At 62.3% G+C, this 55,695-nt stretch carries 52 protein-coding genes, 8 tRNA genes and 3 pseudogenes (2 of these 63 running past the window's edge); 20 read left to right on the top strand and 43 right to left on the bottom strand.

The features are described 5' to 3' along the window. On the top strand, positions 1 to 920 hold the 3' portion of the coding sequence (locus E5E96_RS17910) for a diguanylate cyclase (RefSeq protein WP_171282745.1). The gene continues 376 nt to the left of window position 1, outside the view; only the last 920 of its 1,296 coding nucleotides appear in the window; its start codon lies off the left edge, out of view; the stop codon is at positions 918 to 920. Between the two features lie 53 nt (positions 921 to 973). On the opposite strand, the gene E5E96_RS17905 is transcribed toward E5E96_RS17910, so the two are convergent. From E5E96_RS17905 to E5E96_RS17885, 5 genes are all read right to left on the bottom strand, one after another. Next, entirely contained in the window at positions 974 to 1,603 is a 630-nt protein-coding gene (locus tag E5E96_RS17905; protein ID WP_171282744.1) for a histidine phosphatase family protein, read from the bottom strand. A gap of 43 nt (positions 1,604 to 1,646) precedes the next feature. Further along, positions 1,647 to 2,045: a GFA family protein gene (locus E5E96_RS17900; protein ID WP_171282743.1), complete on the bottom strand. Its 399-nt coding sequence runs from the start codon at positions 2,043 to 2,045 to the stop codon at positions 1,647 to 1,649. A gap of 134 nt (positions 2,046 to 2,179) precedes the next feature. Next, positions 2,180 to 2,560 carry a VOC family protein gene (locus E5E96_RS17895; protein ID WP_171282742.1) on the bottom strand — a complete coding sequence of 127 codons (381 nt, stop codon included), beginning with the start codon at positions 2,558 to 2,560 and terminating at the stop codon, positions 2,180 to 2,182. Positions 2,561 to 3,014: 454 nt separating this feature from the next. Further along, the gene (locus E5E96_RS17890; protein ID WP_171282741.1) at positions 3,015 to 4,463 is read right to left on the bottom strand and encodes a chitinase; all 1,449 of its coding nucleotides are present in this window, start codon (positions 4,461 to 4,463) and stop codon (positions 3,015 to 3,017) included. A 316-nt stretch (positions 4,464 to 4,779) separates the two neighbouring features. Then, a complete protein-coding gene (locus tag E5E96_RS17885; protein ID WP_171282740.1) occupies positions 4,780 to 6,009 on the bottom strand; it encodes a methyltransferase in 1,230 nt (409 codons plus the stop codon). Between the two features lie 225 nt (positions 6,010 to 6,234). Here E5E96_RS17885 and E5E96_RS17880 point away from each other — a divergent pair, with 225 nt between their 5' ends. After that, entirely contained in the window at positions 6,235 to 6,813 is a 579-nt protein-coding gene (locus E5E96_RS17880; protein WP_016350625.1) for an alkylphosphonate utilization protein, read from the top strand. A 400-nt stretch (positions 6,814 to 7,213) separates the two neighbouring features. Here E5E96_RS17880 and E5E96_RS17875 read toward each other — a convergent pair whose 3' ends face one another. After that, positions 7,214 to 8,203, bottom strand: a complete 990-nt coding sequence (locus E5E96_RS17875) for a Wadjet anti-phage system protein JetD domain-containing protein (RefSeq protein ID WP_171282739.1) — start codon at positions 8,201 to 8,203, stop codon at positions 7,214 to 7,216. A gap of 246 nt (positions 8,204 to 8,449) precedes the next feature. Here E5E96_RS17875 and E5E96_RS17870 point away from each other — a divergent pair, with 246 nt between their 5' ends. Next, positions 8,450 to 9,727 carry a triacylglycerol lipase gene (locus E5E96_RS17870; RefSeq protein WP_171282738.1) on the top strand — a complete coding sequence of 426 codons (1,278 nt, stop codon included), beginning with the start codon at positions 8,450 to 8,452 and terminating at the stop codon, positions 9,725 to 9,727. A 71-nt stretch (positions 9,728 to 9,798) separates the two neighbouring features. Here E5E96_RS17870 and E5E96_RS17865 read toward each other — a convergent pair whose 3' ends face one another. Further along, positions 9,799 to 10,686, bottom strand: a complete 888-nt coding sequence (locus E5E96_RS17865; protein WP_171282737.1) for a PhzF family phenazine biosynthesis protein — start codon at positions 10,684 to 10,686, stop codon at positions 9,799 to 9,801. Between the two features lie 186 nt (positions 10,687 to 10,872). Here E5E96_RS17865 and E5E96_RS17860 point away from each other — a divergent pair, with 186 nt between their 5' ends. Then, positions 10,873 to 11,076, top strand: a complete 204-nt coding sequence (locus tag E5E96_RS17860) for a hypothetical protein (RefSeq protein ID WP_024946319.1) — start codon at positions 10,873 to 10,875, stop codon at positions 11,074 to 11,076. Between the two features lie 79 nt (positions 11,077 to 11,155). Here E5E96_RS17860 and E5E96_RS17855 read toward each other — a convergent pair. From E5E96_RS17855 to cmoM, 11 genes and pseudogenes are all read right to left on the bottom strand, one after another. Then, positions 11,156 to 11,976: pseudogene (locus E5E96_RS17855) on the bottom strand (hypothetical protein). Positions 11,977 to 11,981: 5 nt separating this feature from the next. Then, complete coding sequence (locus E5E96_RS17850; protein WP_171282736.1) at positions 11,982 to 12,491, bottom strand: GNAT family N-acetyltransferase; 510 nt, start codon at positions 12,489 to 12,491, stop codon at positions 11,982 to 11,984. A gap of 52 nt (positions 12,492 to 12,543) precedes the next feature. Further along, positions 12,544 to 13,029, bottom strand: a complete 486-nt coding sequence (locus tag E5E96_RS17845) for an N-acetyltransferase (RefSeq protein ID WP_171282735.1) — start codon at positions 13,027 to 13,029, stop codon at positions 12,544 to 12,546. A 108-nt stretch (positions 13,030 to 13,137) separates the two neighbouring features. Beyond that, positions 13,138 to 13,614 (bottom strand): annotated as a pseudogene (locus tag E5E96_RS17840) (GNAT family N-acetyltransferase). 84 nt (positions 13,615 to 13,698) lie between these two features. Continuing rightward, positions 13,699 to 14,196, bottom strand: coding sequence for a peptide deformylase (gene def, locus E5E96_RS17835; RefSeq protein WP_171282734.1), 498 nt, complete (start codon positions 14,194 to 14,196; stop codon positions 13,699 to 13,701). 298 nt (positions 14,197 to 14,494) lie between these two features. Further along, a complete protein-coding gene (locus E5E96_RS17830; RefSeq protein ID WP_171282733.1) occupies positions 14,495 to 14,815 on the bottom strand; it encodes a putative quinol monooxygenase in 321 nt (106 codons plus the stop codon). A 134-nt stretch (positions 14,816 to 14,949) separates the two neighbouring features. Then, entirely contained in the window at positions 14,950 to 15,348 is a 399-nt protein-coding gene (locus E5E96_RS17825; protein WP_171282732.1) for a septal ring lytic transglycosylase RlpA family protein, read from the bottom strand. A gap of 171 nt (positions 15,349 to 15,519) precedes the next feature. Then, positions 15,520 to 19,947, bottom strand: coding sequence for a chromosome partition protein MukB (mukB, locus tag E5E96_RS17820; RefSeq protein ID WP_171282731.1), 4,428 nt, complete (start codon positions 19,945 to 19,947; stop codon positions 15,520 to 15,522). Between the two features lie 27 nt (positions 19,948 to 19,974). Continuing rightward, positions 19,975 to 20,712, bottom strand: coding sequence for a chromosome partition protein MukE (mukE, locus tag E5E96_RS17815; protein ID WP_011706220.1), 738 nt, complete (start codon positions 20,710 to 20,712; stop codon positions 19,975 to 19,977). Next, positions 20,693 to 22,012, bottom strand: a complete 1,320-nt coding sequence (gene mukF, locus E5E96_RS17810) for a chromosome partition protein MukF (RefSeq protein ID WP_042067501.1) — start codon at positions 22,010 to 22,012, stop codon at positions 20,693 to 20,695. Before mukF ends, mukE begins: the two co-directional genes overlap by 20 nt. Positions 22,013 to 22,089: 77 nt before the next feature. After that, complete coding sequence (gene cmoM, locus E5E96_RS17805; protein WP_029303111.1) at positions 22,090 to 22,866, bottom strand: tRNA uridine 5-oxyacetic acid(34) methyltransferase CmoM; 777 nt, start codon at positions 22,864 to 22,866, stop codon at positions 22,090 to 22,092. Positions 22,867 to 23,165: 299 nt separating this feature from the next. On the opposite strand from cmoM, the gene elyC reads away from it, so the two are divergent. The 4 genes from elyC to E5E96_RS17785 all read left to right on the top strand — a co-directional run bounded on the left by elyC (position 23,166) and on the right by E5E96_RS17785 (position 28,418). Next, the gene (gene elyC / locus E5E96_RS17800; protein ID WP_171283245.1) at positions 23,166 to 23,936 is read left to right on the top strand and encodes an envelope biogenesis factor ElyC; all 771 of its coding nucleotides are present in this window, start codon (positions 23,166 to 23,168) and stop codon (positions 23,934 to 23,936) included. A 135-nt stretch (positions 23,937 to 24,071) separates the two neighbouring features. Then, a complete protein-coding gene (tpiA, locus tag E5E96_RS17795; RefSeq protein ID WP_011706224.1) occupies positions 24,072 to 24,827 on the top strand; it encodes a triose-phosphate isomerase in 756 nt (251 codons plus the stop codon). 147 nt (positions 24,828 to 24,974) lie between these two features. After that, complete coding sequence (gene pfkA / locus E5E96_RS17790) at positions 24,975 to 25,946, top strand: 6-phosphofructokinase (RefSeq protein WP_011706225.1); 972 nt, start codon at positions 24,975 to 24,977, stop codon at positions 25,944 to 25,946. A 1,215-nt stretch (positions 25,947 to 27,161) separates the two neighbouring features. After that, entirely contained in the window at positions 27,162 to 28,418 is a 1,257-nt protein-coding gene (locus tag E5E96_RS17785; RefSeq protein WP_043122694.1) for a M20 family metallo-hydrolase, read from the top strand. Positions 28,419 to 28,498: 80 nt separating this feature from the next. Here the strand turns inward: E5E96_RS17785 and yjjG are convergent, their stop codons facing one another. The 10 genes from yjjG to E5E96_RS17735 form a co-directional block, all read right to left on the bottom strand. Further along, on the bottom strand, positions 28,499 to 29,179 hold the full coding sequence (gene yjjG / locus E5E96_RS17780; protein WP_011706227.1) for a pyrimidine 5'-nucleotidase: 681 nt from the start codon (positions 29,177 to 29,179) through the stop codon (positions 28,499 to 28,501). Positions 29,180 to 29,187: 8 nt separating this feature from the next. Continuing rightward, a complete protein-coding gene (locus E5E96_RS17775) occupies positions 29,188 to 30,684 on the bottom strand; it encodes a leucyl aminopeptidase family protein (RefSeq protein ID WP_171282730.1) in 1,497 nt (498 codons plus the stop codon). A 173-nt stretch (positions 30,685 to 30,857) separates the two neighbouring features. After that, a tRNA-Met gene (locus E5E96_RS17770) sits at positions 30,858 to 30,934 on the bottom strand. A gap of 97 nt (positions 30,935 to 31,031) precedes the next feature. Next, a tRNA-Met gene (locus E5E96_RS17765) sits at positions 31,032 to 31,108 on the bottom strand. Positions 31,109 to 31,204: 96 nt separating this feature from the next. Then, positions 31,205 to 31,281: transfer RNA gene (locus E5E96_RS17760), tRNA-Met, on the bottom strand. Positions 31,282 to 31,377: 96 nt separating this feature from the next. Further along, a tRNA-Met gene (locus E5E96_RS17755) sits at positions 31,378 to 31,454 on the bottom strand. 97 nt (positions 31,455 to 31,551) lie between these two features. Continuing rightward, positions 31,552 to 31,628: transfer RNA gene (locus tag E5E96_RS17750), tRNA-Met, on the bottom strand. A 97-nt stretch (positions 31,629 to 31,725) separates the two neighbouring features. Beyond that, positions 31,726 to 31,802 (bottom strand) — tRNA-Met (locus E5E96_RS17745). A gap of 96 nt (positions 31,803 to 31,898) precedes the next feature. Then, positions 31,899 to 31,975, bottom strand: a tRNA-Met gene (locus tag E5E96_RS17740). Between the two features lie 92 nt (positions 31,976 to 32,067). Beyond that, positions 32,068 to 32,144 (bottom strand) — tRNA-Met (locus E5E96_RS17735). A gap of 196 nt (positions 32,145 to 32,340) precedes the next feature. On the opposite strand from E5E96_RS17735, the gene glgX reads away from it, so the two are divergent. Further along, positions 32,341 to 34,404 carry a glycogen debranching protein GlgX gene (glgX, locus tag E5E96_RS17730; RefSeq protein WP_077097063.1) on the top strand — a complete coding sequence of 688 codons (2,064 nt, stop codon included), beginning with the start codon at positions 32,341 to 32,343 and terminating at the stop codon, positions 34,402 to 34,404. An 83-nt stretch (positions 34,405 to 34,487) separates the two neighbouring features. Here the strand turns inward: glgX and E5E96_RS17725 are convergent, their stop codons facing one another. From E5E96_RS17725 to E5E96_RS17715, 4 genes are all read right to left on the bottom strand, one after another. Beyond that, positions 34,488 to 35,207 (bottom strand): hypothetical protein, encoded by a 720-nt coding sequence (locus E5E96_RS17725; protein WP_029303116.1) that lies wholly within the window; start codon positions 35,205 to 35,207, stop codon positions 34,488 to 34,490. Between the two features lie 209 nt (positions 35,208 to 35,416). Continuing rightward, complete coding sequence (locus E5E96_RS17720; RefSeq protein ID WP_011706231.1) at positions 35,417 to 37,054, bottom strand: ATP-dependent endonuclease; 1,638 nt, start codon at positions 37,052 to 37,054, stop codon at positions 35,417 to 35,419. A gap of 77 nt (positions 37,055 to 37,131) precedes the next feature. Continuing rightward, positions 37,132 to 37,254, bottom strand: coding sequence for a hypothetical protein (locus E5E96_RS22775; RefSeq protein ID WP_254902163.1), 123 nt, complete (start codon positions 37,252 to 37,254; stop codon positions 37,132 to 37,134). A gap of 61 nt (positions 37,255 to 37,315) precedes the next feature. Then, positions 37,316 to 38,203, bottom strand: coding sequence for a helix-turn-helix domain-containing protein (locus E5E96_RS17715; RefSeq protein ID WP_011706232.1), 888 nt, complete (start codon positions 38,201 to 38,203; stop codon positions 37,316 to 37,318). 167 nt (positions 38,204 to 38,370) lie between these two features. Here E5E96_RS17715 and E5E96_RS17710 point away from each other — a divergent pair, with 167 nt between their 5' ends. Continuing rightward, on the top strand, positions 38,371 to 39,282 hold the full coding sequence (locus E5E96_RS17710; RefSeq protein WP_113994873.1) for a DMT family transporter: 912 nt from the start codon (positions 38,371 to 38,373) through the stop codon (positions 39,280 to 39,282). A gap of 57 nt (positions 39,283 to 39,339) precedes the next feature. After that, the gene (locus E5E96_RS17705) at positions 39,340 to 40,194 is read left to right on the top strand and encodes a LysR family transcriptional regulator (protein ID WP_135319644.1); all 855 of its coding nucleotides are present in this window, start codon (positions 39,340 to 39,342) and stop codon (positions 40,192 to 40,194) included. A gap of 82 nt (positions 40,195 to 40,276) precedes the next feature. Here the strand turns inward: E5E96_RS17705 and E5E96_RS17700 are convergent. Beyond that, a pseudogene (locus E5E96_RS17700) lies at positions 40,277 to 41,055 on the bottom strand (TSUP family transporter). A 208-nt stretch (positions 41,056 to 41,263) separates the two neighbouring features. Beyond that, a complete protein-coding gene (locus E5E96_RS17695) occupies positions 41,264 to 42,025 on the bottom strand; it encodes a tRNA-uridine aminocarboxypropyltransferase (protein ID WP_171282729.1) in 762 nt (253 codons plus the stop codon). A gap of 166 nt (positions 42,026 to 42,191) precedes the next feature. On the opposite strand from E5E96_RS17695, the gene E5E96_RS17690 reads away from it, so the two are divergent. Continuing rightward, a complete protein-coding gene (locus E5E96_RS17690; protein WP_029301010.1) occupies positions 42,192 to 42,605 on the top strand; it encodes a VOC family protein in 414 nt (137 codons plus the stop codon). Between the two features lie 78 nt (positions 42,606 to 42,683). On the opposite strand, the gene E5E96_RS17685 is transcribed toward E5E96_RS17690, so the two are convergent. Continuing rightward, a complete protein-coding gene (locus E5E96_RS17685; RefSeq protein ID WP_043122669.1) occupies positions 42,684 to 43,673 on the bottom strand; it encodes a D-alanine--D-alanine ligase in 990 nt (329 codons plus the stop codon). Positions 43,674 to 43,873: 200 nt separating this feature from the next. Further along, the gene (locus E5E96_RS17680; RefSeq protein ID WP_016350596.1) at positions 43,874 to 44,482 is read right to left on the bottom strand and encodes a 2OG-Fe(II) oxygenase; all 609 of its coding nucleotides are present in this window, start codon (positions 44,480 to 44,482) and stop codon (positions 43,874 to 43,876) included. Positions 44,483 to 44,769: 287 nt separating this feature from the next. On the opposite strand from E5E96_RS17680, the gene E5E96_RS17675 reads away from it, so the two are divergent. Together E5E96_RS17675 and E5E96_RS17670 are read left to right on the top strand one after the other, a co-directional pair. Continuing rightward, positions 44,770 to 45,246, top strand: a complete 477-nt coding sequence (locus E5E96_RS17675; RefSeq protein ID WP_016350595.1) for a glutathione peroxidase — start codon at positions 44,770 to 44,772, stop codon at positions 45,244 to 45,246. A 159-nt stretch (positions 45,247 to 45,405) separates the two neighbouring features. Then, on the top strand, positions 45,406 to 46,791 hold the full coding sequence (locus E5E96_RS17670) for a DEAD/DEAH box helicase (protein ID WP_171282728.1): 1,386 nt from the start codon (positions 45,406 to 45,408) through the stop codon (positions 46,789 to 46,791). Positions 46,792 to 46,844: 53 nt separating this feature from the next. Here E5E96_RS17670 and E5E96_RS17665 read toward each other — a convergent pair whose 3' ends face one another. The 4 genes from E5E96_RS17665 to E5E96_RS17650 form a co-directional block, all read right to left on the bottom strand. After that, complete coding sequence (locus tag E5E96_RS17665) at positions 46,845 to 47,309, bottom strand: acetyltransferase (RefSeq protein ID WP_171282727.1); 465 nt, start codon at positions 47,307 to 47,309, stop codon at positions 46,845 to 46,847. Between the two features lie 7 nt (positions 47,310 to 47,316). Further along, positions 47,317 to 47,808, bottom strand: coding sequence for a GNAT family N-acetyltransferase (locus E5E96_RS17660; RefSeq protein WP_171282726.1), 492 nt, complete (start codon positions 47,806 to 47,808; stop codon positions 47,317 to 47,319). A 34-nt stretch (positions 47,809 to 47,842) separates the two neighbouring features. Continuing rightward, positions 47,843 to 48,175, bottom strand: coding sequence for a YnfA family protein (locus E5E96_RS17655; RefSeq protein ID WP_011706244.1), 333 nt, complete (start codon positions 48,173 to 48,175; stop codon positions 47,843 to 47,845). 159 nt (positions 48,176 to 48,334) lie between these two features. Then, a complete protein-coding gene (locus E5E96_RS17650) occupies positions 48,335 to 49,180 on the bottom strand; it encodes a DUF5718 family protein (protein WP_171282725.1) in 846 nt (281 codons plus the stop codon). A 356-nt stretch (positions 49,181 to 49,536) separates the two neighbouring features. On the opposite strand from E5E96_RS17650, the gene E5E96_RS17645 reads away from it, so the two are divergent. The 5 genes from E5E96_RS17645 to E5E96_RS17625 all read left to right on the top strand — a co-directional run bounded on the left by E5E96_RS17645 (position 49,537) and on the right by E5E96_RS17625 (position 53,010). Further along, entirely contained in the window at positions 49,537 to 50,109 is a 573-nt protein-coding gene (locus E5E96_RS17645; protein WP_171282724.1) for a class IV adenylate cyclase, read from the top strand. Continuing rightward, positions 50,106 to 50,498: an NUDIX domain-containing protein gene (locus E5E96_RS17640; RefSeq protein WP_026141403.1), complete on the top strand. Its 393-nt coding sequence runs from the start codon at positions 50,106 to 50,108 to the stop codon at positions 50,496 to 50,498. Before E5E96_RS17645 ends, E5E96_RS17640 begins: the two co-directional genes overlap by 4 nt. A 169-nt stretch (positions 50,499 to 50,667) precedes the next feature. Beyond that, entirely contained in the window at positions 50,668 to 51,174 is a 507-nt protein-coding gene (locus tag E5E96_RS17635) for a GNAT family N-acetyltransferase (protein ID WP_171282723.1), read from the top strand. A gap of 268 nt (positions 51,175 to 51,442) precedes the next feature. Then, positions 51,443 to 52,561: a glycerol dehydrogenase gene (locus E5E96_RS17630; RefSeq protein WP_171282722.1), complete on the top strand. Its 1,119-nt coding sequence runs from the start codon at positions 51,443 to 51,445 to the stop codon at positions 52,559 to 52,561. Between the two features lie 116 nt (positions 52,562 to 52,677). Continuing rightward, positions 52,678 to 53,010: an antibiotic biosynthesis monooxygenase gene (locus E5E96_RS17625; protein WP_171282721.1), complete on the top strand. Its 333-nt coding sequence runs from the start codon at positions 52,678 to 52,680 to the stop codon at positions 53,008 to 53,010. 182 nt (positions 53,011 to 53,192) lie between these two features. Here the strand turns inward: E5E96_RS17625 and pdxY are convergent, their stop codons facing one another. Then, positions 53,193 to 54,056: a pyridoxal kinase PdxY gene (gene pdxY / locus E5E96_RS17620; protein WP_171282720.1), complete on the bottom strand. Its 864-nt coding sequence runs from the start codon at positions 54,054 to 54,056 to the stop codon at positions 53,193 to 53,195. A gap of 69 nt (positions 54,057 to 54,125) precedes the next feature. Between pdxY and E5E96_RS17615 the strand changes: the two genes are divergently transcribed. Then, a complete protein-coding gene (locus E5E96_RS17615) occupies positions 54,126 to 54,482 on the top strand; it encodes a hypothetical protein (protein WP_171281270.1) in 357 nt (118 codons plus the stop codon). A gap of 47 nt (positions 54,483 to 54,529) precedes the next feature. Here the strand turns inward: E5E96_RS17615 and E5E96_RS17610 are convergent, their stop codons facing one another. Both E5E96_RS17610 and E5E96_RS17605 read right to left on the bottom strand, forming a co-directional pair. Next, the gene (locus E5E96_RS17610) at positions 54,530 to 55,285 is read right to left on the bottom strand and encodes a DUF429 domain-containing protein (RefSeq protein ID WP_073350107.1); all 756 of its coding nucleotides are present in this window, start codon (positions 55,283 to 55,285) and stop codon (positions 54,530 to 54,532) included. 78 nt (positions 55,286 to 55,363) lie between these two features. Next, on the bottom strand, positions 55,364 to 55,695 hold the 3' portion of the coding sequence (locus tag E5E96_RS17605; protein WP_171282719.1) for a phaC PHA synthase. The gene runs 241 nt beyond the window's last position; 332 of the gene's 573 nt are visible here — the last part of the coding sequence; its start codon lies off the right edge, out of view; it ends in the stop codon at positions 55,364 to 55,366.

The raw sequence follows: 55,695 nt of genomic DNA, 5'->3' as shown, positions 1-55,695 counted from the left end.
AGCAGCTGGAGGAGGCGCTCAAGATGAGCCGCAAGCGCTTCGAGGCGGTGGTCAACTCCGCCTACGACGGCATCATCAGTGTCAACAGCGAGTCGCGCATCGAACTTATCAACACTGCCGCCTGCGAGATGTTCGGGGTGGACGAAAGCTACCTCGGCAAACGGCTGGAGACCCTGCTGCCCCAGCGCTTTCGGGCCAACCACGACGGCTACTTCAAGGCCTTCAGCAACTCCCCCATCAACTCGCGCCCCATGCATGCCCGCGCCTCCGTGATGGGGCTGCGTCGCGATGGCAGCGAATTTCCGCTGGAGGTGACCATCGCCAAGATCAACCTGGGCCAGACCACCGAGATGACCGCCATCCTGCGGGATATCTCGGAGCGGGCCCGGCTGGTGGAGGAGCTCAAGGTGGCAGCCACCACGGATCCCCTCACCGGGATCGCCAACCGGCGCCGCTTCGACGAGCTGGTCAAGCTGGAGATGCAGCGCTGCCAGCGCTTCGGCCACACCATGAGCCTGCTGTTGATCGACATCGATCACTTCAAGCAGATCAACGACACCTATGGCCATCAGCAAGGGGATCAGGCCATTCTCAGCCTGGTCAGACGGGTCGCCAAACAACTGCGGGAGGTGGACATGCTGGGCCGCTGGGGCGGCGAGGAGTTCATCGTGCTGCTGCCGGAAACCTCCCTGGAGCTGGCCTGGGCCAGTGCGGAGCGGATCCGCCTCGCCGTCGAGTCGCAGTTGCATCAGCTGGGCGCAGGCACCGAGGTGCCGCTCACCATCAGCATCGGCATCAGTGCCAGCCTGGGCCCGCAGGATACGGTGGAGCGCATGGTGCGCCGGGCCGATACCGCCCTCTATCTGGCCAAGAAACAGGGGCGCAACTGCTCAAGAAAAGCACTGCCAGATACCCCCTGACAGGCAATACGCGTCAGGCCTGAGAAACACTTATCAGGCCTGGCACCTTTGGCTCAATTCAAGGCTGCGGCGCCATGTTCACTGCCCGGCCGGGCAAAGAAACCCAGCGGCCCGCCAGCCTCGCCACATGCCAGCGACACCTCCAGCACGGCCCCGTTGGCCAGCTGCCACTCGAAGAAGTCGTCAAATCCCGCCACGGTCAGCGCCCGGATCACCTTGGCCACCACGCCGTGCGCCACCAGCAGCACCCGTTCCTGGCGGCTGCTCTGCGTCAGTTCTGCCAGTCCCTGCCCGACCCGGGCAATGACTGCGTCCAGCGACTCGCCGCCAGGTGGCGCCTCGGCCCAGCGCCGGGTGATGTTGCGTGCCCACAGCGCAGGGTAACGCTCCCTCGCCTCTTGTTGGGTCAGTCCCTCGAACACCCCGACATGGCGCTCACGAAAAGCGGGGGCGAGCGTCACCGGCAACCCCAGCTCGTCCGCCACCAAGGCCGCGCTTTGCCGTGCCCGCAGCAAGGGGGAACTCAGCAGCCGCTGAAACGGAGCCTGCGCCAAGGCCAGTGCCTTTGCCTGGGCTCTGATCTGGGCCACCCCGGTGTCGCTCAGACCGATATCCAGTGCCCCCTGATAGCGCTCCTCGGCATTGGCCGGGGTTTGCCCGTGGCGCATCACCATCAGTTGCATTGCCTGTTCCTTTGATTGCGGCCGATGCTCGCGCTGCCCGTTCTCACGGCTTGGGGGCAAATTGATCGAACACCTGCTGACCGGTCAGGGTCGGTGTCTCGTTTTTCAGCTCGTAGAAATCGGGCTTTTCATCGATGAAGATCTGGCTCGCCAGCTGGAAGGATTCGCTCTGAAACAGGCCGGCCGGCACTATGTACTCATCCGTCGGCAACAGGTGATAGAAAAGGTGGGTACCGCAGGTGGGGCAAAATCCTCGCTCAGCCCACTCCGAGGAGCGATAGGCCACCGGGGTGAGCCCGCGAAAGCGCACCTCCTTGCCACAGTGCACCGCAAACAGGGGGCCGCCCGACCAGCGCCGACAGGTACTGCAGTGGCACAGCCCCACCTCCTGGTGATCGCCGGCCAAGACCTCAATCCCGCCGCACAGACAATGTCCCTTCATCACTCCTCCTTGTGTCTTGTTGTCGCTTGTCGTCGCTGACGTGGCTGCGCCATTGCGGCCACGGAAGGATCAGATGAGTACCATGTTGCGCCCTCGTCGGCCACCCCCCATCACAAAACCAGCTGCGGGATGGCTCATGAGGCCAACAGCCTGCGCTCCTGCAATGCAATCCGGTTGCCTTCCGGGTCCTGAAACTCGGCCACCTTGATGCCCTCCCCGACCTGAGTCACCGGGTAAAGCAGTAGGGCCCCGGCCGCCTGGGCCCTCGCCATCACCCGCTCAATCTCGCTGACCGCGAGATAGATCCGCGTGCCGTCGATACTGGGCACATAGCTCTCCCCTTTGGCCAAGGCGCCGGAGCAACCCTCCACCCCTTCTGTCAGCGGGAACAGCGCCATCTCGTTGCCATCAATTTGGGTCAACTCAAACTCGATGCCAAACACACGGCGGTAAAATGCCGTGGCACGCGCCATATCCGTCACCGGGATTTCAAAATGCATGGCAATATTGAACATGAAGTCTCCTCTGATTTTCACTCATCGGCACAGTGATACCCCATTGCGGGGTAATGGCCAATGCTTTTTAACCGCTGGATATGCCTGCTTCCATAGAGATGAATATTCTGGCGATGGGTACCTAGTGAAAAAAAGGAGGCAGCACAATAACTCCTGACAGTCACCAATGCCGGCCTTCATAAATACTGTCTGATCACACACAGCCCAGATTTAAAACAGGGCCAGCGCGATATTTCCGACTGACCATACCCACCCTCACCCATTGTTGTCGGATATTTTTATCACCGAGCACGACTATACGCTGATAAACATCCAACACTGCACCCTACCCCATCCAATTAGACACTGGTTTTTTTTCACAAGGCAGGATGTCGAAAAGGGGGACAATATGTCCCCCGACTTGGCAAGAGAGGTGTTATCCATTGCCGAGTTTATTGATACCAGCCGCTTTACGCTATTTCGCCGGCACCAGCACCCAGGGATCACCCTTGCCCGGTTCATTGCCCTGGGTCCACCACTTGGCCTGATAGATGGCGCCTTTGTAGCTCACCTTGTTGCCCGCCGTATAGACCTTGCTGGCACTCCAGGCCGCCACATCGCCCACGGGAGGATCGGTCGGATCAACCGGCGCAGGATCCAGTTTGGCCACTACCCGCACCTTGGGCCAGTTGGCGTGGGAGCCGTAGAAGTTGGTCACGCACTTCTCGTAATCCCCCGGCACCAACGCCGAGTAGGCGGTCTGGAACCCCACCAGCTCACATTCGAACGAGTAGCCGCCGGGCCGATCCGGATAGTATTTCCAGTTGCCATCCCAGTTGGTGTAGAGCACGTCGGTGGCGCCGTTGAGGTTGAGGCTGCCATAGGGGGTCTGCTGCCAGCAGGTGTTCTTCTCGTCAGCCTTGACGGGGATCTGATAGTGCTCGGCCAGCCCTTCCCAGTAGCGGATGCGGTTGACCGGCTGGCCCTTGTTCTTGTTCTGCTCGCCGCACTCGATGCCGCCATTGATGACGTTGATGGTGGTACCAAAGCCGTAGCCGATACCGGCGGCGATCTCGCGTTGGGAGGGCACCCAGGTGCGATCAATCACGTGCAGCATGGCGGGTTTGGGTGCCTGCGGGGTCAGGAAGAACCAGATGGCGGAGGCGAGGTTGAGCCAGGAGTCCGCCACCAACCCGGGATTGTTGAGCAGCACGGACGCATCACCGTCAAACATCGCCTCGGAGAAGGCGCCGTAGTTGAAATGATAGGAGAGCTGCTTGGCGCCACGGCCGAAATAACCCTGACCTGTGCTGCAGGGCCACTTCTTGTTCTGCCAGTCGTTCTGGCCGCAGCCGGTGGTGTAGCCGGTCTGCCCCTCCGACCAGCCCATCTCGCGCACGTGCACCAGCGCCTGCTGCCACTCCTCCAGCGCCAGCGGGTTGTCGGAGATATTCTCCTTGGCGATGTGGCCGCCGGTTTCCTGGGCGAAATGGGCAAAGGCGGTGATGATAGATTTTTTGCAGATGGCATCGGCATCGCGGCCATCGGTATATTCGCCGCAAAAAGCCGGGAATTTCCCGACTGCCCGCAAGAAGCGCTCATAGGTATATTCCGGCGCCGCCATCTGGGTTAAATAATCCCAATCCGATTCGGTGAATACCCGCTCGACCCGTTTGACGTTATCCGGATTACTGGCCGCCCTTGGCTTGATGGCATCGACAATGGTATTGGAACGTGTCGCCAACGCCTTTGCCCAAATCCCATACATGGGATTGGCCGTCTTGGTTTTTTCCACCGCCGCCAGATCCGGGGCGGCAATGACATATCCACCGGTATTTTTCGGGTCGGGTTGAATATTCATGGCATAACTTGGCAATGCGCAGGCAGCCGCAACCAGCCAGGCACAATGTGTAGGCTTGAACATAACAGACAGTCCTTATGTCAGAATAACGTCGGAATAAGAGTCGCCTCGAGAATAATCCTACAGGCCACTAAATTCACGATGAAAATTAAGAGTATTGTCGGAACTGTGAGCCAATTCACTCTGCCGGTTGGCAAGCATAAAATGCATTGTGAAGCGATGTGATGGCGAGTCTTTCGGTTATATAAAAATAAACCGAAGAAAAATGAGAAAAGAGCGGTCACACCGCTCTTTCAACGACACGATCGCCTCAACGGGAAGCACCAAAGGGCAAACCGCACAGCGTTGCAACAGGCCCCGCCACGACGAGGCCCACCGCTTATCCGTGCCGTGCTCGCACCGCGCGGATCAGGATATTGCGGGGAGTCATGGGTTTGTCGCAAAACTCCCCCACCTCCACTCGGTAGCCCTGCTCTTGCAGGAAGAGGGCGCGATCCAGCACCAGCCAGAGTTCCAGCGGACGACGAAACAGGTGACGCACCAGCTCCATACGGGCGACATCGCCATAGCGCGCCTCCCCTTTTGCCAGAAACCCGGCGTAGTCGAGGCCGGTCGGCAACACCAACCCCTTTCGCTCGGCGGCCCAGCCACAGAAATCCTCGAAGGTGCCAGTCAGCAGGCTCTTTTGCATGTTGGGCACCGGCAGATACTCGTCCACCCCGCGCACCTGGCGCTGCAGGCAATCAAAGGCCAGCCGCCAGGCCACCTCCTGCTCGCGCAGGCGGGCGATACGGGCGCCGCCGGTAACCGTCTCCTGCAGCGGCAACTTCAGATCGCTCTTGGCAAGCTGCAGCACACTGGCCTTGGCAGGGCCGGAGAGCGGCCGGTAGTGGCTGGTGCGGATCAGGTGATAACAGCAGGGGGAGAGGGTCACCCCCTCGGCACCGCGCGCCGCCACCTGTTCAATCAGATGGGTGTGCAGCTCGCCGCAGGCATGCAGCGCCATGGCGTGATGGGCCGAGGCGATCAGCTGGGCCGTCTCATCGGCGAAGGCGTCGGCACAGACAAATGCCATCCGGGCGCCGTCGCGAGCGGCCAGCTGGCGCCCCTCCTCGCACAATGGCGCCTGCAGCTCCAGGCTCAGCACCTCGGCTTGACGGTGCAGGGAGACCAGCCGCCCCAGGTGCCCCTTGCCCGCACACCACTCCAGATAGGGGCCGCGGTGCGCGGGCAGACAGGCAGTGAAGGCTTCAATCTGGGCCTGCTTGCGCCCCGGCATGTACATCGCCATGGTCCGCTCGCACGGGATGGGCTCGGCCGTCAGGGTCGGCAGCGCGCTCAGGGCATGCAGCGCTGAGCCCTGCGGGATCCAGGGGGCCAGCAGCTCGCACAGGGCAGGCATGTCGCCATCAAGCCGCTCAATCTCGGCCAGCGACAGGGCATTGAGCCGCTCAGCCAGTGCCGGCGCCGCCTTGGCAAAGGCCAGGTCCAGGTGGTGGTAGGGTTGGTATTGCCACCAGTGCCGGGCTTCGCTCAGCAGTCGATCCAGTTGTTGAAAACGTTGAGCCAGCACGCGTGCCCCTGTTCTGCCGTCAAAATGGAGGCTCATTCTAGCGATCCCGCGTCAAAAAGCACTCTCATCTATGCTGCGCCATCACAGCTGTCCCGCAGTCCTCCTGCGCCAACAGGTCCCGATGATGCCTCCGCTGGTCGGCAGCAGGCCCGCGACCGGGCTTAGCCTGACAAAGAGCGGGGTTTTGTGGTATATTCCGCCCCTTCATTATCTTGGCCTGCCCATCGCGGGCCATTTTACCAACGTGAATGGAACCAAAACATGACCATCAATGCCATCCTGCAAGCGCGCGCGGGCGCCAAGTGTGAACTGTGCGGTGCCGAACAGGCGCTGACTGCCTTCGCGGTCCCCCACTCTCCGGCCAGCGATGATGATCACAGCGTTGCCCTGTGCGACACCTGCCGTGGCCAGCTGGAGCAGCCGGCGACCACAGTGGTCAACCACTGGCGTTGCCTGGGCGACAGCATGTGGAGCCAGGTGCCTGCGGTACAGGTCATGGCGTGGCGCCAGTTGAAGAACCTCTCCGCTCAAGGCGAGGTCTGGGCCCAGGACATGCTGGACATGATGTACATGGAAGAAGAGACCAAAGCCTGGGCCGAAGCGGGCATGGCCAGCGACGATGACGACAGCGTGCCCACAGTCGACTCCAACGGCGCCGTATTGGTCGAAGGTGACTCGGTGACCCTGATCAAGGATCTGGACGTCAAGGGCGCGGGCTTCACCGCCAAACGCGGCACCCTGGTGAAGGGCATCCGCCTCACCAACAACCCGCTGCACATCGAAGGCAAGGTCAACGGCGTGCAGATCGTGCTGGTCGCCGCCTACCTGAAAAAGGCATGATCGCCCTCAGCCCTGCTAGCAAGAGCGCCCCACGGGGCGCTTTTTTTGTGCCTGCCGATTGCCCGCCATCCCCCTCTTCTTGCTGCAGCCCGTCGCGACACAAGGCCCTACGCCGGCATGCTGCCTGCCGTTATTTTGAGCGAAAAGTTGGTGTCATCAGCAACCCTGTGGCACTCTGGCGTTTCATGGACTGACCTACCCCCGACACCGCGAGTGTCATTACTGCAAAAGGAGCACGCCAGATGGCCAAAGTCAGCAAGAAAGAGATCAAGCAGAAGATTGCCGCCCGCCTTGAGAAAATTGCCAAGCACGAGAGCAAGATCAAGAAGCTGAAGAAAGCCCTGAAATAAGGGCTGGCAGCATAAAAAAACCGCCTGATGGCGGTTTTTTTATGGCGACATCAGTCGCAATCTACGTTCAATGGCCATGCTTGCCATCCCCTAGCCAGTACCAATACCTCCTGCTCCAGCCACAGACCTTGTCCAATCAGATGCATGAGCGCCTCTGCCAGCGGATTGCCCTGCCCGCCGGTCTCAGGCTCAATGCTCCAGGGCGTCTTACCTCTGCTGATCAGTTGCCCCTCCAGACGCTGAGTCAGCGGGCGGGCATAGTGATGAACATACGCCACCAATGCGTCGGGCAACCAGAGCACCAAGGGGCGATGGAGGACATTAGCCAGTTCAGCAGCAATATCCAATCCCCGCTGATCCAGGTCGCCAAAGTGGGCCCAAGGAACAACCGCCGGCAGCAGCGGGATCACTTGCCGCGCCAGTCTGGTATTGCGGCCAGGCACATAAAGCAACAACTCCCCTGCTTGCAACGGGTAATCCACGAAGGCCCCCTTGTTCTCCACCGTGACTATCTGCTGCCCTTGCCACTCGATGCCCTGCAACTTGCAAAGACAACGCTCCGGCAAGACCAGCTCTCCCAATAGCGCCAACTGTGCCGTCATATCATGACGCTGGCCGCTCTTATCAATGAGTCGCAACGGGCTCATGGTACGCAGCCGGACCACCTCATCCTGTGTCAATGTTATCTCGATAGCATCATTATCTGGACCTATCCCACTCTTGCTGTCCCCATACCAGAGGGCATGAAAGCTGGCCTGGTTGAGGCTCGTAGGCAGATCCACCCCGAGAGCAAGTAAAGTGTCACGCCTGTTCGCCATCGTTGGCGCCACTTGCGCTAGCTGTCCGGTGAGATAAGCACGCCCGGCATCAGTCAGCACATGACGAGCGCCTCGCCCCACCGGCTTGATTCCGTCCACTGCCTGCAACAGGGTATGCAACTCACGGCCATGCCTGCTAGCAAGTGAATCCCCTTTCTCATTGGTACCCGCCAGCATGCGCACACACAAATCCTGTACCCTACGCTCATCAAACAGTGACATCTTTGCCTCCCCATTTCGGTGCCATATGGAAAAGAAGTAGAGTGGATTTTACTGCTCGCTGCCGTGACCCGACTCGCACCAAGGAAAGATCACGCTCCTAGCCTTTAGGCGCACTAGGTAGCCTTCTCGCCAAGAACCGCCGGCGCGTCACTGGCAAACCCGGGACAAACGGCGCAAGCTGGTTGTCATACAGCCGCCCCGCTGCCGGGTGGGAGCAGGCCGGCGATACCTTCACAGGGGCTTTTCATGACGCAACCAACAGCACCGCAACCCGCCTCCTCCTGGCAGCTTGCAGACATTCGCGAGCTGACCCGACTGTTCATTCAGGCCCTGCCTGCAACGATACAGCTCACCGAAGCCGTCCATCAGGCGGTATTGAGCGGCATGGGCTTCAAGGGGCGGGAGGAAGGAAAGACGACGGGGATCACCGGGCTGGTTTACAAAGGAGTACATGGCGCCGCCAGCGCGCTGGGCAGCGGTATCCATGCCCTGCTTGCCCATCTGCCGCCAGCCCCGCCTTTGCAGCAAATACCCGACACGCCCAGCCGCGCCGCCCTGCTCGCCACCCTCAATGGTGTGATGGGGGACAAGCTGGTCGAGAGTCACAATGCCCTGGCGACCCCCATGACCCTGCGTTATCTCGGCAAGCCCCTGAGCTGGCCGGCCCTGCCAGCGCCACTGCCCCCTCGCGCACGGGTGCTGCTGATGGTGCACGGGCTGTGCATGAACGATCTGCAGTGGCAGACCCGGCATCAGGATGCGCCGGTCAATCACGGGGAGACGCTGGCCAAGGCGCTGGGTTACCTGCCCATCTATGTGCGCTACAACTCGGGCCTCTCCATCGTGCAGAACGGTCAAGCACTGGCCCGTCAGCTGGAACAACTGGCGACCCACTGGCCCGGCGGCCTTGGCGAGATCAGCGTGCTGGCCTACAGCATGGGCGGGCTGGTGATCCGCAGCGCCTGTCACAGCGCCGACCTGGCCGCCCAGGCCTGGCCGGCTCACCTTAAAAACCTGTTGTTCCTCGGTACGCCCCATCATGGCGCACCGCTCGAATCTGCTGGCCACTGGCTGGAGCAACTGCTGCCGGCGACTGCCTACAGCGAGCCGTTCGTCAGGCTGGCACAGCTGCGCAGCGTCGGCATCAAGGATCTGCGCCACGGCAAGGTGATGGACTCATCCTCAGCCCGGAATTCCCCTTCTTCCCTCTTGGTCGATCCTCGCGCCCCCTTGCCCCTGCCCGGCGGAGTGCGCTGTTTTGCCATTGCGGCCACCACGGCGGCCAAACGCAGCGTGCTGGCAGATCGGTTGATTGGTGATGGTCTGGTGCCCCTGCGCAGTGCCCTTGGTCTGCATGACGAGGCACGCCACCAGCTGGCCTTTCTCCCCGCCCATACCATGATTGCCTATCGTACCAGCCACATGGCGCTGCTTGGCAGCCCGCAGGTGGCTCGCCAGCTGCTGCACTGGCTACAGAGCGATCACCAGGAACAGAGCCCGGCTGGGGAGCACGACCCGCAATAGGCCAAAGCAGCCGGCTTGCCCCGACATAAAGTAAAAAACCGCCAGCTGGCAGTTTTTTCATTGTCTGGCGATCACATCAGGCGGGCGCGGCCAAATACCCGGATTGAGCTGCCGGGCTCGGGGGGGATCTCGGCATGCAGGTGCGACGCCATCCCCATATCCTCCCCTTGAAAGAGATCGATGATGCCGCCGTGGGGCCAGTGCAGATCCCGCAGGTAACCGGCAAAGGCCGCGGTGGCGGCACCGGTGGCGGGATCCTCATACACGCCACCATAGGCAAAGGGGTTGCGGGTATGAAACAGCTGCTCGCGGGCGGCATACACCAGCAAGATAGTGACCAGCCCCTCTCGCTGCATCAGGGTTCGTCCTTCGGCCATCTGGTAGTGCATGGCCGCCAGGGCGGCGCGACTGTTGAGCGCAAGCACCAGGTGATCGGCACCGCCATGAATGAGGGCCGGTGGAATGCGGGGATCCAGATCTGCCTGGGTATAACCAAACAGCGCCAGCGCGGCCCTCACCAGTTCGGCAGGGGCTGGCTTGCTGCGAGTGGGGGGCGATTGCAGCGCCGCCTGCCACTCCCCTTCCCCATCCAGCCAGCTCGAGACCGAGATGGTGGCCTGATTGAGTTGCAGCTGATACTCGCCGGCGCCAACCCGACGGGCCAGCGCCACCCCGAGGGCAATGGTGGCGTGGCCGCAAAACGGCACCTCGGCGGCGGGAGAAAAGTAGCGAACCCGCCACTGCCGCGGGCCAGCCTGCTTATCCACCGGCGTTGCTGGCGTGGGCAAGGGCGCGGCGAACGCGGTCTCCGAAAAGCCCACTTCCGCAGCGATGCGCTGCATCTGCTCGACACCGGGCAGCTGCGGCCCCAGCCAGACACCGGCCGGATTGCCGCCGTTGGTACCGGTGGAGAAGGCGGCAATGCGCACCAACTCGGGTTCCCACTCACGCTCTGTCATCGCTCGCTCCTGACTGTCGCCGACATGATTAGCCTGCACTTGCCGCGGGCCGCTTTCCATAAGATAGCGAGCCCGCCGCGGCCGGTAAATTAAATGGTGCGCGGGTGCCGCTTGGGCGCCGCAGATCCGGGCCACAGCAGCTACGTTTGATGCGTGTCTGTATAAGGTCCTGTTGTGGAGCACCCTATGTATTCTTACACCCTCACCTTCAAGGAGGAGGTCGACAAGCTGACCGCCCCCGAACATGAAATCAGCCTGCACACTCCCGCCCAGGCCGGTGATTTCATCATCCTCTCCGATGGCAGCCGTCATCAGGTGATGTTTGTCACCCACCGTGCCCACTACAGCAGCCTCTATCTCGACAAGGGGGTTCGAGTGCCGCAGGGCTAGCGAAAGCCATCAGCGATTACAGATAACAAAAGCGCGGCTCTTGGCCGCGCGTTGAACGTTCCGGGCAGATCACGGGATATCAGAGCACCTTGATCACCGGCTGGTGCATGATGGCAACCTCGTTCTGATAGACCACCAACTCACCCGGCGGCGTGCCGCGTTCACCCAAAACGGTCACGGCGCACTCGTAGCGGTAAGGGCTGCTGGTGAATAGATAGGTGTGGTTGCCTCCCGTGCCCTCCACCCTGACGGTGCCATTCTGAGCACCAGATCCGGCTTGTCGCTGAGCGCCTTGCCCTTGGCCCAGGAGGCATAGCGATAACGGCCGTCACCCAGCTCGTCGATGCGAATGGTAAATTTCTCGGTCTGCCACATCAGCGCGGGGCGCAGGTACTCCCGCAGGCCGGGATAAAGATCGCTTTTCTGTTTGGCGACAAGCTCGGCCTTGCGTTTTGCAGCCTGCGCCGTCTGATGATTGATGCCGATCACCTTGCCATCAAAATCCAGCCACACCTCGCCACTGCCCAGCATGATGCCGCGCCAGCCCATGTCCTGCCAATCCTGCCCGACCCGGGAGCTGGCAATGCGGTTTAAAATGGCGTCATCAAACACCTCGTCGAAACGGGCCACCATCTCGGACGAATTCTTGATGACCGGGGTGGGATACTCCTGCTTGAAGGGGTATTTGATCTGACGGGCAAGGATCTTTGGATCCCGCGCCTTGGCCGCATCGATCACCTTCTGTACCAGAGGGCGATACTCGACCCCGAGCTGCGGCTCCTCGGCATAAGCTGGCGCCATGATCTGCAGCCAGCCCAGCAGCGACACCAGCACAAGCGACACCCCACTGCGCGCACACCTTGACGACCGAGCGACGTTCCAGGAAACCTGCCACTGCATCTTGCTCATGCCACCTCCTCAATCAGCTTGGCCATCACATATTCATCGACATATGCACCATCGACTCTCATCGTATTGCGTTTGACCCCTTCCACCTCGAATCCGCAGGTGCGGTATAGCGCACAAGCCCGGGCATTGTGACACATGACGCTCAACTCCATACGGGTAAAGCCATGCGCCCTGGCCCACGCCTCCAGCGAAGACATCATTTTTTTGCCAAAGCCCTGTCCAGTTGCAGAGAGTTGAATGCCGATAACGCAATACAGTACATGTTTGTTGCGATTTGCCGGTTGACCGATACCGACAATAAAACCTGCAATCTCGTCATGCTCTGACAGTACCAGCATGACTTTGTTGTTTGCATCGACAAACGAGGCCAATATTTGAGCTTGCTCGATCTCAGTCGTGGTGCGCTCACCCGGCTCATAGAGCATAAAGGTTGTTTCATTGTCGAGTCTGTTCATCAAGGCCAGCAGGTTATCTGCATCCGATACCCGGACTTGTCTCACTTCCATCTATTTTCCCCTCCATGGGACTTTGTTTTTCCCGTTCAAATACGGCTACTGATCACGCTGGATCCGGCAACCAATATTCATAGAAATCTGTCTCGGCATGCTTGGGGTTGGGCCCCCGATATTGCCACCCGCTGCGCCGATAGAAACGCAGCGCCCGCGGGTTGAGACGGCTGACCGACAACACCACTCGCCGGCAGCCAGCCTGCCACAAGGTGCGACCGATATATTGCAGCAGCAGATCGGCCATGCCTTGACCACGAGCCTGTGGCGTCAAATAGATCAGGTATATGTAGCCGGTTTCCGGTTCGGCTGAGACAGTGCAAAACTCCAGCTGCCCCACTATCTCGCCCCCCTGCCAGACATGCAGATAATGCCACTCTTTGTTGCCCAGCCTCGTCGCCATCCGCTCCCGATAGCCCGTCAGAAACTCCTCAAATCCCTCGTTGCGATGGAAGCTGCAAACATAGGCGTCCCGACGGGCCACCACACAAAACTCATAGTCACGCGCCAGATTTATTTTTTTGAATTCAAGATTCATCGCCATCCTTGCCACTTTGCGGTGGCCAAACGACAGGTGCTCAAGCCGTGTCGATATGTCAAAACACGTTATTCAGCGCATTGGCAAACAGGCCAATCACATATGGCGTCAGCAAGCTGCAAACCAGCTCTCAACCGACAGAAAATAGGTGGTGAACACCCGCCCTGAGAGGTGCGTCTTCTCTACCCGGCTTGCCTTGCTGGCCAGCGCCGCATAAGCGGGACGACTGCCCAGCAGATGAAAACGAACCTCGGTATGCCCCATCTCCCGTGCCCAGCACATCATCTCCCTGAATATGGCGATGCCGGCCCCCCAGTGGGCCTGACCGATGACGATGGCCAGCTCGACGCCATCCTCATCCGGTTGTATCCCGCACTACCCAGCCAGCTGCCCATGGATCAACACGGCTCGAACACGACACCCCGGCTGCTGGTTGATCCGCATTTTGTCGTCCATCCAGCGCCCAACCCCTTGCAGATCGAAACATGGGTGATCAATCAGGTGTTTTCTGATCGTTGCGTCGTTGAGCAGCGGCAAAAAATCCGGGGCCTGCACATCGTCAAAATGCTTGAATTGCACTGTCATATATCAGCCTCAGCCTTGATTACCCTCGAGAAACAGGATTCAGCGCAGGCCTTTTCTACATCACATAGACCATGACCATCCACGTCACTGCCCTCGCTGTTTTTTCACCTTCTTCAACGCCATCTTGCGCTTTAGCGGCGAGAGATAATCGATAAACACCTTACCCTGCAGGTGATCGATCTCATGCTGCATCACGATGGCCAGAAAATCGCTGCTCTTTACCGTGATAGGTACGCCATGGCGATCCAGTGCCGACACCACCACCGAGCCGTAACGCTCGACATCGGCATAATAATCCGGCACGGAGAGACACCCCTCTTGGCCAAACGCTGGTTCAGTGCCGCTTGTCACTTGCGGATTGATCAACACCAGCGGCTGATCCCGTTTTTCCGACAGGTCGATGATGACGATGGCCTCCTGGCGCCCCACTTGCGTGGCCGCCAGACCAATACCATTGTCGGTGGCATAGAGGGTCTCCAGCATGTCATCGATCAGGCCTTGCACGGTCGCGATATCTTCAACCTGCTCGGCCTTGATGCTCAATCGCGGGTCGGGAACAGTTAAAATCTCCAGCCTTGCCATCACTACTCTCCAAATCGTCAGGACACCCTCTCACAAAGAAGGTAATGTCGCCGTCATCGGGATTGGCCCCAATACTGATTTTCATTTGGGTATCTTACCGGACTATCTGGAGATGAAAAGACGGCAGGCATAAACAGGCGGGACAAGAACAATAAGCCCCCGTTCAACCTCTGGGTAGAGGATGCAGGGAAGCAAACCAGGGGTGCTCCATGATGGGATGGGATAGCGCCCGGGGCGACATCGAAGCATGAGTGTCGGAGCATGAACAGAAATCGGGCCAACCTTGGGCCCGATGGGTTTAAGGGAGGCTCACCTCCTCCATAAAAATCAGCCGCAGCGGCTCTGCCAGCAGCGCCTCAGCCTCGGCGGCAAAGGCCAGGAAATAGTCAGTCTGGCAGTGGCTGTTCAGCGCAGCCTGGTTGATGAACGCCTCGCGCATGTAGAAGGTGCCCGGCTCGTCCTGCAATTCAAACAACACGTAATCCAGGTTGCCCGGCTCGCGCCGCGTCGGCGCAATGAGCTTTAGCAGCTCGCGGCGCAGTGGCTCTCTCATGCCGGCGCGGGCTTTCAGCACGGCGATGGACACCCGTTTCTGTTCACTCATCTTGGTCTGCTCCATTTTCTCAAGGGTAAGCAAAGGGGCCCTGAACCGGGCGCGGCCTTCGCGTCGAGCAGCAGTGTAAGAGGGGCGGCCTGGCGGGATATAGCCGGGCAGGATGGACACTCTGTTCAAGCCACTGAACGAATCAACGACTAGAGCGCCTCTATCTTCACCTTGATAAGCCCGGCGCGGGGATTGCCGATGGCGCTGAAGGCCGCTTTGGAGAGGTCGATGATGCGCCCGCGCGGGAAATTGCCCCTGTCGTTGACCCTGACCACCACGCTCTTGCCATTGGCGAGGTTGGTGACCCGCACCATGGCGCCGAAGGGCAACTCCATGTGGGCGGCGGTGTTGGCGTGGCGCTGATAAGGCTCGCCACTGGCGGTGCGCTTGTTGTGGTAGCGATCGGCGTAGTAGGAGGCGAGCCCCATCTCGCTGTAGCCGCGCCAGCTGCCGCCGTGGCTCTCGTCATAGCGACTGCTGCAGGCGGCCAGCAGCACGGTGAACGACAGCAGCAGCCCCTTTCGCAAAAATTGCCTCTTTTCAACCATGTGCCTTGTCCTTGCTCCCCTGCGGGGTTGTCGATGCCAATAAATCGGTAGCGGGCATGAGCGAACCGGCGTGGTGCCGGTCTGCCACGGCCGCGCCGCTACTTTGCCACAGTTTCCAAACAAAACGGGAGGCCAAGCCTCCCGTTTTCATACCTCGTCCGTCAGCCTCTGTCAGGCGATGAGCTTGTCGTCGGCGAAGCCAAAGCCGCGCAGCCCCACCACATGCACATGCTCGTGCTTGCCCTGTACCTTGCGGATGAGCTTGTAGGTGGTGCCCTTCTCGGGGCTGATGTTCTCGGGCGCCGCGATAAGCAGCTGCATATCCTGCCGCTCGCACAGCTCGAACAGGGTGGCGATGGATTTGCCATCCAGACGGGCTGCTTCGTCGAGGAACAACAGGCGGCAGGGGGCGATGTCCTTGCCGCGCAGACGGCGGGACTCCTCCTCCCAGCTGATCAGTACCATCAGCAGGATGGCCTGACCGGTACCGATCGCCTCGCCGGTGGAGAGCGCGCCGCTCTCGGCCCGCAGCCAGCCATCGGCCCCGCGCTGCACCTCGATCTCCAGCTCCAGATAGTTGCGATAGTCGAGCAGCACGTCGCCCATCACCTGATAGCTGCGATCCCCCTGTTCCACTTGCGGGTTCAGGCGCTGGAACAGCTTGGCCATCGCCTCGGAGAAGCTGAGCTCCTTGTCGGCGAACAGATCGTTGTGCATGGCGGTTTGATCGGCCAGCGCCGTCAGCAGACGGGTGTGAGCCTCGCGGATATTGACGTTGAGGCGCACCCCGCGCACCAGACCGAAGGCGATGTTCTGCAAGCCCTGGTTGAGCACCCGGATACGGTTCTGCTCGCGGCGGATGATGTTGGTGATCTTGGCCGCCACCTCGTGGGAGGAGAGCGACAGATGGGTTTCCCGCTGCTTGAGCTCGTCAGCCAGGCGGGCCAGCTCGATCTCCATCTCTTCGATCGCTTCGACCGGATCATCGGATCGGATGATGTCGTTGCGGATGCGATCTTTAAGGTAGCGGTAAACCTGCACGTAGAAGGCCACCTTCTGCTCGGTGCTGCGGTTGCCCTCCGACAGTCGCAGCGCATCGCGCAGGGCCTCGTCGTGGGCTACCGCCACCCGCAGGGCGCCGAGGGCCTTGTCCGACATGGAGCGCAGTTCATCGCTGTCCAGATACGCCAGCTCGCGCTTATTTAAACGCTTCTCGACGTCGGTCTCCCGCGCCAGCCGTACCACCCGCGACCAGCTCGCCTTGTGACCCACCAGGGATTTGCGGGCGCCGTAGTAATCCTTGCCTTCCAGCTTGAGACGGCCGCCAAGGGATTCGATTTCGCGCTTGGTTACCTGCAACTGGGCCTCGGCGCTGGTGCGACGGGAACGGGTACGGATCAGCAGCTCTTCGATCTCTTTCTTGTGGGCACGCGCCTTCTCTTCCATGTCGTCAGAGAGGGTCAGCCCCATGGCCGCCAGCTCCTGCTCGAACTCGGTCAGGGTCTGGCGCTTGGCCTCGACGCTGGAGTTGAGGGCGGTGCGCAGCTGCAACGCCTCGGTGTGACGCTGGGCAATCTGCTTGTGCTGCTCGCCAGCGGTACGGGCCGCCAGCTCGGCCGCCTTGAGTTTCTCTTTGAGCCGCTCGCTCATTTCCGACGCCTTGCCCAGCAGGTCTTGCGCATCCTGATAGGCAAAGTGCGGCAGGCGGGCCACCAGCTGATCGAGGGCGTAGCAACGGCGCTTCTGCTCGGCCAGCAGGTCGCTCACCTCATCATAGGCAGCCTGCAGCGCGGCCAGATCCTGCGGATCCTGGCGCAGCACCTGCACCTGGGTCTCGAGCTTTTCCAGCGACTTGCCGTGTTTGGCGATAAAGGCTTCGGCCTGTTTCAGGGCCTCGACGTCAGCATGAGCCGCCTCGAGGCGAGCCGCCAGGTCTGCCTCGGCAAACAGGTGAGCAAAGGGCAGCATCCCCTGCACCAACTGGATATGGCGAGTCAGCTGGGCGGCAGCCGCTTTGGCATCACTCAGCTGTTTGTCACACTCACCGATTGATCCTTGCAGCGTGCGCAGTTCGGCCTGTTTGGCCTGCACTTCAGCTTCGGGGTCGGGGCGGAAGGCGATGTCCAGATGCTGGCCGATAAAATCGCGGAAGTGGCCGTAGAGACGGTGGTACTTCTGCTGCTCGAAGGCGGCCTTGGCGTAACCCTCGATGAGGCCCTCGCGCTCAAGGTCGAGCTGCTCGATCCGTTTTTCCCGGGCAGCTCGACCAAACAGCGGCAGCTCGGGGTAGCGGGAGAAGCGCACCTGACGCTTGCTGGTGCGCACCAGCACGGCATCGCCCAGCTCGTCGGCTTCTACCAGATCCTCGTCAAAGGAGTCAGGGTTGCCCTGAATGAGGTAGATATCCTCCGGGCAATCTTCCAGTTTTTTCAGCCGCTCGATGGCGCCCTCAAGGTCCAGCACCACCAAAGCGCTGCGAGCCGGGCCGTAAAGCGCGGAGTAGTAAGGGGCATCGTCAATGGAGATATCGTCATAGACGTCGGAGAGCAGCACGCCCCCCACCTGCTCGGCGATGCGGGCCAGGCGCGGATCCGCCTCGCCGGCCCCCAGCTGCAGGTTGCGAATTTGCAGCTCCAGCGCCTGTTTCTGCGCCGCAATGCGATTGCTCTCCTGCTCGAACTCGCGCTCCTTGTCGAGCACAGTCTGCATACCGGCCGAAAGCTCTTCGGCGGTAGTCAGCGGCAGACCGCTCTGCTCGCGCAGTTGCTCGAGTTTTTCAAAGGATTTGAGCCAGCGCGGCGCCAGCTTGGTGAGCTCCGCGATATCGCGGCCGAGCTGGGTGCCCTGATGCTCGAGGCTGGCGCGGCGCTGGTTCACCTCCGCCTGTTGCTCGGAGAGCTCCTCCTGACGGGTGCGCTGGGCTTCGAGGAAGATCTCCAGCTCGTCCTGGCTTGCAATCAGCTGGCCAGAGGCCTGCTGCAGCTCGTCACGCAAGCGCAGCAGCGCCTGCTGGCTTTCGCTCTCTTTCTCGAGGCGAGCCAGCGCGGCGCGCAGCCCCTGCCCCTGGGCGATGCGGGCCTTGTCTTCGATGTGACGCTTGAGCAGCGCCTGCGCGGTAGGCCAGGCGGCCTCGCGCACTGTCTCGGGGGCGATGCTCAGAAGCAGCGCCAGCGCCGCTTCGTGCTCGGCCACCGCCGCCTTGGCCAGCGCCAGCTGTTGCTCGGCCCCCAGCACCCGGCTGGTGAGGCTCTGTTCGGCGGCGCGGAACTGATGCAGGGTGTCGCTCGCCTGTTCGGCGCCCAGCCCCGGCAGCTCGCACTGCTCGCGGGCAGTCTCCAGCGCTTGCACCGCCTGACGGTACTGGATGGCGCGGGTCTGCTGGATATCCAGCGCCTGCTGGTAGTCGGCCAGCTGGGTCTTGAGGCTATCGACTTCTGCCTGCGCCAGCTCTTTGCGCTCTTCCACCTCCAGCAGCTGGCCGTGGATCTCCTCCACGATCGCCTGCTGCTGCTCCAGCTTGTCGACCAGCTCCGCCAGATCGGCGCGGTACATCTCGATCTTCTTTTGCAAGGAAACCGCTGCCATCACCTTGGCCAGGTGCTCGGCGGCAGACTCCAGCTCGTCGGTCAGCAGTTTCTCGCGGTTGGTGAGCTGCTCCACCTCGTCGGCCAGATAGATGGCGCGCTGCTTTTCTTCGGCCAGCAGGCGACGCTTGCCTGCCAGCTCCTGGCGGGCTTTGAGGGCCAACTCGGAGAGGCGATTCTTCTCGGCGGCGTTGCGCACATAGTCGGCCGCCACATAGTGGGTGGTCTCGGTAATGAGGTTCTTGAACAGATCCCGCTGCCCTTGCGTCTCCTTGATCGCCTCCAGGGTACGGCGGTTCTCGTAGATGGCCGCCTCCATGTCCTGGAAGGCCTTGCGCACCCCGGAGTTCTCCGGCAGCAGGTATTCGCGCAAGGAGCGGCTGATGGAGGAAGAGATGCCGCCGTAGAGGGAGGCTTCGATCAGGCGATAGAACTTGCCGCGATCCTTTTGATCACGCAGCTTCTTCGGGGTAATGCCGAACTCGAACATGAAGTTGTGATAGTCGGTCACCGTATTGAACTTGGCGACTTTCAGCGCCCCCAGCTCGGCGGCCGCTCCTTTCAGATCGGCGAAGGCACGCACCCGCCCCTTGCCGTCATCGAGCTTTTCCAGCAGCAGATCGGTGGGTTGCAACTGCTCCGGCACATCCACCAGCGCGAACGGGGTGATGTTGACCTTGTTGTCGCGGTTGGCCACCTGCTCCAGGTGAACGCCGACCCAGATCCGCTGCTCGCGGCTGTTCATCACTTCCAAAAGGGAGTAGCAGTGGCCACGCTGCAGCTTGCCGTAGAGCCCCTTGTCGCGGGAGGCGCTGCTGGAGCCCGCTTCCGTGGTGTTACGGAAATGGAGCAGCGACTGGTCGGGAATGAGCGCCGCGATAAAGGCCGCCATGGTGGTGGACTTGCCCGCGCCGTTGCCGCCGGACAGGGTAGTGACCAGCTGGTCGAGATCGAAGGTGCGGGCGAAGAAGCCGTTCCAGTTGACCATGGTCAGGGATTTGAATTTGCCTCTCACGACTTTGCCTCCATCTGGGTCTTGGATTTAACGCTGCAGGTCATCTTCTACCTCCAGTTCAAGCTGCTCTTCATCGAGATCCGCCTCGATATCCTCAAACAGCGAATCGCTGCTCGGCATCTCGTCGTCGTGGAAGATGGCTTCCCCTTCCTGGATCATTCGCAGCTGGACGGCGCGCGGATCCTCATCGGAACGCACGTCGGCGGCAAAGCGGAACACCGACTCGTTGACCCGGAATTTGTCGCTGTTGCCAAGGGCGGTGATCATGCCAAGCCGGCGCAGGCGGCGCATGGAGGTACGGATCTTCTCCAAGAGTTTCTTCTTGTCCAGATCGGTGCCACCGGAGCGGCTGTTGACCATCCGCAGCAGCTGCTTCTCGTCGGCCAGGCTCAGCACCTCTTCTTGCAGTTCGCCCATGGCGAACACCCCTTCCGAGGCGAGCCTGTCAGGACTCAGGTAGAGGTAACAGAGTACCTTGCCCACCAGCATGTCGAGCTCGGAGAGGACGGTGGTGCCAATGTCGGCGCTCGGGCGCGGGCGCAGATAGAAGAAGCCTTCCGGCGCCTTGATCAGTTCAACCTGATAGCGGCCGTAGAAGATCTCCAGCTCCTGGTGGTACTCCACCAGCGCCGAGTGCTGTTCGAACTCGTCGGCACTGATGTGGCGGCCGGAGCGCAAGGCGGTGTCAATGCGCGGAAACAAGGGGTTGGCAATCGCCTCTGCGAGCCGCAGTGGCAAGGGAAACTCAGTATTGATCAATGACATAGGCCTGAACCTTGGATCCAGCTTGGTTAATGGGTTTCCATGCGGGCTGACGATGCAGCTGGTGCTCGCCGCTGGCATGGCCCAGGCGCACGGCCTGGTCGATCAGAAGACGCGCCACGTCGAAGTGGGCATGGGCCGGGTAGTCCAGCAGGTATTCGCGCAGCACGTCGGCGAGATCCAGCTGCTGGCCCTGCTCCGGGTAGCGGGCCAGGTAGCGCTCGATGCGCTCGGCCAGCTCCTGGTTGATGTCCACCATCTCCATGTACTCCATCTCGAGCGGCACCTCGCCGGTCACCTCCTCGTCGTGGATGGCGATGGTCTCGTCACGCAGCTCCAGCAGGCGCGGCTCTTCGGCCACCCGCAGCAACCAGTTGTGTTGCTCGAAATTGCGGATGGAGTCGCGCAGCCGCTGGCTGAAGGCGCGGTTCTTGTCCATGTCGATGGCGTTGCGGATGAACTTGTGGACGTGCCTGTCATAGCGGGCCCACAGCTCGATGCACTGCTGACCCCAGCTGGTGATGACATCCAGCCGCCCCTGCAGGGCGTGGGTCAGCTCCTCGACGTGGAACAGATCCTCGCGCCCCTGCGCCGCTTCCTGAATGTTGAGCAGCCCCGCCTGCAGGCGGTGGCCGGCGGCGTCCAGGGTATCTTGCAGCTCGCGCAGGGTCTGACCGGTCTCGTGCAGCAGTTTTTCGCAGCTGTGAATGGCATCGACCCAGTTCTGGGTCAGCAGGGCCGCGATCTCGGTTTTGACCTGATTTTGCTGCTCATCCATGGCGCGCTGGGTCAGATCGATGCGCCCCAGCGTCTCTTCCAGCGAGAAGGTGAGCCGTGGCAGCACCTCGGCATCCCACTGCTCGCGGGTGTTGGTCTCGAGCGCCGCCTTGCGGGCGGTGTCGAGCTCGGCCGCCAGGTGTTCGAGCAGGATGGAGAGCTTGATGGAGTCAACCTGGCGCTGATCCATGAAGAAGTCGACGATGCTCATGCCAAGGCGCGACAGGCGGTAGAGGCTCTCCCCCGCCACCATGTCGGTGTTGAAGCGCGACAGCAGCTGCTGGCGAATGAGATCGTTGATGGCGTTATTGGCGCGACCGGTGAGGGTCTCGTCCATCTGGCCGAAGGCGTTGCTGACATAGCCAAAGGCATCGTGCAGCGCCGCTTCAGACAGATCCGATTCATCTTCGGACAGCGTCTTGATTGCAATCAGAAAGGCCAGCCGATCGGTGGGCAGGTTCAACGCCAACCCCTCCTGCCTGACCCATCCCACCATTTCGGGCAGGGTACGGGATGTACTCATCATGATGTTGTCATCTCGTTGTTGTATTGGGCGCAAAGCCTTGCGCGCGGCTACATCCGGTAGCATCAAAAAAGGGGGCCTCAGCCGGTGGGTTTTTGCGCCATCACGTGGATATAGCGCCCCAGGGAGATAAACGGCTCTTGCCGGCAATATTGCAACTCCATGGCCAGCAGATCGTCGAACTTTTCCCGCTGATCCTGCTTGTGGCGCATGTAGTCGTGGATCACCCGCACCCCGGTCTTGCCGATGATCTTGAGCCCGCCCCGGCCAATCCAGTCGTAGACCTGCTCCGGCAGCTGGGGATTGGTGGGGGTCAGCGCAGTCTGGCGCTTCTTGTTGAGCCCCTGGCGCACGTAGTCAAAATTGCCCACCACCAGGCTCTGGAACAGCAGACCGTGACGGTTGTAAAAAAGCAGCGACAGTATGCCCCCGGCATTGACGAAAGGGAACAGACCGAGCAAGGTCTGGCGCGGCTCGGCGAGCCACTCCAGCACCGCGTGACAGAGCACCAGATCGAAGGTGCCGGTCACGTGTGCTTTAAGATCCTGAATGGGACAATGGATGAGACGAATTCTGTCTTCCAGCCCCTTTTCGGCGATCTGGCTGCGGGCCAGTGCCAGCATTTCCGCCGACAGATCGCACAGCTCCACCTGATGGCCCATGGCCGCCAGCTTCTGGGCGAAATAGCCAAAGCCGCCCCCCGCATCCAGGATGCGCAGCGGCCGATTGCCAAGGCGGGCCAGGCAGGCTTCGATGTCGCTCCACACCACTGTGGTGCGGATGCGCCCCTTGGTGGAGTCATAAATGTTGCGGGCGAACTTGTCGGCGCGCCCGTCAAAACTCTGATCTTGCTTCAAGACGAACTCAACTCTGTGGCCACGGGAAACGGGCCTGACGAAAAAGAGGGTATTCTGTCACATCCCGAATTTGCTGAAAACTCAAGGCGCAGCTCCCTCCCCCAGGTGATTAAAAAAACATCGAGCCGCGCTCACTTTGCCCCCGTTTCGCGCTTTTCGGGGTTGTGCGGGCAGTCACTGCACAACCTGCGTGCCTTGATGGCGCCATGCAGCCTTGGGAAGAGGCGCCTATACAAGGGCGCCAAAATCCTTAATAATTTTTTAATGCATTGTTATATAAGGAATAACAAGTGGACGCCCTGTTTGACCTCAAAAAGTGGCTGGGCCAGCTGCTGATGCCGCTCCCCTTCTCCCTCAGCCTGCTGCTGCTGGCGCTCTTGCTGCTCTGGTTCACCCGTTTCCAAAAGAGCGGCAAGCTGCTGGCCACCCTCTCGCTGCTGCTGGTCACTCTGATGGGGATGCGACCGGTGAGCTACGAGCTGGCCCGCGGGCTAGAGCAGACCTTTCCCCCCTTCGAGACAAGCCAGCATCCCGACATCGAGGCCATCGTGGTGCTCGGTAACGGCCATGTCAGCGACCCGGCGGTGCCCGAGCGATCCTGGCAGAACAATATTGCACTGGCCCGCACCCTCGAAGGGGTTCGCCTTGCCCAAGCCTATCCCGAAGCCGAGCTGGTGTTCTCCGGTTATGTGTCCGGGGATCCCCTGTCGAACGCCGAGGTCAACGCCCGCATGGCGGTGAGCCTAGGCATTCCCCGCTCGCGGATGACGTTGTTTGAAAACAACAAAGACACCCACGACGAGGCGGTCAGCATCAGCGCCCACCTCCAGGGCAAGCGGGTGGCGCTGGTGAGCTCGGCAACCCATCTGCCGCGAGCCATGGCGCTCTATCAGGGTCAAGGACTGAACGCCGTGCCCGCCCCCACCGACTACACCGCCAAGCAGAGTCAGGTGGCGCAGCCCTTCTACAGCTACCTGCCAAAAGGGCGCTATCTGATGTACTCCGAGGCTGCCATTCACGAATGGATTGGGGTATGGTGGGCCCGTTTGCGGGGGCAGGTTAACGATTGAGCAATCGAGCCTTTCATTCCTGATTTGGATCAGGAAAGCGAAAAAAAATTACGTCATTTGCCGCCGGGTCAGCTATCTTGGGCTCGGTTCAATTCATATAATGTCGCGCAATCAAATGCCTAGGAGATATACAAGATGAGACAGCACCTGGTAATGGGTAACTGGAAACTGAACGGCACCAAAGCTTCCGTCGAAGCTCTGATCAAAGGACTGACCCCGGCTGCTGCCGCTCATCCTTCTGTGCAAGTCGCCGTCTGCCCGCCGGTTATCTTTTTGGGTCTGGTTGAGCAACTGACCGCTGGCAGCAAGATTGCCTACGGTGCCCAGAACGCCGACGTTCACGAGTCCGGCGCCTTCACCGGCGAGAACGCTCCGTCCATGCTCAAAGCCTTCGGTTGCACCTACTCCCTGGTCGGCCACAGCGAGCGTCGTACCCTGCACGCAGAGACCGACGACGTGGTTGCTGCCAAGTACGAAGCCATCCAGAAAGGCGGCCTGATCCCCGTGCTGTGCATCGGTGAGACTCTGGCTCAGTTCGAAGCCGGCACCACCAACTCCGTGGTCGAAACCCAGCTCAAAGCCGTGATCGACCGTTGCGGTATCGCTTCCTTCGAGAACGCCGTCGTGGCTTACGAGCCGGTATGGGCCATCGGCACCGGCAAGACTGCCACCCCGGAAATCGCTCAGGCCGTTCACGCTCACATCCGTCAGTACCTGGCCGGCTTCGACGCCGCCGTGGCTGCCAAGGTACAGATCCTGTACGGTGGTTCCGTCACCGGTGCCACCGCTGCCGACCTGTTCGGTCAGCCGGACATCGACGGCGGCCTGGTGGGTGGTGCGTCCCTGAAAGTGGACGACTTCTCCCAGATCATCGCTGGCGCGGCCAAGTAATCGGCTGCCATGGAGGGGGCGCTTGCCCCCTCCTGCATATCGCTTTTCCTATGGCAGCCGCCGCATCCCATAGGAAAGCCGATATAGTAAAAGTGGCTTGTCTCATTCAACCATTTCGTATTCGACAACTCAGATCCAGAGGCACTCATGACCAAACAAATCAAACGTATTGGTGTTTTGACCAGTGGTGGTGACGCACCGGGTATGAACGCAGCCATCCGCGCCGTGGTGCGCGCCGGTCTGCATCATGGCCTGGAAGTCTACGGCATCTATGATGGCTACCTCGGTCTGCACCAGGACCGTATCGTCAAGCTGGAGCGTCACAGCGTCTCCGACGTGGTCAACCGTGGTGGTACCTTCCTCGGCTCCGCCCGTTTCCCCGCCTTCAAAGATCCGAAAGTGCGCGCCGAAGCGATCGAAAATCTGAAAAAGCACGGTATCGACGCCCTGGTGGTGATCGGTGGTGACGGCTCCTACATGGGTGCCAAGAAGCTGACCGAAGAGGGCTTCCCCTGCATCGGTCTACCGGGCACCATCGACAACGACATCGCCGGTACCGACTTCACCATTGGCTTTGATACCGCGCTGAACGTGGTGGTAGACGCCATCGACCGTCTGCGCGATACCTGCAGTTCCCACCATCGCATCTCCGTGGTCGAGATCATGGGCCGTCACTGCGGTGATCTGGCCATGTCCGCCGCTGTTGCCGGCGGTGCCGAGTACGTGATCGTGCCGGAAGTGGCGTTCGACAAGGACAAGCTGCTGCAACAGATCAAGGAAGGCGAAGCCAAGGGCAAGAAGCACGCCATCATCACCATCTGTGAGCACGTCACCGACGTGAACGCCCTGGCCAAGGACATCGAAGCCCTGACCGGCCGCGAAACCCGCGCCACCATCCTGGGCCACATCCAGCGTGGCGGTACCCCCACCGCGCGTGACCGCATCATGTCCAGCCGTATGGGCGCCTACGCCGTTGAGCAGCTGCTGGCCGGTCACGGTGGCCGCTGCGTCGGCATCCAGCGCAACGAGATGGTGCACCACGACATCATCGACTGCATCGAGAACCTCAAGCGCCCCTTCGATCAGGAGCTCTACGATCTCTCCACCACCCTGTTCTAAGCCCCGCTTTCAGGTTGCCGTGACAAAAGCCCTCCACTGGAGGGCTTTTTCATTGGACCTTTCTCGCCACACCCGGGGCCATGACGCCATCTCGTTGCAGCCATCCCAGCGCCCCTCGCAGCGCTTCCTCTGTTTATCGCCTGCCCGCCCCCTTCTTCGGGCCACTTGACCCGTTAACCGGCTCAACCGACATTACTTCGGTTAAGGGCTGAAACAACGCGGTACACGGCTCTCTGCAGTCCGGCTTCTGCCGAGAACAGCACCACCTCTCTGCACACTCTTCTTGCTCTGTCTTCTTGCTCTGTCCCTTGGCGTTGCCGACCGCAGGCGCCCCATCGGGCAGCCAACATGCCAGGAAAAGATCCGAACAGAGACGAAAAGTGGGCCGACAGAGCACCATCAGCAGAGGGAATTTTGCAATAAAGACGGGAAGAGACATGTCAGAAGGTGGCGTCACGACAGGGAAAAACCGTTCGACTGCGACAAAAACATGTTGGAGACGGAAAATGGCGCTGACAACAGCCCAAACCATGGCGGGGTCATCACTCCCCCCTAAAAATCGTCTTTTTTTGCCGACATAATTTTAAAAAAACAAAAAAGCCTCATATAAAGCCCCTCTCCAGCGTCACAACGAAATAACCTAATGCATTGTTTTAATTGAAATAACTTAATAATCCACGTCTCTTTACCGCATAACATGACCATCAAGATGATAAAATGAGCTTAAAAATGCAAAAATGAAGCTTTCGATGTGCACTAGACAGTTTCAAGCCAATAAATGCAATCTACTATTGTTTTACCGCACAATTGTGGTATCTTGGTTCCATCAACAGTCAGCCAAGGGAGACAAAAATATGAAAGAGTTTGTGGTTACTGCAGTTTTTACTGTGTTTTTCACTCTGGTTGCCGTCTCTCTGCCGTCACTGTCACAGCTTTGAGGCGGTTAGTTGCCCACCCAGTGATCCTGATGGGCAACGACAGGCATCGCCACGCTGGTTAATTCACCGCTTAATGTCATTTTTTGGTGGTTCATCGAAAACAGCGACCAATACGGCCATTAGTACAACCAAGCGAACATAATTACAGCGGCCTGCCAGAGGTAGCCTGTCAACAGGGGGAGCCAGTGGCTCCCCCTGTTGCATTTGCGTCTGCGGGATTTACTCTTGCCCCCCTCCCCGTCACAATGTCCGCTGGATTCGCCATGCAGGAATTACCATGACACAAGATGCGCTAAGCCATTGGCGTCGTGATCTTCATCGTCTGCCCGAAGCGGCCTGGTGTGAATTTCGTACCAGCTCCCTCATCGCCCACCACCTCAGTGAACTCGGTTTCTCCATCATGCTGGGCGACAAGCTGCTGGCCAGCAACCTCATCATGGGCCGCAACATCGACGTGCAGGCCCAGAAGGAGCGGGCCCTGCGCCAGGGTGCCCATCCGGACTGGCTGGGCAGGATCGAAGAGATAACGGGCGTGATGGGGCTGTGGGACAGCGGCCGTCCGGGCCCGACCCTGGCCTTTCGCTTCGACATCGATGCGGTGGAGGTCGAAGAGAGCCAGGATGAGCTGCATCCCCCCAGCCAGGAGGGGTGGCACTCGCGCAACGCTGGCTGGATGCACGCCTGCGCCCATGATGGCCATACCGCCATCGGGCTGGTGTTGGCCGAGCGCATCGCCGCCCTCGCCGATCGGCTGAACGGCCGCATCAAGCTGTTCTTCCAGCCCGCCGAAGAGGGCTGTCGCGGCGGCAAGGCGCTGGCCGCCGGCGGTCAGCTCGACGACGTGGATGCACTGCTGGCGCTGCACATCGGCATTCATGCCAACAGCGGCGAGCTGGTGGTCAATCCCACCGAGTTTCTCTGCTCCACCAAGTTCGACGTGGAGTTCATGGGGCGTGCCGCTCACGCGGGGCTTGAGCCCAACGCCGGCAGCAATGCGCTGGCGGCGGCCTGCATGGCCACCACCGCCATGCTCGGCATCGCCCGCCACCGCGATGGCATGACCCGCATCAACGTGGGCCAGCTCCATGGCGGCAGCGGCCGCAACGTGATCCCGGGTCACGCCCTGTTGCAGGGGGAGACCCGGGGCGCCACGCCAGCCCTCAACGACTACATGTTCAGCCAGGTGCAGCAGATGGTGGAAGGGGCAGCCATGATGCAGGGCGCCACCTACCTCATCCGCAAGCAGGGTGAAGCCATCGGCATCGACAACAGTCCGGCCCTGCTCGAAGAGATCATCCCGCTCGCCCAGGCGCTCAAGCTGGAGACCATCCATACCCGCCGTTTCGGCGCCAGCGAGGATGCAGGCTTTCTCATCGAGCGGGTGCAGCGAAGCGGTGGCGAGGCGGCCTACCTGATCCTGGGGGCCAATCTGGCGGCGCCCCATCATCACCCGGAGTTCGACTTCGACGAGGCCGTGCTGGCCCCCGGCGTGGCACTGCTGGAGTCCTGGCTGCTGGCCCGCCTCGGCCGCTAGCAAACAGCCGGATACAAACAAGGCAGCCCGCGGGCTGCCTTGTTTTTTTCACCCCTTGCCTGGCAAGGGGCTGGTTGCATCTACTGTCCCAGCACGATGGCCGAGAGGTGGGCGAAGTGGTGGATCTCGTGGGTCGCCTCGCACGGGCCATCCTGGCGAGCCGGGTTGTACCAGCAGGTTGCCAGCCCCTGCGCCGCGGCGCCGGCGATATCGGTCTTGGGGTTGTCCCCCACCATCAGCACCCGCGCCGGATCCGGGCGCTGCATCAACTCGAGGGCATGCTGGAAAATGGCCGCCGCCGGCTTGGTCACCTGTACCTCGTCCGAGATCACCAACGGCTCGAACCACGCGTTCCAGCCCAGCTTGTCGAGGCGGCCGCGCTGCGGCAGGCTGAAACCGTTGGTGATGATCCCCATCTTCACCTTGCTCTTCAACGCCTGCAGGGTCTCCACCACCCCCTCCAGCGGCATGCTCAGGGCGATGATCTGCTGCAGGAAGGTATCGTTCATCGCCATCGGCGCCACGTCCACCTGTTCGGCAAAGAGCGAAAAACGGGTCTGCTGCAGGTGGGCGGCATCGATCTCGCCGGAGTTGTACTGCTGCCAGAGCCGGTGGTTGAGGGCATGGTACTCCGCCATCTTGGGCGGGGTCGGCGTCACGCCGTAAATGTGCAGCGTCTGTTCCAGCGCCTGGGCGACCGGGAAATCGAGCAGTGTTTCGTCCAGATCGAACAACACCCAGTCATAACTTGGTACTTTCACGGGATCCCTTACTGTTCTGGTTGATCAAATTCATTGCGCCGCCCCAGCGGGCCGGCCAGCAGATCCAGTGTCAATCTGACCCCGAATCCGGTCACCTCGCTGCTGACCACGCCATTGCCGCCCTTGTTGCGAAAACCGCTCAAATCGAGGTGCAGCCAGGGGGTCTGGGCGGGGACGAAGCGGCTGAGGAAGCGGGCCGCATCGATGTGATCCGGCGACGAGCCCGGCGCACACTGTAACAGATCGGCCCACTCGCTATCGAGGTTGTCGTCGTAGTCCTCATCCAGCGGGAAGGGCCAGATCCGCTCGCCGCTGCGCTGGCCAAGATTGATCAGCTCCCCCAGCCACTGGGGGCGGTTGGTGAAGGCGCCGCTGTAGCGGCTGCCGAGTGCCCGCTTGCAAGCCCCGGTCAGGGTGGCGTAGTCGATCAGCAGATCCGGATTGTCCTGCACCGCCATGCAGAGGGTATCCGCCAGCACCATGCGCCCTTCGGCATCGGTGTCCACCACCTCGATGGTGGTACCGTTGAGGGCAGTCACCACCTCCCCCGGCCGATAGGCCAGCGGGCCTATGTGGTTCTCGGCGATGGCAAGCCAGCAGTGCACCTCATAGGGCAACCTGGCCCGACTGATGGCGTGGAGCGTCCCCAGCGCCACCGCACTGCCCCCCATGTCCAGGTGCATGCCATACATGCTGCCGGAGATCTTGAGGTTGTAGCCGCCCGAATCGTGGCAGATCCCCTTGCCCACCAGCGCCAGCCGCCGCACCGCATTGGGCGGGCAGTAGCTCAGCTTGACCATGGCGGCCTGGTTGTCTTCCGAGCCGCGCGCCACCGCGATGAAGGCCCCAGCCCCCCGCTCGGCGAGCTGGGCCTGATCGTACTCATGCCACTGCCACCCTTCGCTCTGGGCGAGCTGGCGTACCCACTCCCGGTAGCTGCGGGCTGTCAGATCGGAGGCCGGCGACACCGCCAGATGGCGCGCCAGACCGTTGCCTTCCGCCTCGGCATAGATCCGCGCCAGATCCAGCACGCAATTGGGGGACACCGAAATCTGCTGGTAGCGCCAGGGATCCTCGCTGCGATGCTTGTGACTGGGCAACGGCACGTTGGCGGCCAGCAAGGTGGCCAGCACCAGTTCGGCCAACAGCGTGGTATCGGCCTCGTCAAAACCTTCCAGGTGCAGCCCCAACCGCTCGATCTTGAGCCCGGCCAGCGGCGCAACCCAGCCGCGCACCTGCTTGTAGAGGGCATGATCGCGCGTCGGGTGTGCCGGCAGGAAGATCAGCAGTTGCAGGGTATTGTGCAGCACCAGGCTGTAGGGCGCTTTCTGTCCCAGCGCGATCTGGGCGCCGACGGCGGCAAACTCGGGCAGGGCCAGCAGGCTTTCGCGGCGATCTTCGGCGCAGATCAGCAGGTTGGCGGCCAGGCCGTTGGTGAGGACGGCAGCGAGGCCGGCGTCGTGAATGTCGATCTGCGGCGGCAGATAGGTAAATGGTTGCATCATTGGGCAAGGCCCTCGTCCATGAAGAGATACCAGTGATGATACCCAACAAAGCGGGGTCACAGCCAGATTTGCACTTGAAAATCAATATCAAGCGTGAAGGCGACACAAAGCAGAAAGACCGCGAAGGCGGCTGGATGAAAAACGGTGAGATTGAGGTAATAGAGAAAGGAAGCTGGTTGCGGGGGCCGGATTTGAACCGACGACCTTCGGGTTATGAGCCCGACGAGCTACCGAGCTGCTCCACCCCGCGTCCGAATTGTACTGCCACCACAAGAGACAGAGCAGATGCCCCTTGCTGTCTTCGTCTCCACCGCAGCGCACTAGCGCTCGCCATGGACACAAATAGTTGGTTGCGGGGGCCGGATTTGAACCGACGACCTTCGGGTTATGAGCCCGACGAGCTACCGAGCTGCTCCACCCCGCGTCCGAATTGTATTGCCACCACAAGAGACAGAGCAGTTGCCCCTTGCTGTCTTCGTCTCCACCGCAGGCGCTAGCGCTTGCCATGGATACAAATAGTTGGTTGCGGGGGCCGGATTTGAACCGACGACCTTCGGGTTATGAGCCCGACGAGCTACCGAGCTGCTCCACCCCGCGTCCGAATTGTACTGCCACCACAAGAGACAGAGCAGATGCCTCTTGCTGTCTTCGTCTCCACCGCAGGCGCTAGCGCTCGCCATGGACACAAATAGTTGGTTGCGGGGGCCGGATTTGAACCGACGACCTTCGGGTTATGAGCCCGACGAGCTACCGAGCTGCTCCACCCCGCGTCCGAATTGTACTGCCACCACAAGAGACAGAGCAGATGCCTCTTGCTGTCTTCGTCTCCACCGCAGGCGCTAGCGCTCGCCATGGACACAAATAAGTTGGTTGCGGGGGCCGGATTTGAACCGACGACCTTCGGGTTATGAGCCCGACGAGCTACCGAGCTGCTCCACCCCGCGTCCGAATTGTACTGCCACCACAAGAGACAGAGCAGTTGTCCCTTGCTGTCTTCGTCTCCACCGCAGCGCACTAGCGCTTGCCATGGATTCAAATAGTTGGTTGCGGGGGCCGGATTTGAACCGACGACCTTCGGGTTATGAGCCCGACGAGCTACCGAGCTGCTCCACCCCGCGTCCGAATTGTACTGCCACCACAAGAGACAGAGCAGTTGCCCCTTGCTGTCTTCGTCTCCACCGCAGGCGCTAGCGCTTGCCATGGATACAAATAGTTGGTTGCGGGGGCCGGATTTGAACCGACGACCTTCGGGTTATGAGCCCGACGAGCTACCGAGCTGCTCCACCCCGCGTCCGTATTTTTTCGTTCAGGCTGAGCAGTAGCCTGTTCGAATTCTCTTGTTTATCAAAACATTGCAAGGCAAGTCTGATACAAGAACTCAGATGGTTGCGGGGGCCAGATTTGAACTGACGACCTTCGGGTTATGAGCCCGACGAGCTACCGGGCTGCTCCACCCCGCGTCTGAGGTCGCCAATAATAGGCGCCGGCGCTCAGATTGCAAGTAAATATCCTAAAAAAACTTCATTCGAAGATTAAACCGGCACAAATCGCAGGAATTTGCAACAGAGCGCCGATTTTTCAGACAAGCAGGTTTGGGGCCAGCTTGGCGCACTACACTCAGATGGTTTGTAACTCCTCGTTTTGGGTAGGTTTATCATGCGCATCTCCGCCGGTCATTGCCGTCAATTGGGGGCCACACCCGAGCACGACGGCGTCAACTTCGCCATCTGGGCTCGCCTCGCCAGCCGGGTCGAACTGCTGCTGTTTACCAGCGCCGACGACGCCACGCCGGAAGTGATCCCGCTCTCCCCTCGCCTCAACCGTACCGCCTACTACTGGCACATCCATATAGAGGGCATCGAGCTCGGTCAACGTTATGCCTATCGCATCCAGGGCCCCTGGCGCCCCTACTACGGCACCCGCTTCGATGCGGACAAGGTGCTGCTGGACCCTTATGGCCGCAGCATCGAGCTGGGTGCCAACTACGATCGCTGGGCGGCGGCCCGCCCCGGCAGCAACCTGGCGGAGTGTGCCAAGAATCGGGTGGTGGACACCCGCCACTACGACTGGGAGGGGGACAAGCTGCCCGCCCACTCCCTCTCCCGCTCGGTGATCTACGAGCTGCACCTGGGGGGCTTCACCAAGTCGCCGAGTTCAGGGGTCGACCCCGCCCTGCGCGGCACCTACCTGGGTCTCATCGAGAAGATCCCCTACCTGCAATCCCTCGGCGTCACCGCCGTCGAGCTGCTGCCGGTGTTCCAGTTCGATCCCCAGGACTCCCCCAGAGGGCTCTCCAACTACTGGGGTTACAGCCCCATGTCGTTTTTTGCCCCCCACGCCCAGTACGCCAGCGGCGAGGATCCCCTCACCGAGTTTCGCGACATGGTCAAGGCGCTGCACCGGGCCAACATCGAGGTGATCCTGGACGTGGTCTACAACCACACCGCCGAGGGAGGCGACGATGGCCCCACCTTCTCGTTTCGGGGCATCGACAACGAGGCCTACTACATCCTCGACGCCAATCAGAAGGACACCAACTATTCGGGCTGCGGCAACACCTTCAACGGTGCCCACCCGGTGGTGCTGCGCATGATCATGGACAGCCTCCACTTCTGGCGCCAGGAGATGCACGTGGACGGCTTTCGTTTCGACCTGGCGGCCATTTTGTCGCGGGACGAATCGGGCCAGCCCCAGGCCAATGCGCCGACCCTGCGCACCATCGATACCGATCCCCGCATCGCCGACATCAAACTCATCGCTGAGGCCTGGGATGCGGGAGGCCTCTATCAGGTGGGCAGCCTGGCCGGCGCCCGCTGGCGCGAGTGGAACGGCCAGTTCAGGGACGACGTGCGCCGCTTTCTGCGCGGGGATGACAATGCGGTGATGCCCTTCGTGGAGCGGCTGTGCGGCAGCCCGGACATCTACCACTACCATCACGCCGATCCGGAGAAGAGCATCAACTTCGTCACCTGCCACGACGGCTTCACCCTGTGGGACTGGGCCAGCTACAACGGCAAGCACAACGACGCCAACGGCGAGCAGAACCGGGACGGCTGCGATCACAACTTCAGCTGGAACCACGGCCAGGAGGGACCGAGCGAGGATCCCCAGATCAACGCCCTGCGCCTGCGGCAAGCCAAGAACATGATGGTGGCCACCCTGCTCTCGGTGGGCTCCCCCATGCTGCTGATGGGGGACGAGGTGCTGCGCACCCAACATGGCAACAACAACGGCTACTGCCAGGACAACGACACCTGCTGGATGCAGTGGCAGCCCGACGCCATGGGCCAGGAGATGTTCCGCTTCATGAAGGAGCTGATCCAGTATCGCAAGCACCTGTTCCAGCGCCCGGAGCAGGAGAGCATGCCGCTGTCGCTGACCGAGATCCTGCGCCACAGCGAGATCTGCTGGCACGGGGTCAACGCCGCCCAGCCGGACTTCAGCCCTCACTCCCACGCCATCGCCATGTCGGCCCTGTCGAGCGAAACCCGGCTGGCCCTCTACGTACTGTTCAACGCCTACTGGGAACCGCTCACCTTCAACTTGCCGAGCCCTCCCAAGGGGGTCGGCGGCTACTGGCGCCGGATCCTGGACACCGCCTTGCCCTCGCCCGAGGACATCAGCACCTTCGGCATGCCGCTGGAGGGGCTGACCCGGGAGTACCTAGCCCAGCCGCGCAGCAGTTGCCTCTTCATCTGCGGCGCCGACGACTTCTACTAGGGGTCGCAAACCAGGGGCCGCACACAGCCAGCAAAAAGCCCACCCCGAGCAACCGGGGTGGGCTTTTTCATGACGCCAGTCTGTCAGGCCAGCTGGTGCAGCACGCTGGTCGCCGCAAGCTGGGCGATGATGAGGCCGCACAGGGCGGTGGAGACCACAACCGGCGCCGTCTCCTGCTGACGATAGAGCGGACTGAACCAGAGCAGCAGGGCCGCGATCAGCAGGGCAGCCTGGGTCAGCACGCCGGGGATCAGCGCATCGAGGCTGGCGCTGCTCCCCTGCCAGCCCACCAGCACCGCTAGCCAGAGCAGGCTCAGGATGGCAGCCACCAGCCCCGCCAGCGGCAGCAGGGTATTGAACGCCTGCAGGCGGTGACGGGCCCGCAACAACATCAAATGGGCAAAGGCCGCCCCCAGCAGCACCATTTGCAGCAGGCCGCCGAGCCAACCCTGGATCTGCAGCAAGCCGATGCCATAGACCAGCAGCGGCATGGCCGGCAGCCAGAACAGCGTGGCGGGAATGGCGCGCTTGCCCTCCAGCCTGGATTGGGCCAGCGACAGCACAACCCCCAGGATCAGGGCAGCAGCACCACTCCAGATCAGCCAGTCGGCCGCCTTGGCCTCCACCGCCAGCATCAGGGAGAGGCCGGTGATCACCCAGACCGAGAAGAGCTGGGTGGTGATCCGCGAGCGCTGGCCCGGACAGAGATCACCGCGCCAGAGCACCAGGCCCAGAGCGATGAGGGCCCCCAGCGCCATCAGGCCGGTCAGGGGAAAGAGCCAAAAAGGGAGTTGGACGAACATGACGCCTCCAGCAGCAAGGATTCAGAACGCGCCGATGGGCGCCGGATGAAGGGGCCGAGTATACCCAAAGCCGCCGCCATCCCCAATCCCTGCCGGGAGCGCGTCCACCATTGATGACTGGCGATCAGATGCCGGCAACGGGCGCCAGCCGCCTTGCCTGCCCAGAATACAACGCCCTCGCCATCCGCTGCGACCAAAGCCGGCAGCGATCAGCCCTGGCCGCGGGCCAGCGCCACCACCCGGGCGAACATCTGGCGCAGCACCGGCGGGATGTGCTCGCCACCGAGCCGCTCCGCCTCCTCCACCACCGCCAGCGCCATGCCCGGCTTGCTGCGATGATGAATCGCCTTGTTGATGATGCGCCCGGCGTTGAGGGTCGAGCGCCCCCCCACGCCGGCTTCACGCCGGAACACCGCCTCGAAGCCGTTGTGATAGAGGTAATGTTCTATGTCCGCCGCCGGCAACTGGGTCAGGCGATCCCGCTCCCGCTCGCCCTTGAGCAGGGAGCGGGCCGAGGTGGCGTACTTGACCCCCGCCTCGTCGCCGTCGGTGAGCAGATGCCACTCGATGCCGAAATCCCGCGCCACCTTGATAAGCGGTGACTGGCCGCACTGGGCAAACTCGATGATCCGCACCCCCTCCGCCCGCAGGCTGTAGCCGCAGATCTGGGCGAGCTCGGAGAGCAGCCAGATCTCGGTCTCCCCCTCCACCAGCAACCAGCAGCGGGCAAACATCGACATGGGGCGGTTGATGCGCACGTGGAAGGCTATCTTGCGCAGATCGTCGCTGCTGTAGCGCTCGCCCCCCAGCTGATGGCAGACGATGTCCTGCTGGCGGCGCACCAGCCGGCGGATCTGGTTGAGGGGCAGCGAGGAGAGCAGGTCCCCCGAATTGGTGGTGAGCAGCTTCTGCCCCGGCAACTGCTCCAGCAGCCCCCAGGCCAGCGCCAGCATGGTGGGGTGCAGGCGGCTCTCCGGGTCTTCCAGGATCATGATGGGGCGCGCCCCCTGCTCCAGCTCCCGGTTGCCCCGCGCCTGCAGCAGGGTGGCCGCCATGCCCGCCATCGCCAGTTGCAGCGCCCGGTTGTCGGCATTGCGCAGCAGCGCCTGCAGATTGCCGGGGTTACGCAGGGTCATGGGGCGATTGACGATCTCCCGCTGGCTGCGCGGCTTGTTCTTGATGGGGGCCAGCGCGTTGAAGTAGTGATCCATCAGCTGGCGCACCGCCTGCAATGCCTCCTTGAGCTCGGGCTCGCCGATGCGCTGAGGCTCGTCGATCAGCTTGTCGGCCAGCTCGCTCAGCCGGTGCTCGGAGAGATCCCCCCACTGCAGGGTCTCCACCCCGTTGCGGGCGGTACGGGCATCCCGCAGCCGGAACACCGGGTTCATGGTGATGAGCAGACAAACCAGCTCATGGGCATCGTCGATGGGCAGGCTCTTGCCGATGCCGTCGAGAAAGTCGTGGGTGGTGGTGACGGTGCCATCGCTCTGCAGTTCGGCGCTGGCGCGGTAGTGAATGCGGTGAAACTTGTCCTTGTGCTTGACCCAGGCCGCACCAAGTCTAGCCAACCGGCGGGAGTGCAGGCACATCTGGGGTCTGTGCTCGCTGAAGGTGAGCACCAGTTGCAGGTGGCGGGCCGGTTCGAGTTCGGGATCTTCGGGCTGGTGAAAGTCATCGCTGCTGAACTGATAGGGCTCGGCATCCTGACCCAAAAGACACCAGAGGGCGCGCAGCAGGCTGGACTTGCCCCAGGCGTTTTCGCCGATGAGCACTGTGGTGTTGTCCAGCCCGAGCGAGAGGCGATTTATTCCGCGAAAACCTTTGACTTCAATGCGTTCCAGAAACATGCGGCCATATCCAGTCCATCCTGATGGCGCAATAGTGGCAAAGTTGTCGGGAAAATCCTATCGGGTCGTGGCGATTTTCAGCGGGAACTGTGAGGAACGAGCGGTTCGGGCGGGGTCGGCATGCCAAGGCGGCCCTGAGGGGCATTCCAGTGGCTGAACCAGAGGTGGCGGGTGCGGGTCTGACGTTTGCGATGATTCAAGGGCAACTCCTGTGCAGGTTGAAGGAACGAGGCTCCTCCTCGTTGCCAACCAATCTGCCGCCTATCTGTGACAGGAGGATGACAGCTGGCTGCGCCACTGGCCTGGGGTCAGACCAAACGCCTCCCGGAAGCGGTTGCCAAGATGAGCCTGGGACGAGAAGCCGCACTGGATGGCGATGCTGGCCAGGGAGTCGGCGCCGGCCAGCAGCTGCTTGGCCCGCTTGAGCCGCAGCCCCAGCAGGTAGCGATGGGGCGGGCAGCCCAGGCTCTGGCCGAACATGCGGGCGAAGTGGTATTCGCTGAGACCCGCCTCCTGCGCCAGCTCGGCCAGGGTGACAGGTTCGGCCAGATGGGCCAGCAGGTACTCCTGCACCCGCCGGATCACCGCCGGCGCCAGGCCGCCACGTACCTCGGGCAAGGGCGGCGCCTCCCGGGTGTGGTGGCGATAGGCGTGCAGCATCAGCATCCAGGCGCCGTGGGAGAGCGCCATCCGATCCACCTGGTGCTGCCAGTCCAGCTGCATCAGCTGGCCCTGTACCAGGGTGGCGGCCTTGGGATCGTCGATGAAGGTCTTGTCTTCCAGCAGCAGGTGGCGCCCCTCCTTGTCGCACACCTCTTCGGCGATGCGGGTCAGGTGGGCCGGGGTGAAGTAGAGGTGGAAGAAGCGAAACTCCTCGCGCACCAGCCACTCGGATCTGTGGTGATCCGGCATGATGCACACCTTGCCGGTGCCGCCGTGGCCGCCCGGGCCGTCCAGCCGCTCGGTCTGCTCGCCCCCTTGCAGGTAGACGCTCAGGGTATGGTGGCCCGGCTTGTGGTAGCGGGTCTGATCGTAACAGTTGCGCCAGCTGGCGACACCAAGGCCGGGTTCCAGCCAGCAGGCGTTCTCCAGGCGCGCGCCCGTGCTGACCAGTGCATCGAATACTCCCGCCGGCTTAGTCTGCAGCACCCGCTCCGTTCCTCTTGTTGCTTGCCTGATGGCCCTTGTGCGCCATCTTAACGCGGCGCGGCGGCAAAGGCTGCGGCTGCCTGCAAAAAACCGCAAGATGGTGTAAGCCCGCCGCCACCGCCCGCTGCATGCTGATCCCATGTCGTTGTCATCTCACCGGATACCCCATGAATCTGATGCTCTATCTTGCCACCGTCCTTATCTGGGGCAGCACCTGGATCGCCATCGCCTGGCAGCTCGGCCCCATTCCCATCGAGGTCTCGGTGCTCTATCGCTTCGCCCTGGCGGCGCTGGCACTGTTTGCCCTGCTCACCGCCAGCGGCCGTTTCCCACGCCTGCCCTGGGCCGGTCAGCGTTATGCCGCCCTGCTCGGCGGCCTGCTCTTTTCCACCAACTTTCTCTGTTTCTATCACGCCACCCTCTACATTCCGAGCGGCCTGTCGGCGGTGATCTTCGCCAGTGCCAGCATCTTCAACGGCCTCAACCTCTGGCTGTTCGAGGGTAAAAGACCCGGCCTGCGCTGGCTGCAGGGGTCGCTGTTGGGGCTCCTTGGCACCTTCTTGCTGTTCTGGCCGGTGCTGGCGGATGCGCAACTGGGTGCAAACGGCTGGAAAGGGCTGCTGCTCGCCTGCGGCGGCACCCTCTGCTTCTCGCTCGGCAACCTGGTCTCGGCCCGCGGCCAGCGCCAGGGCTACCATGTGCTGCAGCTGGTGCCCTGGGGCATGGTCTACGGGGTGGTGTTGCTGCTGGGCTGGGTCACCCTGCTCGGCCAGCAGCTGGTGATCCCGACCGACGGCCACTACCTGGCGGCCATGGTCTATCTCGCCCTGTTCGGCTCGGTCATCGCCTTCACGGCTTATCTCACCCTGGTGGGGCGGATCGGCGCCAGCAAGGCTTCCTACGCCACCGTCTTGTTCCCCCTGGTGGCGCTGACGCTCTCCACCTTCTACGAGGGGTTCGTCTGGCAGCCGGTGTCGGTGGTGGGGGTCATGATCAGCCTGCTTGGCAACCTGGTGATCTTCGCACCGCCCCTGCGGGAGTGGCGCCTGCGTCCCGTCAGGGCGGCGAAGGATGCTTGATCCCAACCCCGTCAGCCCCTAAGGTAACGCCTTCCTACGCAGATGACGGGAGGCGATATGTTACTGGAAGGGCTGGAGACTCTCTGCCTGCTGGCCAGCGAAGGCACCATGGCCAAGGTGGCCAGCCGGCTCTATATCAGCCAGTCGGCGGTGAGCAAGCGCATCGCCCAGCTGGAACAGCGCCTCGGCAAGAAGCTGGTCGAGCCGGACGGTCGCCAGATAAGGCTCACCCCCCAGGCACAAGAGCTGCTGGCCCGGGTCGCCCCCAGCCTCGCCGAGATGAAGGGGGTGCTGGCCGACAGCCAGACCCTCACCGACCTGACTCCCCTGCCCGTCGCCTGCTCCGAGACCCTGCTGGCGGGCTACCTCGCCCGCTTCATGCACGACTACCTGAGACAGGATCCCCATCTCGCCCTCTCCACCCACCACACTCCGGTCATTCTGGCGCGGGTGCGCAGCGGCGATGCCCTGCTCGGCATCTGCGCCGGGCGCCTGCCGCCGGGCCATGGCCTTGAGGCCAGACTGCTGCTGGAGGAGCCCTTCTATCTGGTGGAAGGCGATCAGCGCGAGGGGGAAAACGCCGATCAAGACCTGCGCCAGATCCTCACCATGGACCTGGACAACCCCTCCAACCGCTACCTGCGCGAGCCGCTGGCGGCCCTTGGCCTCATCCCCGCCATGGAGCTCGACTCCTACCTGGCGCTGATCGAGCTGGCCAAGGCCGGCATCGGCCCTGTGCTGCTGCCGGCTGGCCTGCTGGCGCTGGTTGGCGCACAGGGGACCCAGGCTCGCCCCCTCGCCGGGCTCGCTCGCCCACTGCACCTGGTCTATCGGCCAAACAGCCTCAAGCGCGCGCGCATCGCCCAGCTGGTGCAGGCCCTGCAAGCCCACTTCCAGCCGCTGGCCGGCTGAGCGCCACAACACAAGGGGCCCGATCTTGCGGATCGGGCCCCTTGTGTTGACAGCCGTGACTGCCGCTGTCGGCGAAAAGCGCTTATCCCAACCAGGCAAACAGTTCGGGGTACTGGCTCCACACCAGCTTGGCGGACATCAGCAAGGAGACGGTCACCAGCAGCGGCTTGATCAGCTTGACCCCTTGCTTGAGCACCATTTTCGAACCGAAACGGGCGCCGATGAACTGGCCCAGCGCCATGCAGAAGCCGACGCTCCACACCACCTTGCCCCCCAGCGCGAAAAACAGCAGCGAGGCGATGTTGGAGGTGAAGTTGAGCAGCTTGGTGTGGGCGGTGGCCCGCGCCATGCCAAAGCCCGCCAGCGCCACGAAACCGATGGCAAAAAACGATCCCGTGCCCGGCCCGAAGAAGCCGTCATAGAAGCCCACCCCGCCGCCCACCAGCAGGGCGAACGCCATGGGAGCGAGGCGGCGGGAGCTCTCGGCATCGCTCACCCGGGGGAGAAGAAGAAGTAGCAGGCGAAGGCCATCAGCAGGAAGGGCAGCAACCGCTCCAGGATGGCGGCGTCGATGGTCTGCACCGCCAGGGTGCCGAGCGCCGCGCCGATGAAGGTGCAGATCACCGCCGGCCAGATGATATGCCACTCCAGCAGCCCCTTGCGGGCATAGAACCAGGTGGCAGAGAAGGAGCCGAAACTGCTCTGCAGCTTGTTGGTGCCGAGCACCAGCGCCGGCGGCATGCCGGTGGCGAGCAGGGCGGGCACCGTCAGCAGGCCGCCCCCGCCGGCAATGGCATCGATAAAGCCGGCCACCAGGGCCACGCCGAACAGGGCAAGCAGGGTAAACAGTTCCAATTCCATCCATAGCCTCACAACATTGACGGGGCCGGCAAGGGCCCGCACGGCGCAGGCTCGCCATGAGCCTGATGAACAACGCTGGTCGCTATCCTAATGGGGCTTGGCTCATGAAGCCAACGAAACAGTGGCAGGCAATTGATTCCTGATTTTCATCAATTAATCCCCCCTGTGAAGCGGCTGGCAAGCATGCCGGCCCCCTCATCCACCCTGTTCAGGCAGCATCGGGCGCACAGGTCCCCTCATTGCCCTTGATGTCGGCCAGCGCCTGCTGCAGCTGAGCTTCATCCTCGCCGGGGGCCCGGCTGACCCGGCCCGCCATGTAGCGGCTGCTGAAGAGATTGAACCAGAGCTGCAGTGCCTGCCCCGCCGCCAGCTCGCCGGCCACCTCCAGCACGCAGGCCGCCACCTCGGCGGTGCACAGGTGCTCGTCGCAGTGCGCTACCCGCATGCCATAGGTGGAGAGCGCATCTGGCTTGATGGAGAGCACCGGCAAGCCGTCCAGATAGGGGCTCTTGTTGAACATCTTGCGCGCCTCGGGCCAGGTGCCGTCCAGCAGGATGAACAGCGGCTTCTTGCCGGGGAGCGGGGTCACCACCGAGGTGAGCCGGGCCGGCTCCTTCTCGCAGGCGGGAAACACCACATAGGGCTGCCAGACGGGATCCGCCAGCAGGGCCAGCAGCTCGGGATGGGGCTTGGTGCGCGACCAGAGAAACGCCCAGGTGGTATCCGGCAGCACATCGGCGATGAGACGACCGGTGTTGGAGGGCTTCATCGGCTCGCTGTCGTACATCAGCAGGCAGAAGCCGGCCTCGGCCTTGAGCTCGGGGCGCCATTCGCAGGCACACCAGTCGTGGCGCAGCTGACAGGCTTCGCAGCGCGGCACGCTGCCGCCACGGGCGAGAAAGGGTCGGGTCGAGACGCTCTTGCGCCAGATGCGCAGGCGATTGACGGCGTGATCGGGAATTGGCTTCATGGAACGCGGCTCTGGCGATGCCTGTGGCAGGACAAAAAGGGGGCAGATTGTAACGAGCCGTCCACCGCGCAGCAAGGCCCCCCATCCGGGGCAAGCCGGGAGGCCACGCCTCTCTATACTTGGTCGTCAACCCATGCACCCACGCATGGGACACAGGAGGACGACGATGGCAGAACAAGATATTGCCCGCGAGCACGCTCTGGCCGAAGGCACTACCTTCACCTGGCACGAGCTCTATCTGCCCGATGCCGAGGCCGGGATCCGTTTCTACACCGAGGTGCTCGGCTGGGAGAGCCAGACCATGGCGATGGAGGGCGGCGACTACCCCATGCTGGTTGCCAATGGCAGGCCGATCGCCGGTGTGCAGGCCACCCGGGGCAATCCCGAGATGGCCGGCGTACCACCCCACTGGGCAACCTATATCGCGGTGGATGACGTCGATGCCAGGGTGCTCAGGGTCAACCAGCACGGCGGCAGCGTGGTGGTGCCCGCCATGAATATCCCGGGGGTCGGGCGCATGGCGCTGATCGCAGATCCACAAGGGGCGCACATCTGGCTGTTCACCCCGGAAGCCATGTGACATCGCTCACCGCAACAACGACAGAGGGGCCCGCGGGCCCCTCTTCATCATTCAGCTCGCCCTGCTCGGGCGCCGGCCTCAGACTGCCTTGCGCAGGATCTGCTCAAGGTAGTCGGCGAAGCGGTGACCGTGATGCTCCAGCAGTTTCGGGAACATGGAGATCGAGGTCATGCCCGGGAAGGTGTTGATTTCGTTCAGCAGGATCTCGCCCTCTTCGGTCAGGAAGAAGTCGATGCGCGACAGGTGGGTCAGTTTGAGCTGACGGAACGCCTTGAGGGCGTACTCGTGAATGGCATCAGCCTGCGCCTGGGTCAGCCCCTCGGCACGCAGCGCGGTCTCGGTGTGACTGGCGCTGCTGTACTTCTCTTCATAGGTGTAGAACTTGTCCTGCGGCACGCAGATCTCACCCGGGTAGGTGGCCACCAGCTCGTCACCGTACTGGTAAACCGCCACTTCCAGCTCGCGCGGCTTGACCGCTTTTTCGATCAGTACCTGCTCGGAGTAACCGAAGGCATCGGCAATGCCCTTCACCAGATCCGCTTCGTTGCTGGCGGAGTAGCAGCCGACGGAAGAGCCCTGGGAGGCCGCCTTGATGAAGACCTTGCCCCACTTGGCCAGCGCGGCTTTCGCCTCGCTCAGCGCCGCGTCGTTCTGCTCGGTCAGGAACAGATAAGGGGTGTTGGGGATGCCGATGGCGGAGAGCCACAGCTTGGTGCTGATCTTGTTGAAGCAGATCTTGCTCGCCTCGGCATCGCAGCCCAGATAAGGCAGGCCCGCCAGCTCGAGGAAGGATTGCAGGTCGCCGGTCTCGCCAGGGTAGCCGTGGATGCAGGGCACCACGTAGTCCACCGGACGGGCCACGCTGTCAAACGACAGCAGCTTGTCCAGCCCCAGCTTGCATTCGCGGCCATCGGCGCTGAGCCAGCGGTCGGCAAACATCTCGACCCGGGTCACTTCCACGCCGGGCAGGAGGGAGAGCTGTTTTTCGAGGAAATTGGCACTGCGCAGAGAGACTTCGTGCTCGGAGCCACCGCCGCCGCACAGCAGCAAGACATGCATGTTCTTCATTAGATGTGATCCCTTGGGAAAAGCGGCTTCGCCATCACCATTTAAAACCCAACCGCATTAAAACCGGACGAAGCCAGATACGAAGATAAGTGCGGGCCAGTGTAGCAAGGGAGATCAAGCCTTGTCAGCCGATGGGAGCCCCATCCGCCGACAACGGCCATAAAAATTCCCGCCTGTGTCAGAAATTGGATGAAAAGAGCTCAGCGCGGCGGATCGAGCCGGCCATTGCCGCTGCCGTTGACCCGAAACCAGCCGGCGATGCTGTAGCGCTCCTGGTTGGCGGGCAACACCTCGTGGGGGAACTCTTCGGATAGAAACAACACCAGCCGCCCGCCACGGGGCGAGACATCCATCAAAAACTGCTCGTCGTCATCGTACATCCGCAGCACCCCACCCGCCTGGGGTTGCCAGTCGTTGTTCAAGTAGAACACCGAGGTGAGGCGGCGGTTGGATCGCCCGGCGAAGGCGTCGCGATGGGTGGCATAGAAGTCACCGCTGCGATAGCGGGCAAAGTGAGCCTCGTAGTCGAACAACCCCAGCATCAGCATCCGGTTGGCGGCCAGCCGCAGTGCCTCCATCCGGGCCAGATAGTCGGCCACCGGCGCACCGAGGGAGGGTTCAAGCCAGTGGATCTGATCCCGGCGAATGGCGCGGTTGTCCTGATGCAGGGCATCGCGACCGATCCCCGCCGGCCGCCACGCATCCGGCAAGCATGCCTTGAGAGCATCCACCTCGGCGGCGGTTAAAAAATCATCCACTATCACCCATCCCCGGGTGTAAATGGCATCCATGACGGCTTGATAGTCCAAGATTGACTCGCAACAAGTGGAGAGAGGGCGCTTTTTAGCGACTTCCAGGGCAAGACACAAACCGGTTTGCTTATCCTCAGAAGTCCCACCATCAATACGCTATCCGGGCGCACAAGGCCCCCATTATCTGGTCGCCCTCGCCAGCCTGTGATCCGGCGCACTCAAATGGCCTCAGACCGGGCCAGATCTTTCATGGCAAAGGGGAAAGCGGTGCTTGCTCCGCGCCGTCACGCCCGTTACCGTGGAGCGATACGCCCTGAATGGGCCCCATGCAACAGGAGTGCTTCATGTCATTGCCCGACCTTATCCTGCAACGCCTTGACGGTACCGAACTGCCCTTGTCCACCCTGCAAGGCCAGGTCGTGCTGGTGGTCAACGTCGCCAGCCGCTGCGGCTTTACCCCCCAGTACACCGGACTGGAGGCGCTTTATCGCGAACTGGGCCCACGCGGGCTGGTGATCCTTGGCTTCCCCTGCGATCAGTTCGGCCATCAGGAGCCGGGCGATGCAGAGGAAATCGCCCGCTTCTGTTCCCTCGACTATCCGGTCAGCTTCCCCATCATGGCCAAGTGCGAGGTCAACGGCGAGCAGGCCCACCCCTTCTATCAGTGGCTCAAGAAGGAGAAACCGGGCCTGCTGGGGCTGGAGAACGTCAAGTGGAACTTCACCAAGTTTCTGATCGACCGGGACGGCAAGGTGGTTGACCGCTTTGCCCCCACCACCAAACCCGAGAGCCTGCGAGACGATATCCTGGCCCTGCTCTGAGGCCGCGGTACGCGGTGGCCGGACAACGCGACACGGCTGCTGCGTGCAGGGCGCGCATCTGCTATATTACGCCCCCGTTATCATTTCCATCTTGTGGCGGGTGCCAGCGCACCTGCCATCCGCTGAGCCCAAGGCTCACCAGAGGAGTCTCTCTCGAACATGTCATTCAACGAACTGGGTCTGTCTCCGCACATCCTGCGGGCCGTCAAGGAGCTGGGTTACGAACAGCCAACCCCCATCCAGCAACAAGCCATTCCCGCCATTCTGGCCGGACAGGATGTGCTCGGCGGCGCCCAGACAGGCACAGGCAAAACGGCCGGTTTCACCCTGCCCATGCTGCAGCGCCTGCTGGCCAACCATGGCCGTGGCCGCCGTCAAGTGCGGGCCCTGGTGCTGACCCCGACCCGCGAACTGGCTGCCCAGGTGGGTGAGAGCATCATCAAATATGCCCACCACCTGCCGTTTCGCACCCTGATCGCCTACGGCGGCGTCAGCATCAAGCCCAATCTGGACGCCATCAAGCTCGGCATCGACATCCTGGTGGCCACCCCGGGCCGTCTGCTGGATCTGCTGACCCAGGGGGCGCTGACCCTGTCCGAGCTGGAAGTGCTGGTGCTGGACGAAGCGGATCGCATGCTCGACATGGGCTTCATCGTCGACATTCGCCGCATCATGAAGGCGCTGCCGGCCGAACGGCAGACCCTGCTGTTCTCCGCCACCTTCTCAAACGAGATCAAGGCGCTGGCGGATGACCTGCTGAGCGACCCCACCCTGATCGAGGTGGATCCCAGCAACACCGCCGCCGAGCAGGTGACCCAGCGCATCATTCAGGTCGACCGGGAACGTCGCCGCGAGCTGCTCTCCCACATGATCGGCCGCGGCAACTGGCAGCGGGTGCTGGTGTTCGTGCGCACCAAGCAGATTGCCGATCGCCTGGCCCAGCAGATGCAAAAAGACGGGCTCGATACCGTCGCCATCCACGGCGACAAGAGCCAGGGTGCCCGCAACCGGGCGCTGGCAGATTTTCGGGAAGGCAAGGTGCGGGTGCTGGTGGCGACCGACATCGCCGCTCGCGGCCTCGACATCGATCAGCTGCCCCACGTGATCAACTTCGAGCTGCCCCAGATGGCGGAGGATTACATCCACCGCATCGGCCGCACCGGCCGCGCCGGTCGTGGCGGCGAGGCCATCTCGCTGGTGAGCCAGGACGAGCTGGGCCAGCTCAAGGGGATAGAGGCGCTGATCGGCCAATCCCTCTCGGTGGAGATCCTGGAAGGGTATGAGCCCAGCGGCAAACCGAGCCGGCAGACCCTGCCGGGCAGCAAGCCGGTACAAAACCCGCCGCGGGTCCGTGGCGCCGCCAATGCCAAGGGCGGCAACGGCAAATCCGCCGCAGGCAAGAGCAAGGCAAAGAGCGATGGCGGCAAGAAGCCAGCCCCAGCCCGCAAGCGGGAAGTGGTGGGCGAGGATATCGGCTTTACCCCCATGCGCCGCCTGCCCAAGGCCCAGCGCGACGACTATCAGGACAACTCCAACGAGGAGTAACAGTCCGTCCTGATCCCGTCATAAACAAAAAAACCGCCCGAGGGCGGTTTTTTTCATGATGGCACCACTGGCCTGTCAGTGCCAGCTGTCACAATGGACATGTGCAGCAACGGATAGGGTCTGCCCTGCCCGTCCAGCGCCGAGCGCCCCAGCACCTCGAATCCCAGGCGGCGATAAAAGCCGAGCGCCTGCTCATTCTGCTCGTTGACGTCTACCCGGGTCGCCCCCAGCCGGTCGATGGCATCGGCCACCAGCAGGCGACCAACCCCGCCCCCGCGCAGCGCCGGGTCGATGAACAGCATCTCGATGTTGCCCTCGTGCACCCCGCAAAAGCCGGCGATCCCCTGCTCACTGCGGGCGCAGGTGAGGGTCACGGCATCAAAGTAATGTGCCAGGATGAGCTCGCGCAGGGTGGCGATCTCCTCATCCGGCAAAAAATGGTGGGTGGCGCGCACCGACGCCTCCCACAGCGCGATCAGGGCCTGATAATCCCCGCGCACGGCCTGCTCCAGTCTCATATCGAACTCACTCAACAGATGGGTTGTTCGGGGCCTGCCCGGCCGGCGCCATGGCGTCGACCTGCTTGAGGACAAACCCCTTCTCGATGCCGGCCTTGAAGCCAAGCGATGCATAGAGCCGGTGGGCCGCCTCGCGCCCCTCCCCCGACAACAGCATCACCTTGTAGCAATCCTGCTGCCAGGCGAGCGCGAGGGCATGGGCCAGCAGCTGCCGGCTGATGCCCCGGCGCCGAAACGCAGAGGCTGTCACCACGTGCTCTATGATACCAAACGGCCGGCCACCGTTGGTCAGGGTCGCTACCACGCCGAGCTGGCAGGTGGCCGCCAGCTGGCCATCCACCTCCGCCACCAGCAGGTGGAGATGGGGCTGCGCCAGCAAGGCCGTCAGCGCCGCGCGGGCAACATCCGGCGCAAGCGCAGGGTCATGGGGGCGCAATTCCCGATAGAGCGCCAGCAGACCGGCCATGTCCTGCAGGGTACAGGCCCTGATGAGCGTCATCCTTCTTCCTTCTTGAGCTGCGGGCGATGCGGCTTCACGCCTCGCGGGGGGCAAACATGATGATGGCCATGCCGCACAGGGCCACCAACGACCCCACCAGATCCCACAGGCTGGGTCGGATGCCGTCCACCAGCCAGAGCCAGAGGATGGCCACGAAGATGTAGACACCGCCATAGGCGGCATAGACGCGCCCCGCCGCGGTCGGGTGCAGTGACAGCAGCCAGGCAAACAGCATCAGGCTCAACCCCGCTGGCAGCAACAGCCAGACGCTGCGCCCCTGGGTCAGCCAGAGATAGGGCAGATAACAGCCCAGGATCTCGGCCAGTGCCGTCACCAGAAACAACCCCATGGTTTTCAACTCGCCCATCGGCTACCCCATTGTTCAACAACGTGTTCGGCAAAAGAGCAATGGTAAGCCAAATGGCCGGGCCGGGTAAGCGGGATCAGGCAAGAAACGCGAGGGGGAAAGATAGCGGATACATGCTCGGCCGGCCTTCCCCCGCCAGTACGGGGGAAGGCCAGGTCATCAGCGGGTCTTGACCGCCTGCAGCAGCACCGACATGCCCGGCCCGAAGCGGCGGGCTCTGATGGCCTCGCGGATCGCCGCCTCGTCATAGCGGCTGGCCGGATAGAGCAGCACGCAGGCGGTGTCGCCGGGCTTGAGGAAGTGGGTCTCGCCAAACGGGGTATAGCGGGTGGCCCCGATGCTGATGAGGGCATGGGCCGGGCGCCCGGCCTGGGCCAGCAGTCCCTGGATGTGCTCGGCCGGCCCCTCGTCCTGCTGATGGTTGAACTTGTCGATGGCCCACGTCAGCAGCTGGCTGTGGAAGTAGCTGTAATCCACCGCCGCGCTGTCGACCCCATAGGGGTGCAGCTCGCCGTCCCGCTCCAGGTAGCAGGCGATGCGGTAGTCATCGAGCTCGCAGCCGGCGGCAAAGTGGGACAGGGGCAGCAACGCGGGGGCCAGCCCCTTGCTCTCTTCGCCCCAGTTCTTCTTCTCGCTGATCTTTTTGGCGTTGGGACGGCGGATAGAGCAGTCGTTGTAGGCACCAAAGGCGCGCGGATGGATGGCCACCACCTGCTCCCCCGCGTACTCCAGCTCGCACCATAGCGCCACTTCCGGCTCTATCTGCACCTTCTCATCGCCGCTCACCGCCGCTTCCGGCAAGAAGATGGCGTCACCGCTCAAGGGGAAGACGCCGAGCTGGCCGGGGTGGCCCGGCACGTAGAAGGGGAACAGCGCCTTGGGGGCGCTGGTGTCGCGCACCACCACCGCCACGAAATCCGAGGCCTCGCCGGCCTGCTCCAGATGACCGGCGAAATTGCCCGCCACCCCGAGTCCGATAAACTTGCTCTCTGCTGTCACTTGCATCTTCTCACCTGCCTCTTGCCAAAGCGAAGGCAGCGGCCCGGCACGGGGCGGCTGCCGCAAACGTGGCGAGGATTAAAACACAGGGATCTGCCCTCGCCCAGCCTGCACGCCCCATCCTGTGCGCCAGCGCGAACTTTTGCCGGCCGCTCGGCGAGCTTGTGAGCAACCGCCATGCCCGAACTGGCTCGACCGTGTGCGGCGCCTGCCCTTGATCACGGCGACAGGCTGCGTATTGATCAATCATGGGCCCCGGAAACAGATCGTTTCCACATCCTGCCGCCTTGCCCCTTGGGCCCGCCCGCCAACTTTGCTAGGCTGCCCGCCATGCCAATCCGCACACTCAAGGATGCCTGCCGATGTCAGCACAGCACTTTCAGGGCCGCTTCGAGGTCGAGTTCAAATACAGGCTCGGCGATGTCGAAGCTTTCACCACTGCCCTCGCCGCCCTCAATCCCGAGGTGATGCTGGAGCGCAACCAGGAGCAGGACACCTACTTCGACACGCCGGGCCGCAGCCTGAGCGCGGCGGGCAAGAGCCTGCTGATCCGCGCCATGCAGCCCTCCGGAATCCGGCTCTGGATCGTGAAGGGGCCCGAACCCGATCGCTGCGAGGCGGTCAACATCACCGACGCCGACAAGGCCATCAGCATGCTGCACACCCTGGGCTACCAGCCGATACTGACCCTTCGCAAAGTGCGCAGCATCTATTTCGTCGGCCCCTTCCACGTCACCCTGGATCACCTGGCAGGGCTTGGCGATTTTGCCGAGCTGGCCATCATGACCGATGACGAAACCCTGCTGCCAGATTATCGCCAGCAACTGCTGTCCCTGGCCGCCCAGCTCGGGCTGGACCCAGAACGGCTGGAGAGCCGCTCCTATCGCACCCTGTGCGAACAAGCCACCACCCCATCACCAGAGAGACGTTCATGATCGACAAACTCGCCTGGCTGACCTTCAAGGATCAGCAACTGCTCTGTGCCCGCTCCCACGGCAAGCACATCTACTACATTCCCGGCGGCAAGCGCGAAGCGGGAGAGAGCGACGAGGCGGCGCTGATGCGCGAAATCGAGGAAGAGCTGGCCGTGGCCCTCAAGCCCGACACCCTGGCGTTTGCCTGCGAGTTCAGCGCCCAGGCCGACGGCAAGCCGCAGGGGGTCAACGTCAGGCTGCGCTGCTACACCGGCGAGGCTGACGGCACTCCCGTCGCCTCGGCGGAGATCGCCGAGCTGCGCTGGCTCGACAGCCGCCATATGGCCGAGATCTCGCCGGTTTCCCGGCTGCTGTTTGCCTGGCTGGTCGAACAGAAGCTCATCCGCTGAGGGAAACCCGCCTGGACGGCGTGATCGGGCGCACCCGGCGAGCGACAACGACTTGAAATTGGCGGCAGAAACGGCGAGTCTAGCCAGTCATCCTGCCGCCGGTCCCGTTGGCGGCAGGCGCCGCGGCAGACCGGGCCGGCGGCGTGAACTTCGTTGACAAGGACTCCTGATGGACATAGTTGAGGTTGATACCACCCAGGGCATCAAACCTGCCCTCATCACTTTGCTGCAAGACAGCGTCGCCAGCGGCGCCTCGGTGGGCTTTCTGCCGCCGCTGACCGAAGAGCAGGGGCTCGTCTATTGGCAGGGCATAGAGACGGAGCTGGCCGCGGGCAACCGCCGGCTCTGGGTCGCCTTCCTGCAGCACCAGCTGGTCGGTGCCCTCCAGCTCTCGCTGTGCACCAAGGCCAATGGCCGTCACCGCGCCGAGGTGGAAAAACTGATGGTGCACAGTCTCCAGCGTGGCAAGGGGGTCGGCCGTGCCCTGATGGCCAGCATGGAACAAGGGGCCAGAGAGGCCGGTCGCAGCCTGCTGGTGCTCGACACCCGGGTGGGCGATGCCGCCTCCCACCTCTATCGCCAGCTCGGCTACCAGGAGGCGGGCCAGATCCCCGCCTTTGCCCGCAGTGCCGACGGCACCCTGGCGGCCACCCTCTTCTTCTACAAGCAGCTCTGAGCCGCGCACTGCCTCCGCTTCGCACGCCTCTACCTTGCTCGCCCCTACTCTGTAGCCACAGTGCGCCCTCCCCATGGAGGGCGCGTTGCGTTACCCTCCTGCCCGCAAAAAAAACAATCAAAACAGCACCAAGATTAATTTTGAGTCTTATATAACCCCATTTGCATACGATTGTTCCTTCACCTCACCCTAGACGAGGCGTATGGTGTGGCAAAAAGACCCGTTTGCATACCAAACGGATACTGCTCACTGCCTTGAGGAAAACTGCATGCCTATCCTGCCTCGTACCGTCACCTCCCCCAAAAAGTTCATCATCGGCCACGATCTGCTGCCCCAACTCCATGATCACGTAAAAGATTTCGGCGACAACGCCCTGCTCGTCAGCGACGAGTTCATTCTGGAGCGAGTACGGGAAGAGGCGCTCGCCGGCCTGCTGCAGGCAGGTCTGAAGGGGGCGGCAGAGAAGTTCAACTACGAATGCACCGACATCGAGATCCGCCGCCTGTGCGATCTGGCCGAACAACAGGGGGCCAACGTCATCGTCGGTATCGGCGGCGGCAAGACCCTGGATGTCGCCAAGGCGGTGGCCTTCTACCTGCGCCGCCCCGTGGTGCTGTTTCCCACCATCGCCTCCACCGATGCCCCCTGCACCGCCCTCGCGGTGATCTACAACCCGGCGGGCGAGTTCGAGCGCTATCTGTTCCTGCCCCAGAACCCGGACGTGGTGATCGCCGATACCGCCATCATAGCGGCGGCTCCCACCCGCTTCTTCGCCGCCGGCGTGGGTGATGCGCTCGCCACCTATTTCGAGGCCCGTGCCTGTTACCGGGCAGACGGCATCAATCTGGTGGGCAAGCGCCCCTCCCGCACCGGCCTCGGGCTGGCCCGGCTCTGCTACGAGTTGCTGGGGGAGAACATCGAGCTGGCGATGGACGCGGTGCGCCACCATGTCACCACCCCGGCGCTGGAGCAGACCATCGAGGCCACCATCTATCTGAGCGGCGTGGGCGCCGAAGCAGGCGGCCTGGCGGCGGCCCATGCGGTCAACAACGGCATGTCGGTGGTGGCGGATCTGCACCGGGCCCAGCACGGCGAGAAGGTGGTTTTTGGTCTGCTCACCCAGCTGGTTCTCGAGCGCGCGCCCCAGGCCGAGCTGGATGAGGTGATGCGCATCATCCAGCTGGCCGGCCTGCCCATGACCCTGCAGGAGATGGGGCTGAGCCGTTTCGTGGAGAGCGAGTGGCGCCAGGTGGCCAAGCTTGCCTGCGATCCCCTCGACACCATGGGCAACATGCCGATGAGCGTCAGCGAGCAGGATGTCTACCACGCCATGATCGCGGCCAATGCCATGGCCGAGCGCTACCGGGCCCGTCACCCACGCGCCTGATCGGCACTCAAGCCAAGCCGTGATCACAGCGACAAGGCCGGCCCCTGCGGCCGGCCTTGTCATTCCCTGCCCGACCTGCTGCAATGGCCCCTTTATCCTTGGGACAAGGAGTCACCATGATATTGGAAGTCGCCCCTCTGCAGGTCGTCCCCGGTCAGGCTGCCGCCTTCGAGCTGGCCTTCTCCCAGGCCCAGCGCATCATCAGCACCATGCCGGGCTACGGTGGACACCAGCTCCAGCGCTCGCTGACCGCTCCCCACCGCTATCTGCTGCTGGTCAACTGGCTGCGCCTCGAAGATCACACCCAGGGCTTTCGCGGCTCACCCCAGTACCAGCAGTGGAAGGCCCTGCTCCATCACTTCTATGATCCCTTCCCCACGGTCGAGCACTACCGGCAGGTCACGTTCGATGAGACAGAGCAGCGGGAACAGGATAACGGCCTGAGCTGAACCGGATGCCCGGTGTCAGGATCAAGATGACGGCTGAGGCGGCATTGCCTCGTTCAGTGTGCAGCCAGATAAGCGGCTCAGCAGGGGTGGGCTGTTAACCAAGAGAGAAGTGAGGAAGAGTGATCAGGGGGCCAAGCAGAACGTGGATCATCCGCGCCCAGACTGGGCCCCCAATGGGAAAATCAGGCCAGCCGTTCGGCCCGCGCCTTGATCAGGGGGGCGGCAAAGGCCTCCTGGGCCGCGATCAGCTGCAACTCATAGGCATCGGCCTGCCAGGTGTGCAGCAGTACCGTATCCACCGCCGCGTTGGTGCGCTCGAACGCGCTGACGGCATCGTAACCCGCCTGCAGATTGGCCAGCATCAGCGCGCTGATGAGATCCCCCACACCCACCGGCTGGCGGGCAAACTCGTAGAGCGGGCGGTCGATCAGATAATCCCCATCGGGGGTGGCCAGCAGCATCTCGAAACGACCCGGCTCACGGGCTGCGCGTCCAAGATGCTTCACCAGCACCATCTTCACCCCGCGTGCCAGCAGCTGATGGGCGGCGGCCCGCGTCTGCGCCAGATCCGTCAGATGGACGTCGCACAGGGTCTCCAGCTCCAGCAGATTGGGAGCCATGATGTCGGCCGCCGGCAGCGCCTGCTCGGTCAAGAAACGGGTCACTCCAGGGGCGACGATGCACCCTTTTTCCGGGTGGCCCATCACGGGATCGCAAAAATAGATGGCGGCAGGATTGGCCGCCTTGACCGCGGCCACCACCGCCAGGATCTCGTCTCCCTGCTCCGCCGAGCCCAGATAACCGCTCAGCACGGCGTCGCAGTGCGCCAGCACCTCGATGTTCGAGAGCCCTTCGCACAGGGCGCTGATATGCCCTGCGGGCATCGCCATTCCTTGCCATCCGGCCGCATATTGGGTGTGATTGGAGAACTGCACCGTGTTGATAGGCCATACCTCCATACCGAGACGGCGCATGGGAAACACGGCGGCGCTGTTGCCGGCACAGCCGAACACCACGTGGGACTGGATAGAGAGAATGCGTTTCATCGACATCACCGCAGAGAAGAGTCAGGGGAAAGGCGCAATATATCGGATGAAGATATTGATCTTCCACCCTTGATCAGCACAAACCCTTATTTGGTCGGCAAAATCCTCAATGACGCTGGTTTGCCATCGCCATCACCGGCCCCCTCTTTACTGACATGCCGCAGCTTGCAAGCACGGCGATGGCCGGCATTGCTTGATAAGGTGGTACAAAGCTCTTGTTTGATGGCATATGAGATTAATAAATGGGCTTTTGATGCGCAGAGCCATCTGATGACGAGTAAACCGGCAGATACCTGCGGCAGCCTCAGGCAGCAAGGCAGCAAGGCAGCAAGGCAGCAAGGCAGCAAGGCAGCAAGGCAGCAAGGCAGCAAGGCAGCAAGGCAATTGTGGAAGGAGGCCACGGCGTCGGTGCAAGTGAAGGTATAACCAGCCGGCCAAAGGACAGATCGGGCTGGTTGGCCCGATCCGGTTTATCAGGGGCGAGCGAAGTGGTAGACCCAGCCCTCGTCCAAAGCCATCTCGGCAGGTGGCGCCACCAGTGCCGGCAGCAGGGAGACGCTCCCCTTGGCGGCGTGTTGCAGCGCCATCAGGGCGCAGATGGCGGCGTCGTAGCGATCGGTCCCCGCCGTCACATCGGCCGGCAGATGCGGCAACAGCTCGGCGCGCACCGCCGATGCCTTGCCACCCACCTTGGCAAGGGCAGGATAGACCTCCAGCACGGCGCGATCGGCCTGTGGTTGCTGCTTGGGCACCAGCTGCAAGTCGGCCAGTCGGGGCAGCATGGCGAGCGCCAGGGTCGCGTTGTTGCCGAGCCTGTCGAAGGTGGCCGAGAGCGGCTTCTTGCCATATTGCCGGTGCAGCCAGCGCTCGCAGTCCCGATAGGCATAAGGGTTGTCTATCTCACGCTGGGGCACGGCGCACTCGGTCGCCCTCCCCGCCAGCAGCTCGCCCAAGGCGCGAGGAAACGCCAGCGGCGCGTCGATCCCGAGCGCCAACTGCGGGCAGGCCAGCACCTGCAGCAGGTGGATCTCGTCGTGCAGTGCCGGGCGCAGCAAGGCATCCAGATCTGGCGCAACCCGTGAGCTCAGTCGAAACAGGGGCGATACCCCAAACCAGTGCAGCCGCTGTTCACGCGCCTGCCACCCCACCACGGCCACCGCCTGGGCACTGCCCTGCCAGCCTCTTACGTCCCAGCCGATGCCGATGGCATCCATGTGTTCCATTGTCATGCCAGTGTCACCTCTGCACGCTATCAATGCAGCACAGGGTAATGGCTGGAGCCCCTAAAGCAAGGTTGGCGGCGCGACTTAGAAGGATTTCTTGAAATTGATCAGTGGCAAGATGGGGAAAACCCCGTTCTCGGCGTAGTTGGCGAGGCCAATCTGCAGACCGTCCAGGTGCTTGGTGGCGTTGATGAACCCCAGCTGGAAGGTGGTGCGCTCGGCATAGTTGACGAAGCCGACGTTGGCCAGGGCATTGCCCTTGGCGATGTTGACGGCCCCCCAGTTGAGGCCCTGCACATTGTTGGTCAGGTTGACGAAGCCAAGGTTGACGCCCTTGTCCTGACCCTCGTGCCAGTTGACCGCGTTGATCGCCACCCCGCCAAACTGGTGGCGTACCCGGCTGGCGCCGAGAAAGA

The organism is Aeromonas sp. 1805 (assembly GCF_013085525.1).
In the GTDB taxonomy this organism is placed as follows: domain Bacteria; phylum Pseudomonadota; class Gammaproteobacteria; order Enterobacterales; family Aeromonadaceae; genus Aeromonas; species Aeromonas hydrophila.
The sequence above is the reverse complement of the archived record's forward strand: the minus strand, read 5'-3'. Positions and strand labels throughout refer to the sequence as shown.

What these genes read in the sequence shown, in the direction of transcription:
- E5E96_RS17905 (WP_171282744.1), bottom strand. Translation starts at nt 1,603, where the DNA reads ATGCAACTGATGGTGATGCGCCACGGGCAAACCCCGGCCAATGCCGAG.
- E5E96_RS17900 (WP_171282743.1), bottom strand. Translation starts at nt 2,045, where the DNA reads ATGAAGGGACATTGTCTGTGCGGCGGGATTGAGGTCTTGGCCGGCGAT.
- E5E96_RS17895 (WP_171282742.1), bottom strand. Translation starts at nt 2,560, where the DNA reads ATGTTCAATATTGCCATGCATTTTGAAATCCCGGTGACGGATATGGCG.
- E5E96_RS17890 (WP_171282741.1), bottom strand. Translation starts at nt 4,463, where the DNA reads ATGTTCAAGCCTACACATTGTGCCTGGCTGGTTGCGGCTGCCTGCGCA.
- E5E96_RS17885 (WP_171282740.1), bottom strand. Translation starts at nt 6,009, where the DNA reads ATGAGCCTCCATTTTGACGGCAGAACAGGGGCACGCGTGCTGGCTCAA.
- E5E96_RS17880 (WP_016350625.1), top strand. Translation starts at nt 6,235, where the DNA reads ATGACCATCAATGCCATCCTGCAAGCGCGCGCGGGCGCCAAGTGTGAA.
- E5E96_RS17875 (WP_171282739.1), bottom strand. Translation starts at nt 8,203, where the DNA reads ATGTCACTGTTTGATGAGCGTAGGGTACAGGATTTGTGTGTGCGCATG.
- E5E96_RS17870 (WP_171282738.1), top strand. Translation starts at nt 8,450, where the DNA reads ATGACGCAACCAACAGCACCGCAACCCGCCTCCTCCTGGCAGCTTGCA.
- E5E96_RS17865 (WP_171282737.1), bottom strand. Translation starts at nt 10,686, where the DNA reads ATGACAGAGCGTGAGTGGGAACCCGAGTTGGTGCGCATTGCCGCCTTC.
- E5E96_RS17860 (WP_024946319.1), top strand. Translation starts at nt 10,873, where the DNA reads ATGTATTCTTACACCCTCACCTTCAAGGAGGAGGTCGACAAGCTGACC.
- E5E96_RS17850 (WP_171282736.1), bottom strand. Translation starts at nt 12,491, where the DNA reads ATGGAAGTGAGACAAGTCCGGGTATCGGATGCAGATAACCTGCTGGCC.
- E5E96_RS17845 (WP_171282735.1), bottom strand. Translation starts at nt 13,029, where the DNA reads ATGAATCTTGAATTCAAAAAAATAAATCTGGCGCGTGACTATGAGTTT.
- def (WP_171282734.1), bottom strand. Translation starts at nt 14,196, where the DNA reads ATGGCAAGGCTGGAGATTTTAACTGTTCCCGACCCGCGATTGAGCATC.
- E5E96_RS17830 (WP_171282733.1), bottom strand. Translation starts at nt 14,815, where the DNA reads ATGGAGCAGACCAAGATGAGTGAACAGAAACGGGTGTCCATCGCCGTG.
- E5E96_RS17825 (WP_171282732.1), bottom strand. Translation starts at nt 15,348, where the DNA reads ATGGTTGAAAAGAGGCAATTTTTGCGAAAGGGGCTGCTGCTGTCGTTC.
- mukE (WP_011706220.1), bottom strand. Translation starts at nt 20,712, where the DNA reads ATGTCATTGATCAATACTGAGTTTCCCTTGCCACTGCGGCTCGCAGAG.
- mukF (WP_042067501.1), bottom strand. Translation starts at nt 22,012, where the DNA reads ATGATGAGTACATCCCGTACCCTGCCCGAAATGGTGGGATGGGTCAGG.
- tpiA (WP_011706224.1), top strand. Translation starts at nt 24,072, where the DNA reads ATGAGACAGCACCTGGTAATGGGTAACTGGAAACTGAACGGCACCAAA.
- pfkA (WP_011706225.1), top strand. Translation starts at nt 24,975, where the DNA reads ATGACCAAACAAATCAAACGTATTGGTGTTTTGACCAGTGGTGGTGAC.
- E5E96_RS17785 (WP_043122694.1), top strand. Translation starts at nt 27,162, where the DNA reads ATGACACAAGATGCGCTAAGCCATTGGCGTCGTGATCTTCATCGTCTG.
- E5E96_RS17775 (WP_171282730.1), bottom strand. Translation starts at nt 30,684, where the DNA reads ATGATGCAACCATTTACCTATCTGCCGCCGCAGATCGACATTCACGAC.
- glgX (WP_077097063.1), top strand. Translation starts at nt 32,341, where the DNA reads ATGCGCATCTCCGCCGGTCATTGCCGTCAATTGGGGGCCACACCCGAG.
- E5E96_RS17725 (WP_029303116.1), bottom strand. Translation starts at nt 35,207, where the DNA reads ATGTTCGTCCAACTCCCTTTTTGGCTCTTTCCCCTGACCGGCCTGATG.
- E5E96_RS17720 (WP_011706231.1), bottom strand. Translation starts at nt 37,054, where the DNA reads ATGTTTCTGGAACGCATTGAAGTCAAAGGTTTTCGCGGAATAAATCGC.
- E5E96_RS17710 (WP_113994873.1), top strand. Translation starts at nt 38,371, where the DNA reads ATGAATCTGATGCTCTATCTTGCCACCGTCCTTATCTGGGGCAGCACC.
- E5E96_RS17705 (WP_135319644.1), top strand. Translation starts at nt 39,340, where the DNA reads ATGTTACTGGAAGGGCTGGAGACTCTCTGCCTGCTGGCCAGCGAAGGC.
- E5E96_RS17695 (WP_171282729.1), bottom strand. Translation starts at nt 42,025, where the DNA reads ATGAAGCCAATTCCCGATCACGCCGTCAATCGCCTGCGCATCTGGCGC.
- E5E96_RS17690 (WP_029301010.1), top strand. Translation starts at nt 42,192, where the DNA reads ATGGCAGAACAAGATATTGCCCGCGAGCACGCTCTGGCCGAAGGCACT.
- E5E96_RS17685 (WP_043122669.1), bottom strand. Translation starts at nt 43,673, where the DNA reads ATGAAGAACATGCATGTCTTGCTGCTGTGCGGCGGCGGTGGCTCCGAG.
- E5E96_RS17675 (WP_016350595.1), top strand. Translation starts at nt 44,770, where the DNA reads ATGTCATTGCCCGACCTTATCCTGCAACGCCTTGACGGTACCGAACTG.
- E5E96_RS17670 (WP_171282728.1), top strand. Translation starts at nt 45,406, where the DNA reads ATGTCATTCAACGAACTGGGTCTGTCTCCGCACATCCTGCGGGCCGTC.
- E5E96_RS17665 (WP_171282727.1), bottom strand. Translation starts at nt 47,309, where the DNA reads ATGAGACTGGAGCAGGCCGTGCGCGGGGATTATCAGGCCCTGATCGCG.
- E5E96_RS17660 (WP_171282726.1), bottom strand. Translation starts at nt 47,808, where the DNA reads ATGACGCTCATCAGGGCCTGTACCCTGCAGGACATGGCCGGTCTGCTG.
- E5E96_RS17655 (WP_011706244.1), bottom strand. Translation starts at nt 48,175, where the DNA reads ATGGGCGAGTTGAAAACCATGGGGTTGTTTCTGGTGACGGCACTGGCC.
- E5E96_RS17650 (WP_171282725.1), bottom strand. Translation starts at nt 49,180, where the DNA reads ATGCAAGTGACAGCAGAGAGCAAGTTTATCGGACTCGGGGTGGCGGGC.
- E5E96_RS17645 (WP_171282724.1), top strand. Translation starts at nt 49,537, where the DNA reads ATGTCAGCACAGCACTTTCAGGGCCGCTTCGAGGTCGAGTTCAAATAC.
- E5E96_RS17640 (WP_026141403.1), top strand. Translation starts at nt 50,106, where the DNA reads ATGATCGACAAACTCGCCTGGCTGACCTTCAAGGATCAGCAACTGCTC.
- E5E96_RS17635 (WP_171282723.1), top strand. Translation starts at nt 50,668, where the DNA reads ATGGACATAGTTGAGGTTGATACCACCCAGGGCATCAAACCTGCCCTC.
- E5E96_RS17630 (WP_171282722.1), top strand. Translation starts at nt 51,443, where the DNA reads ATGCCTATCCTGCCTCGTACCGTCACCTCCCCCAAAAAGTTCATCATC.
- E5E96_RS17625 (WP_171282721.1), top strand. Translation starts at nt 52,678, where the DNA reads ATGATATTGGAAGTCGCCCCTCTGCAGGTCGTCCCCGGTCAGGCTGCC.
- pdxY (WP_171282720.1), bottom strand. Translation starts at nt 54,056, where the DNA reads ATGAAACGCATTCTCTCTATCCAGTCCCACGTGGTGTTCGGCTGTGCC.
- E5E96_RS17610 (WP_073350107.1), bottom strand. Translation starts at nt 55,285, where the DNA reads ATGACAATGGAACACATGGATGCCATCGGCATCGGCTGGGACGTAAGA.